The following is a 54,938-nucleotide window of genomic DNA, read 5'->3' as shown; positions in this document are numbered from 1 at the left end:
GAGTCGGCGCTGACCGGCGCCGGGCACCGCGTGCTCGGCCTGGCCGACGGTAGCGGGCTGGAGCGCACGCTGATCGACTTCCGGCCCGACCTCGTGGTGCTGGACGTCATGCTGCCCGGCCGCGACGGCTTCGAACTGCTCCAGCTCGTGCGGCGGTCCAGCGCCGCCGGAGTGGTGCTGCTGACCGCGCGCGACGCCGTGGACGACCGCCTGCGCGGCTTCGGTCAGGGCGCCGACGACTACGTGACCAAGCCGTTCGTGCTGGCCGAGCTGGTGGCACGGGTCGAAGCCGTGCTGCGGCGGCTCGGCCGGACGCGGCCGGTGGTCGAGGTCGGTGACCTGGTGGTCGACGTGGATTCCGGTGTGGTCCGCCGGGGCGGCCAGCCGATCGAGCTGACCGCGACCGAGCTGAAGCTGCTCACCTTTCTCGCGCAGCGGCGGGATCGCGTGGTCGGCAAGGCGCAGCTGCTCACCGGCGTGTGGGGGTACGACGACTACGCGGCGAACCTGGTCGAGGTGCACGTCAGCGCGTTGCGCCGCAAGCTCGAAGCACACGGCCCGCGCCTGCTGCACACCGTGCGCGGCCTCGGTTACGTGCTGCGGGACCACGGCGACAACGGATGAGCCCTCTCCGCACCACCTCGCTGCGCCGCCGGGTGACGCTGACCGCGTTGCTGGTGCTCGGCGTGGTGCTGGTGGCACTGGGCATCACCATCGCCGCGGTGTTCACCGCGCAGGCCGAGCGCAACCTGAACGCGCTGCTCACCGGCCGGGTGCAGCTGGCGCAGCAGCTGGCGCGCGAGAACGTGGCCCCGGCGAACCTGGTGCGCCGCATCGACGCACGCGGCGTGGTGGTCAGCCTGCGCCTGCCGTCCGGCGACACCATCGGCGCGGTGCCCTCGGGTGAGCGCCGGCAGGTGCGGGCGGTGTTGTCCGGACCACCTCGGATCGACGGCGCCGAGCTGGTGCTGAGCGCCGACACGGCCCTGCTCGACGGCGCCGAGCGCACGCTGGTCCGGGTGCTGGTGATCGGCGGGCTGGCCGCCATCGCGGTGACCGCGGTGGCCTTGCTGCTCAGCATGAAGGTCGCGCTCCGGCCGCTGGACCGGATGACCGGGCTGGCCCGTTCGATCGCCTCCGGCAGCCGCGGCGGCCGGTTGTCCCCGTCTCGGCCGGACACCGAACTGGGGCGCACCGCGGAGGCGTTCGACGAGATGCTCGACGCGCTGGAAGCATCCGAGGAGCGGATGCGCACGTTCGTCGCGGACGCCGCACACGAACTGCGCACGCCGATCGCCGGGGTGCGGGCGGCCGCCGAAGCCGTGCTGGAGCTGGGCCCGGAGGCGGCGCCCGAGCAGCGGGAACGGCTGGAACTGCTGCTGGTACGGGAATCGCAGCGGGCCGGGCGGCTGGTCGACGACCTGCTGGACCTGGCGCGGATCGACGCCGGGCTGCGGCTGGAACGCGGGCCGGTGCGGCTGCGGGAACTCGCCAGGACCCAGGCGGACCGGCTGCGGTTGCTGGCGCCTTCGCTGACCGTGACGGTTTCCGGGCCGGAGGTGGAGGTGACCGCCGACGAAGGCCGGATCACGCAGATCCTGGCGAACCTGGCCGACAACGCCAGGAACGCGGCGGGCGACTCCGGCACCGTTGAATTCCACTGTGGACGGTACGGGACCACGGCTTCGGTGGTGGTCGAAGATTCCGGGCCCGGCGTGCCGGAGGCCGACCGGGAGCGGATCTTCCAGCGGCTGGTGCGCCTGGACACCGGCCGGGGCCGGGCCAGCGGCGGTTCCGGCCTCGGGCTGACGATCGCGCGTGGCCTGGCCAGGGCTCACGGTGGCGAGCTGAGCTGCCACGGCGCGAGCTTCCGGCTCACCCTGCCGTGCGAATGAGGTTGTCCAGGCGGGTGGCGTGGCCGGACAGCACCTGGGCCGGATCGGCGCCGAGCACGTCTCCGAGCACGGTGGCGTAGACGTCGCGGAAGTCGGTGGTGGCCTTGAGATCGTCGTTGTCCAGGTCGGTCAGGCTCGGCTGCTCGCCGTGGAAGCCGCCCTGGACCCGCTCGCCCAGCAGGAACATCGGGCCCGCGGTGCCGTGATCGGTGCCGTCACTGGCGTTCGCGCGCACCCGGCGGCCGAATTCCGAGTACACCAGCACGGTGACCTGCTTGCCGCGATCACTGCCCTGCAACCGCTGGGCGAACGGGGTCAGCGCGGTGTCCAGCTCGGTGAGCAGCCGCTCCTGCGTGCCGCGCTCGTCGGAATGGGTGTCGAAACCGCCCAGCGACACCGAATACGCCCGTGTCGGCACGCCCGCTTCGACCAGCCCGGCCACCAGGTCCAGCTGCGCGGCCAGACCCGAGCTGCCGCCCGCCGACGCACCCTTGTGCCGCTGCTCGTCCTCATCGTCCTTTTCGGACTCTTCACGCGCCGGTCCGCCGAGCACGCGCACGGCGTTGTGCAGATCGCCGATCGACCGCGTGGCCCTCGCCCGCCAGTGGTCCTCACCGGGCACCGGCTCGCCGAGCGCGGCGAAGGCAGCACCCAGTTCGCCCCTCGGCAGCGCCAAGCCGCCGACCGGCATCGACGCCGCCGCCGTGTGCTCCCCCGCCAGCAACGGCGGCAGCACCGGCTCGACCGACACCGCGCGCAGCGGGTCCGCGCCGGAGGCGTCCAGCCAGCGCCCGAGCCAGCCGCTCGGCACCGAAGTGTCCGGGGAAGCGGTCTGCCAGATCGCCATCGACCGGAAGTGGCTGTGGTCCGGCCGCGGATACCCCACCCCGCGCACGATCGCGAGCTTCCGGTTGTCCCATAAGCCTTTTAGGCCCTTCATGCCGGGGTTCAGCCCGAGCCCGTCACCGAGGTCGAGCACCTCCTCCGGCTGGTAGGCCAGCTCCGGCCGCGCGTCCTGGTAGGCGCGGTCGGCGGCCGGGACCACCGTGTTCAGCCCGTCGTTGCCGCCGTAGAGGGTGACCACCACCAGCACGCCGGCCGCGGGATCGAGCGGGTTCTCCGCGGCGGCGGTCATCAGCGAGTCCCAGTCCACCCTGGTCGCGCCGACGGCGAGCGCACCGGCCGCGGTCACCCCGCTCAGGGTGAGAAAACGGCGCCGCGTCACGGGGTTCATGCAGTCCTCCTCATCCGCTCACCACGTACTCGGGCGCGCAGGCGGCCACCGCGAGCAGCTTGCGCGGGTCCTTGGCCACGCCGTCGAGCGCCTTTCGGGTCCGGTCGGACCAGGTGTCCATCGCGAGGGTTTCGCGCAGCCGCGCCAGCGCGTCGTCCTTCGCCTTCTGCGCGACGAGCTGCGCGAGGTTCATCCGCGCCACACCCGCCGAAGTGGTCAGCCACGCCCCACCGGCGGGCCAGCCGCCGACGCTCGGCGGCCGGAACGGCAGTTGCCCCATCCCGCGCAGGCCGTTGAGCAGCTTCTTCGCGTCGAGATCACTCGCCTTCAGCCCGGTCGCGCGCAACAGGCCGACCAGCCATTCGACCGGCTGCTTGACGATCGTCGCCGCCGGGTCGCGGAACGCCGGCTCACCGGCGATGGCCCGCAGCGCGGCCCGGACATCACTGCCGGGGCGGTAGGCGGCGATCACCCGCTGGTGCGCGTCCGCTGGTGGCGGGTTCGGGGAAACCAGGCGGTACCACAGCCTTCCGGTGACAAACGCCGCCGACTCCGGCCGCGCCAGCACCAGGTCCACAAAGGACTCCGCGGTGAAGTCGCCTGGCTGGCCGAAGATCTGCTTGGGCGCACGGTCCTGGCGCTTCGGGTTCAGCTTCGCTTCCCCGGTTTTGCGGTCCAGCGTCCAGCCGGTGAGCGCTCGGGCGGCTTCGCGCACGTCCTGTTCGGAGTAGTGGCCGACGCCCAGCGCGAACAGTTCCAGGAACTCGCGTGCCAGGTTCTCGTTGGGTGAGCCGACCTTGTTGTCGTTGCCGTCCAGCCACTTCAGCATCGCCGCGTCGGTCACCAGCGCCTTGGCCAGCTCGGTGAACCCGCCCTTGCCGAGCCGGTGGAAGGTCTCGTTCTGCGCCAGCATCAGCGCCGGATCGCGGACCTTCTGCTCGCTGGTGGCGAAGTGCCCGTGCCAGAACCAGGTGAGCCGCTCGGTGTCGTCGGTGACCATGCGGTCCAGCCACCAGATCACCAGCCGCCGCTCCTGCTCGGCACGTGCCTTCTGGTCCGAGGAGGGCGCGTCCAGCTGAGGAAGTTGCCGCGGCCCGCCGGGCGCGAGCAGCTGGTCCAGTGCCGGGAGCGGCTCACCCGGCCGGGGCCCGAACCCGAACCGGTCGGCCAGCCGCCGGGCCGCGGCGCGTTCGTCGAGAACAGCCATGGGCCCGATTGTGGGCAGCGGCACGGCCGTGCCGCCAGGAACACGGGCCGATCTTCAGGTGACCCTCAGGCGTCCAGCATCGGCACCAGGAACTTGCGCGCCACCTCGGCCAGTTGCTCCTCGTTGTCGAGATCGACCAGCTGGCTGGGAATGGCCAGGAACGACGCGGAAACGCGGACCATCAGCTCGGCCACCAGGTCGGCGTCCAGCCCGGCCGCCACGGTGCCCGCGCGCTGCTCGCGGCGCAGCTGCCCGGCCACGAACTGCCGCACGGTGGCCAGGGTGCGGCCGCCGTCGCTGACCATCGACGGCACCAGCAGATCCGGTTCGGCCGCCATCAGCCCGCCGATCAGCGGATTGCCCCGGATGGCGCGCAGTGAGCTGACAAAGCCCAGCACCACCCGGTCGGCGGCGGTCTCGGCCTGCTCGATCTCGACGAGGAACCGGTCGAAGTAGCGGCGGAACTCGCGGCGCACCACCTGCTCCACGAGCGCGTCCTTGGTGGCGAAGCGGCGGTAGACGGTGATCCGCGAAACCCCGGCCCGCCGGGCGACGTCCTCCATCGTGGACCGCTGGATGCCCAGGCGGCAGAACTGCTCGTACGCGGCGTCGAGCACCCGCGCGCGAGCCTCGTCCACATCGTCCACCTGCTCGACGGCGTCGGAGTACGCGCGTTCGAGCATCGACTCCGCGCCCGCGGCCATGAGCACGGACAGCGCAGGTTCCACGTTCTCCTCCTGAGTCGGTTGATTCTGACTCACCGGCCGAGCCGCTGTCACGCCGGGGCGAACTCCCGCGCCACCTGCGGCAGGGCCACGCGCACGCTGCCGTTGTGGTCGACCGCGCCGACATCGGTCAGCCGCGGCCCGGCGCCCCGCGCGACGAGCTGCGCCCGGCAGTGCTCGGCGTTGGCGAAGGCGACGTCCCGGTCACCGGCGGCGTGGAACAGGTGCACGGGCACTTCGGGCGTCCAGTCGCAGGTGGTGTCCAGCGGGCGCAGCCGGTCCGCCAGTACTCCGGCGGGCTCCCGCACCCGCGCCAGGAACTGCTCGGTGAACAGGTCCTTCGCCGCCGGTGGCAGCGCCTTCGCGAGCTCCGGCGCCGGGTGGTCGCCGTCGAAGAGGGTTTCCACCTGGGCGGCGTACGGCTCGCGGAACGCTTCCGACGGTGACTCGTAGAGGCCGTACAGGCGATCCCACGCGATGCTGAAGTACGCCAGGTAGAGGCCGGCCTTCTCGATCTTGTCCGACGCGGCGTCCGCCTCGAACCGGCTCAGGTGGAACGGCCCGGCGATCGGCGCGAGCCCGCCCAGCGAGAACGCGGGATCGGCGCCCTCCTGCAGCGCGCGGCCGAACATCATGGTGGCCGGGCCGCCCTGGGAGAAGCCGCTGACCCGCACCCGTTCGTCGAAGGTCCGTCCCTGGCCGCCCGCCACCTCCCTGGCCGCCCGCAGCCCGTCCAGCGCGGCGGCCACGGTTGCCTCGGGATGCCCGTACGGATGGGTGCCCGGGCCTTCGCCGAGCCCGAGGTAGTCCGGGGCGGACACGGCCTGCCCGGTGGCGGCAAAAAGCAGCGCCGCCGCCCGGTCCGTGGACTTCTCGTTCACCGACGCGACATCGCCCCGGTAGACGGTGGTGCCGTGCAGCCAGGACACCACGTTCAGGTCGCTTCGCTCATTCTCGGGGAACGCGACCAGCTGACTGGCCGTGGTCGGCTCGCCGGTCGTGCCGACCGTGCGGTAGACCACCCGCTGCGCGCTCACTCCGAAGCGGACCTGCGACGCGTCGATCCCGGCCGCCCGCAGGCGCGCGGTGACTTCGGCCGGCGTGAGGTCGGCGACCGGCACGGCGGAGACCACGGTGCCGCGCCCCGGCTCGGGGGCGGCCTGCGGTTCGGTCGTACCGCAGGCCGTGGTGAGACCGGCGACGGCGACCGCGCCGGCCACGAACTTCTTGAGGTGCTTGCTTTTCACCTGATCATCTTTGGTTCCGGCCGCCCGCGGCGGCCAGCGGGCGCGCCCCCGGATCGGCCGTGGGGACAGCCCTACCCGAGCAGGCGCCACGCGGTGAGCGCGAGCCGGGCCCGGAGCAGGCCGGTCGGCTCGGTGAGTTCCACGCCCAGCGCCTTGCCCAGTTGCTCCAGCCGCCTCGCGACGCTGCTGTGGTGCAGGTGCAGCAGGTCCGCGGCCCGCCGCAGTGAGCCCGTGGTGCAGTAGGCGTCCAGGGTTTCGAGGTCCTCCGGGGCCAGCTCGGCGATCGCGGCCACGTCGGCGTTGTCCCGCGCGGTCTCGGCGGGCACGTGCGCGAGCAGCGCCAGCGCTCCCAGGTCGTCGTAGTGCACCACGGGCTGGCGCGCGGTGGCGAAGCGGAGCGCGGTCGTCGCCTGTTGCCACGAGCGGTCCGGGCTTCCGGCGGCGCCGACGCCCGCGAGCACGTCCGGCGGCAGGCAGGTCACGTCCACCGTGGTGGCCAGGATGACGCCCACGTCGGCGAGCGGCGCGGCCTTGACCGGGCGCCCGGGGCAGACCAGGCCGCCGAGCTGGTCCAGCGGCAGCGCGGACCGCACGGCCAGCACCTTGATCGGCAGGCCGGTGCCGAACCCCAGCAGCCGCAGCGCGCGGTTCCGCGCCGCGTCGTCGCTGGTGGCGCTGATCGCCAGTTCGACGAGCGCGGGATCGGCCATCGTGGTGCGGGCCGGGCTGTACCGCTCGACCACCGTCGCCACCGCGATGGCGAGCCGGTCCAGCAGTGCGTCGTCGAGCAGGCCGGGCGCACCGGCGCGCTCCAGCCACACCGTGCCGATCTCCTCGTCGTCCAGGGTGACCGGCTCCGACATGGACACCGGCAGTGGCGGGGCGGTCGCCTCCCGGCCGTCCGGCGCGAACCGCAGGGTCCGGCCCGTGCCGTGCAGCCGGATTCCCGCCACGCATCCGGCCAGCCCCGCCGAAGCACGGGCCAGCGCGGGCAGGTCCACGCGGCGCTTCATCAGCGTGTCGTAGAACATCACCACGCGGATCACGCCTTCGGCATCCGGGTCCAGATGCGACAATCTCGCGACCAACGCCTCCATGCCCCGCAGCGTACGCGGCGATCGTCGCGTGAGAGGGCCGGAACGCGCGACGCGTGGCGGACGACCACCAGCTCGCCGCCCGGCAGCATGACCGCATGGATCCCGAACTCGAAGCCTTCGTCCCGCTCTTCCCGCCCGCGAACCTCAACGACCCGGCCGTCGATCGCAAGAACTTCGCCGAGCTGGCCGCTTCGGTGCCCGAGCCGGACACCAGCGGCATGACCGTCGAGGACCACGTGGTGCCCGGGGAGCCGGAGGTGCCCGTGCGCGTCTACCGCCCGCACGAGGCGCAGGGTGCCGTCGTGTGGCTGCACGGCGGTGGCTGGGTGATGGGCACGCTGGACACCGAGCACCCGTGGGCCGCGCGGCTCGCCGAGGCCGCGGGCACCATGGTGGTTTCGGTGGGTTACCGGCTGGCGCCGGAAAACCCGTTCCCGGCCGCCTTCGACGACAGTTACGCCGCGCTGGCGTGGACCGTCGAGCACGCCGCGGAGTTCGGCATCGATCCCGAGCGCGTCGCGGTCGGCGGGCACAGCGCGGGCGGCGGGCTCGCGGCGGGTGTGGCGTTGCGGGCACGCGACGAGCAGGGGCCGCCGATCCGGTTCCAGCTGCTCAACCAGCCCGGCCTCGACGACCGGCAGGGCTCGTGGTCGGCGCAGGCCTTCACCGACACGCCCTGGGTGAACCGCGAGAAGGTCGGCGCGATGTGGGGGCACTACCTGGGCGGGCGGGAAGCCACGCCGTATGCGGCCCCGGCCCGCGCCACCGACCTGTCCGGACTGCCGCCCGCCTACATCGCCAGTGCCGAGTTCTGCCCCAACCGCGACGAGAACATCGAGTACGCGGTGCGCCTGCTGCGGGCGGGCGTGTCGGTCGAACTGCACCAGTGGGCGGGCACCTTCCACGGGTCGCAGGCGATCATCACCGCCGACGTGTCGCAGCGCCAGATCGCCGAACTCGGCGGCGCGCTGCGGCGGGCGCTCGCGCCATGACGGCCGACGCCCGCCTGGCCGGGCTGGTGAGACCGCATGCCGGGAGTTTCGCGGCCGTGGTGCTCCTGCAGGTCGTCGGCGCCATCGCGGGGTTGGCGCCGCTGCTGGCGGTGGTCGAGCTGGGCCGGATACTCCTGGCGCCGGAACCGCCGGACCAGGACCGCGTGTGGCTGATCGTGCTGGTGGGCGCGGCGGGCATGCTGGTCCGGCTGCTGTTCACCGCGGCGTCCTCCGGGATCGGGCACCTGCTCGACGGCCGCGTGCAGCTGTCGTTCCGCCGCCGGCTGGCCGAAGGGCTGGGGCGCGTGCCGATCGGCTGGTTTTCGCGGCGCCGCACGGGGGAACTGGCGAAGGTGGTCGGCGAGGACGTCGGCGCGGTGCACCCGTTCATCGCGCACGCGCCCGGTGAGCTGGTCGCCGCGTTTGTGGTGCCGCTGGTTTCGCTGGTCTACCTGGTGTCCATCGACTGGCGGCTGACGCTGGTCACGCTGATCCCGGTGGCGCTGGCCGTCGCGATGGTGCCGCTGATGATGACGCCGACCCGGCTGCGCGAGCAGGAGGAGTTCGACGCCGCCATGGGCCGGATCTCGAATTCGGTGGTCGAGTTCGTGCAGGGCATCGCGGTGGTCAAGGCGTTCGGCGGCACCGAGCGCGCGCACCGGCGGTTCCGCACCGCCGCGGACGCCTTTGTCGGCACCTTCAACCGCTGGGTGCACGGCATGTCGGTGCCCGCGGCCGGGATGCAGCTGGCGTTGTCGCCGCCGTTCGTGCTGGTGGTGGTACTGACCGGGGGCGCGGTGAAGATCACCGGGGGTGCGCTCGCCCCGGCCGACCTGCTGCCGTTCCTGTTGCTCGGCCTCGGCCTGACCGCGCCGGTGGCCGCGCTCGGCCACGGCTTCGACGATCTGCAGGCCGCCCGGCGCGCGGTCGGCCGGATCCGGGACGTGCTCGCCGTGCCACCACTGCCGGAACCGGCGAACCCGGTGGTACCCAACGGAAACCGGGTGGAACTGCGGGACGTCCGGTTCGCCTACGACAACGGCCGCGAGGTGCTGCGCGGCATCGACCTGGTGCTCGAACCGGGCACGGTCACCGCGCTCACCGGGCCGTCGGGCAGCGGTAAGTCCACTTTGGTCCAACTGCTGCCGCGGTTCTTCGACCCGGCCGGCGGTTCGGTGCTGCTCGGGGGCGTGGACCTGCGGGAGATCGGCAGCCGGGAACTGCACCGGCGGGTTTCGTTTGTCTTCCAGGACGTGCGCCTGCTGCGGGCGACGGTCGCCGAGAACATCGCGCTGGCGGTGCCGCACGCCGAGTTCACCGACGTGGTGCGCGCCGCGGAACTGGCCGGCATCCACGAGCGGATCCTCGAACTGCCGCACGGCTACGAGACCGTGCTCGGTGAGGAAACCGGGCTGTCGGGCGGCGAGGCGCAGCGGATCTCGCTCGCCCGCGCGCTGCTGGCCGACGCGCCCGTGCTGGTGCTCGACGAAGCCACGTCGTTCGCCGACCCGCAGACCGAACAGGCCGTGCGGCGGGCGCTGGCCGCGCTGGGCGGTGACCGCACGGTCCTGGTCATCGCGCACCGCGCGGAAACCATCGCCGGCGCGGACACCGTGGTGGTGCTGGACAACGGCGTCATCACCGAGATCCGGAGGTCCCGATGATCCGAATGTTGTTGCGCGTACTGGGAAATTCGTACGCCCGGCCGGTGCGGCGCACGGTGGTGCTGATGACCGTCACGGCGGCGGCCGAGGGCCTGTCCTACGCGCTGCTGGTGCCCGTGCTGAGCGCGCTTTTCGGGGCCGCGCCGGCGGATGCGTGGCCGTGGCTGGCCGGGTTCGGTGCCGCCGTGGCGGTCTACGCGGTCCTGCGGTACACCAGCGACCTGTCCGGATTCCGTGCCGGGACCACGTTGCTGCGCGGGATGTACCACCGCCTCGGCGACCACCTGGCCCGGCTGCCGGTGGGCTGGTACAGCGCCGCGCGGGTCGGCGAAGTGTCCTCTGTGGCCAGTCACGGGGTGCTCGAGTCGATGGGCGTGATCGCGCATCTGTTGTCCCCGTTCATTTCCGCCTGCGTGACGCCGTTGACCATCGTGGCCGTGCTGCTCGCGTACCACCCGCCACTGGGCCTGGCGGCGTTGCTCGCCGTGCCGCTGGTGGCGGCGGTGCAGGTGTGGACGGGCCGCTCGATGGCCGCCGCCGACGCGGACCGCGCCGAACGTGATCACGAGGCCACCGGCCGCGTCATCGAATTCCTCCAGGCGCAGCCGGTGCTGCGGGCGGGCGGCCGGACGGCGGAACGCTTCGCGCTGCTCGACGATTCGCTGCGGGAGGTCCAGCGCGCGACCCGCCGGTCCACGCTGGCGGCGCTGCCCGGGGTGGTCGGCCTGACGCTCGTGGTGCAGGCCGTGTTCACCGCCGTGCTGGTGCTGGGCGCCTACCTCGCGCTCGGTGGTGACATCGGCGCGGCCGAGCTGCTGGCGATCCTGGTGCTGGCCGCCCGGTGCGCGGACCCGCTGCTGTCGCTGGCCGACATCGGCGGAAAGCTGCGCGGGGCCCGGTCGGTGCTGGCGAAACTCGACACGGTCCTGCGCACCGAACCGCTGCCGGAGCCCGCCGCGCCTCGCCTGCCGGACGGCCACGACCTGGCGTTCGACTCGGTCACCTTCCGGCACGGCGACCGGGTGGTGGTGGACGACCTGTCGCTGACCGTGCCCGCGGGACGGCGGCTCGCCGTGGTCGGGCCGTCGGGCGCGGGCAAGAGCACGCTGCTGCAGCTGCTCGCCCGGTTCTACGACGTGGACGCGGGCGCGGTGCGGGTGGGCGGCGTGGACGTGCGCGAGCTGAGCACCGAGGCGCTGATGGCCCGGATCGCCTTCGTTTTCCAGGACGTCTACCTCTTCGACGGCACGATCGAGGAGAACGTGCGACTCGGCCGTCCCGACGCGACCGACGCCGAGGTGCGGGCGGCGGCGAGCGCCGCGCGGCTGGACGAGGTGGTCGAACGGCTGCCCGGCGGGTGGTCGGCGCACGTCGGCGAGGGCGGCGCGCTGCTGTCCGGCGGGGAGCGCCAGCGCGTGTCGATCGCGCGGGCACTGCTCAAGGACGCGCCGCTCGTGCTGCTGGACGAGGTGACCTCCGCGCTGGACCCGGTGAACGAAGCGGCGGTCCACGAAGGCGTCGAACGGCTGATGGCCGGCCGGACCGTGGTGCTGGTGGCACACCGGCTGCGGACCGTGCAGCGCGCCGACCACGTGGTTTTCCTCGACCGCGGCCGGATCGCCGAGCAGGGCACCCACGAAGAGCTGCTCCGCCGCGGCGGGCGCTACGCCGGTTTCTGGGCGATCGCCACCGCTCCGGCGTGATCCCGGAGCGCGATGTCGAGTGCGTCGGCCGCGGCGCACTCGACATCGGGCCGCACGCCGACCTGCTCCCAGTTGGTCCCGGTGACCGCGTTGACCGAGCGCGCGACGGGCAGGTGCAACTCCAGCACGTCGGTCAGCGCGACCGCTTCGACCGGGTGTGCGCCTCCGCCGGTCACCTCGCCGATCACCATCGCGCGGCCCTGCGCCTGGAGGTTGTAGGCGAGTTCCTCGCACCCGGAGAAGGTCTCGCGGCTGGTGAGCACCCGGATCGGCGCGTCGATCCTGGTCGCCGCGGGGGTGGTCCAGAACTGGCGCGGCGGGCGGTGGCGCTCCTCGACGTCCTGCAGGTGCACCGCCTGTGCGCCGAGCAGGTGCCCGCAGATCAGCGCCACGGTTTCCGGGGTGCCGCCGCGTCCGCCACGCAGATCGATCACCAGCGACGTGACCGAGGACAGCAGGGTGAAGGCGGCGCGGACGTACGGCTCGGCGAGGTGCACGGGTGAGAGGTAGGGCGCGATCGTGAGAACTCCGGCGCCATCGTCGAGCAGCCGCACCTCGCGGATCCCGCCCGCGTTGCGCAGCGCCTCGGCCGCGTAGTGCGCCTCGTACTCGGCGCTGTCGAAACCGGTGGCCGCGCCACGCGGCTGGTGCCGCACCCGCAGGTGGCGGTCGTTGTTGGTGCGTTGCAGGCGGCTGGTCAGCACCTCGGCGACGGCGTCCGGCGCGAGCCCGGTCAGGTCCAGGCTGAGCACGTCCGCGGTGATCGCGGGCGCGTCGTGGTCGAGGATGTACCGCTCGCGCACCAGGTCCGCGAGCTTCTGGATGAAGTCGGTCATGGGCGTCAGTCAACGGGCAGGCTTGCGCAAGCGGCAACTGTCCTTGACGCTTGATTCCATGACCGACGCCCTGCACGCCACCAGCCCGGCGCAGCTGCGGGCTTTCGCGCACCCGACGCGGCACCGGATCTGGCGCGACCTCGGCCCTGACGGCGCCACGATCAGCCAGCTCGCGAACCGCCTGCGCGTCAACAAGGGCAACATCGCGCACCACCTCAGGGTGCTCGTCGAGGCCGGACTCGTGCGCAAGGGGCCGACGCGGACCGTGCGCGGCGGCACCGAGCAGTACTTCGTCAAGACCGCGCGCAACGTCCGCTTCGGCCCCGGCGAGAACGGCGAAGCCACCCACGCGATGCTGTCCACCATCGCCGACGAGATCCCCGACGACGAGCGGAACCTGCTGCTCCACCGCGTGGTCCGGCTGACCGCGGCACAGGCGCGTGCGCTCCACGAGCACCTCGAAACCCTCGTGCACGACCTGCCGGAAACCCCGCGCGAGGCCGAATACGGCGTATTGGTCGGGGTGTACCGCCGGACCCACTAACGTCGGCCACATGAATTTCGATCATGCGCGCTGGCAGCGCCGCCTAGACGAGTTCCGCGCCGCACGTCATGTCCCCGGCGCCGCGCTGGCGGTGCTGGTGGACGGGGAGATCCACGAACTGGCCAGCGGGGTGCTGCACCGCGGCACCGGGGTCGAGGCGACCCCGGACTCGGTGTTCCAGTCGGGTTCGATCGCCAAGGTGTACACCGCGACGCTGGTGATGCAGCTGGTCGACGCGGGCCAGCTGCGGCTGGACAGCCGGGTCGCCGATCTGCTGCCTGGCTTCGAACTCGCCGACGGCGAACTGGCGAAGAACGTGACCGTGGGGCAGTTGCTCAGCCACACCAGCGGGATCGCCGGTGACTTCACCCGCGACACCGGCCGCGGTGACGACTGCCTCGCGCGGTACGTCGAAGCGTGCCGGGAGGTCGGCCGGGACTGCCCGCCGGAGACCGTGGTTTCCTACGCCAGCACCGGATACGCGATCCTCGGCCGGATCGTCGAGGTGCTCACCGGGCAGACCTGGGACAACGCGTTGCGCGAGCGGATTTTCGAACCGCTCGGGCTCGAGCACTCGATGACGCTGCCCGAAGAGGCGCTGCGGTTCCGCGTGGCGATGAGCCATCTCGGCGAGCTGGGCACCGATCCGGAACCCGCGCCGGTGTGGGACATGCTGCCGCGCTCGGGCGGGCCGTACGGGCGGGTGCTGTTCACCGCCGCCGACCTGATCCGCTTCGCGCGCATGCACCTCGAAAACGGCCTCGCCCCGGATGGCACGCGTGTGCTGTCCGCCGAGTCGGCGGCCGTGATGCGGCAGCACGTGATGGACACCCCGGACACCTGGTCGTTCATGACCAGCGGCTGGGGTTACGGCTGGGCGCTGTACGACTGGGACGGTGTCGCCGGATATGGGCACGACGGCGCTTCGGGTGGGCAGTTCTCCTACCTGCGCGTGGTGCCCGGGCGCGGGTTCGCCGCCGCCCTGCTGACCAACGGCGGCGAGGCGACGAGCTTCTTCGTCGATCTGTTCCAGGAACTGCTCGGTGACCTGGCCGGTGTGCGCATGCCCGACATCTTCGCGCCCGCGGCGGAACCGCCCGCGGTCGATGTCGCTCCGCTGGCTGGCACGTATGAACGGGAAGGCGTGCGCCTGACGATCGGCGAGCGGGACGGCACGCCGTGGGTGCGGGCCGAGCTGATCGGCGGCATGGCGGACTACTCGCCGCCGCTGGAGGCCGAGCTGGTGCCGGTGTCGGACACCGTGCTGGCGATGCCGGGCATGGGGCCGGTCAGCGCGCCGTGGCTGCCGCTGGTCTTCGGCACCCTGCCGGACGGCAGGCCGTACGTCTACTTCGGCATGCGCGCGGCCCCTCGCGTCTGAGGCGGTCAGGAATCGAGAAGCGGGCCCGATCGCGCCGCCCTAGGCTGGCCGCCATGAACCCGAAACTGCAGGTGAGCACCATCATGCTGGGTGTGCAGGACGTCGACCGCGCCAAGGAGTTCTACGCCACCGGCCTCGGCTGCACGGTCGAGCAGGACTACCCCGGGTTTGTCACGTGCGGGCTCGGCGACGGGTCGCCGAAGCTGGCGCTCTACGAATGGGACGCGGCGGCCGCGGACGCCGGTGTTTCCCCGGAGGGATCGGGTTTCCGCGGCTCCTCGTTCCACTTCATCACCGACTCCCGTGCCACCGTGGACGAGGTGATGACCGCCGCCGAGGCCGCGGGCGCCACCGTGGTCAAACCGGCCGAAGCCGCCGACTGGGGCGGTTACTCCGGCTACTTCGCCGACCCCGACGGTTACCTGTGGAAGGTCGCCACGGCCGCCTGACCCGCTACCGGTTCGCCCGCTCGATCGACCGCCGGATCAGGCCGCTGACGCCGGGCAGCCGGATGGCCCGCAGCATCAGGTCCCGGGCCCAGATCTCGGCCTTGCCGGACGGCGCGAACTGGCCGATCCCCTTGCGTGCCATGGCCTGCCGCTTGACCACCTCCGGGCGCAGGCCCGCCTCCCACGCGGCCAGCGCGGACGGCACGTCGTCACCCTGTTCGTCCAAAGTGGAGGCCAGCCGCTCGGCACCGGCCAGCGCGAGCGCCGCCCCGTACCCGGCGAACAGGGTGACGCACCAGGCCGCGTCGCCGAGCAGCACCACCCGGCCCCGGCTCCACCGGTCGAGCACCACCTGGCACACCGAATCGAAGTACGCGCCCGCGTCGGTTTCGAGCTGCCGCAACGCGTCCGGCACGCCACCGCCCAGGTCACCGAACGCGCCGGACAACGCGGCGGCCGGTCCCAGCGCCAGCTCGGCCGCCGGGTCTTCGGCGCGGTAGGTGAAGAAGGCCGACGACCGGCCCGGCCCGAGGTTCATCACCGCCGCGGTCCGTCCCGGGCCGATGAACGTGGTGCCCGCGCCCTCCGGCACGTCCGCCGGAACGTGGTCCAGCGGGAAGGCACCGACCAGGTGGCGCAGGTCCACCTTGCCCTCGGCGCCGAACACCAGTTCACGCACACCGGAGTGCAGGCCGTCCGCGCCGACCAGGAGCCCGGCCTGCTCGGTGGTGCCGTCGCTCAACGACACCCGTACCTCTTGTTCGTCCTGGCGCACCTCGGTGACCGTGGTGCCGAACCGGATTTCCACCACCGACCGCACCTGCTCGTACAACGCGGATTCCAGGTCACCGCGGAACACCGTGAGCATCCGCGGCCCCACCGCGGCCTGCGCGACCGCCGCCGGAACGGTGAACTTCTTGCGCCCGTCGGCCTTGACCAGGATCGACGTGAACACGCCCAGGTCGCTTCGGGCCAGCGCGGGCAGCAACCCCAGCCGTTCCGCGGCGTCGTAGCCGACGCCCGCGAGGTTCACCAGGTACCCGCTGCTGCGCCGCCCCGGGGCGCGCTCGACCACGAGCACCTCCCGGCCCGCCCGGTGCAGGCTGAGCGCCGTCGCCAGCCCGGCGATGCCCGCTCCGGCCACCACGACCCGTTGTGAATCCGCCAAAAACGACACTGTCTCTCCCGCACGCCGAAGTATGAGCAGATGCTCAAACCTAGTATGAGCACTTGCTCATTCTCGGCGCAACCCCCGGCAGTAGACTCGGCCCGTGCCAAGAGGCGTTGCCATTCCCGAGGTCAGGCAGCAGCTGTTCGCCGCGGTCGAGCAGCTGGTGGTCCGTGACGGCCCCGGCAAGCTGAGCGGACGGGCGATCACCGGCGAGGCGGGGGTGGCGACCGGGCTGCTGTACGCGCACTTCGCCGACTTCGACGACTTCCTGGCCGCCTACGCCGTCGATCGCAGCTTCCTGATCTCCGCCGCGGCGGCCGCGCTGCCCGAGCGGGCGGGCACCGGAACCGTCGCCGCGAACGTTTGCGAGGCCCTGCTCTCGACGCCGCCGGGCACGCTGCTGGCGTTGTCGCGGCTCATCGCGGCCAGGCCGCGATTGCCGGACAAGATCCGCGCGGTCCTCGGCGACCGGACGGCCGGGCTCGAAGCCGTCGAGAACGCCGCGACCGCGTACCTCACCGAGGAACAGCGGCTCGGCAGGCTCGCCGAGGCCGCCGATCCCGCCGCGCTGGCGCTCGCGGTCGTCGGCGTGTTGCAGCGCGTCGCGCTCAGCGGTACGCCGGACCTCGGCGCCCGCGTCCGGCCGGCGGTCACCGCCCTGCTCGACGCGGTCACCAGCGGAAAGGCACCGGCGGAATGACCGGGAAAGCCGTGGTGGTCGGCGGGGGCATCGGCGGCATGGCCACCGCGATCGGCCTGCGGTTGATCGGCTGGGAAGTGGTGGTGGCCGAGCGCGCCACCGAACTCGCCGACGTCGGCGCGGGCATCTCCTTGCACGCCAACGGGTTGCGCGCGCTGGACGAATTGGGCGTCGGCGAAGCCGTGCGCGCGGCGGGCAGGCGGCAGCGCACCACCTCGACCCGCACACCGGCCGGGCGGCCGCTCGCGCGGATGACCGCGACCGGCACGGAGTTCACCCCGCTCGGCATTCCCCGCGCCGTGCTGCACCGGCTGCTCCGGGACGCGCTGCCCGGCGGCGCGCTGCGCATCGGCGCCGAAGTGTCTTCTGTGGACGTTTCGGATCCGGGCGGCGCACGGGTGAAACTGGGGAGCGAGGTGCTCGACGCCGACGTGGTGGTGGCCGCGGACGGGGTGCACAGCCGGTTGCGCGCGCAGTTGTTCCCCGGCCATCCCGGCGCGGTCCACAGCGGCTCGACCGTGCTGCGCGCGATCACGGCACCACCGGTCGTGCCCGCCGACGAGTTCGAACTCACCTGGGGCCGCGGCGCGGAATTCGGCCACCTCCTCTTCGCCGACGGGCGGATCGAGTGGCACGCCGTGCTGACCGGCCCCGCCGGGGTCCGCTTCCCGGACCCGCTCGCCGAGCTGCGACGGCGGTTCGGCGGCTGGCACGAGCCGATTCCGGCGTTCCTGGCCGCGACCGAGCCGGAAGCCGTGCTGCACCACGACATCCACGAGATCGTCACCCCGCTGCCCAGCTACCGCGCCGGGCGCGTGGTCCTGCTCGGCGACGCCGCCCACGCGATGGTGCCGAACCTCGGGCAGGGCGCCTGCCAGGCGCTGGAGGACGCGGTGGTGCTCGCCGCCGCGCTCGCCGGAAGCACTTCCGCCGACGCCGCGCTGGCCCGCTACGACACCGAGCGCCGCCCGCGCAGCCAGGCCATCGCGCGGGCGGCCCGGCAGGCGAGCCGGCTGGGCCAGCAGCTGACGCACCCGGCGGCGGTCGCCCTCCGTGACACCGCCCTGCGCCTGCTGCCACCGGGACTGAGCGCACGCGCGATCATGCGGCACGCTTCGTGGTCACCACCGGCCCTGCGCCCCGCCTGAACCTGGTTGCGGCGGTCGAAATACTGGTGGGGAACACGAGATCGGCGACTGAGGGGAACACTTGGGTGGGCAGCACGAGCAACGAGCACCGGCTGTTGTCGGTGCTCGCGAAACGCACGGCCACGCGCAGCAAGCCGGGCGCGCGGCGGGACGGTTACCGGGTGGCGCTGGCCATCGAGGGCGGCGGCATGCGCGGCACGGTTTCGGCCGGCATGGCCTGGACGCTCAAGGAACTCGGGCTGCTGCCCGCGTTCGACGCGGTCTACGGCTCGTCCGCGGGCGCGATCTCCGGGGCGTGGCTGCTCAGCAGCAGGCCGGAAGGGCTGCACGGCTGGACCGATCCGACCTTCGCGCGGGCGCTGATCCGCAAGCGCAACCTGCTGCGCGCCCGCCCGGTCGTCGACGTCGAGCAGCTGGTCGAAGTGGTGTACACCAGCCAGTTCCCGCTCGACTACGCCTCGGTGCTGGCGAACCCGATCGAGTTCCACCCGCTGGCCACCGACGTGGCCACGGGCGCGCCGGTGGACCTGCACGGCCACCTCACCGACGAACGTGCGCTGCGGCTGGCGTTGCGTGCCAGCGCGGCGATGCCCCTGCTGGCCGGGCGCCCGGTGGCGATCGGGCCCAACCGCTACTACGACGCCGGGGTGGCCGAGTCGATCCCGTTCCACCAGGCCCTGCGGGACGGCGCGACGCACGTGCTGGTGCTGCGCTCGCGTCGCCGGGTGGACCGGGCGCCGCAACGGGAGCGGCCCTCGCTCGGCTACCGGCTGGTCGCGCGGTTCGGCATGCGGCGCTACCGCGAACTGCGAGCCGTCTTCCTCGCCGGGGACGCGCAACTCGCCGCGGCGGACCTGCTGCTCGCGCGGTACGACGCCGACGAGGACCGCGACGGTCCCGCGCTGCTGTCGATCCGCCCGTCGGACGCGTCCCCGCACATCACCCGCCTCGAATCCGACGGCGGGAGGCTGCGCACCGCCTTCGAAGCAGGCCGGGACGCCGTGCGGTCGCTGCTGCCCGCCAGCATCCTGGGGCCGGTCCCGTCCCCGGAGCACTAGGTCACTCCCGCAGGCGGCGCTCCTCTTCGCGGTCCGATCGGGTGAGCCGCTCGGCGGGGACCTTCACGGCGAGCCCGAACGCGGCCACCCCGAGCACCGCCAGCCCGATGCCGATGACGCGTCGCGGGCCTTCGACCTCCGCGCAGGCAGCGGGCCCGTCCTCGGCCGAGTGCGCCGGGTGCTCACCGGGGCCGAAGGAATTGCCGCAGTCGAACAGCACCATCGCCACCACCTCGTCGCTGTCCAGCTCGGGCCCCATGCCGATGATGGTGTGGTGGTTCGTCCACCACGAGTAGAGCGTGCGTTCGACGGTGACCCCGCGCTCGCCCGCGGTGTAGTCGACGGTGATCGGCACGAGCAGCAGCCAGGCGGCGTAACCGATCGCCAGCGCCGCGGCGAGGCGGACGTAGAGCCGGGGAGCCCGGAACGGGCTGAGACGCGCGGACATCCGCCCATTGTGGGGTGACCACCCGGGACCGGTCCCGTTTTGACACGAACGCGCCATTGCGCTGCCCGGCCGGCGCGGGCCATGCTCGATCCGTGATCCGGTCGGGGGGACGGCCGCTGCGTGAGCTGCTCGCGGCAGCCGGGCACGGGGTGGACTGGGCCGAGGCAGGGGCCGCGCTTTCGCGGGCCGTCTCGGCCGCGGTGCCGCACGACGCCATCCGGCTCAGCGGCGGTGAACCCGGTGCGCTCTGCTCCTTCTCCTTCTGGCACGGCTACGAACCCGATTTCGGCCAGGCGCTGCTGAACGCCTGCCACACCGGCGAGGACCCGCACCGCTGGGCCGAATTCGCCGCGTGGCCGGTCCCGGCCGTGGTGGTCGGGGTGGATCGGCGGCACACGGCGGCGCGTCGCCTGTTCGCCGGGCACGGCGTCGGCAGCGAGCTGCGGATGGTGCTGCGGGACGCGCGCGGGGTGTGGGGCACGCTCGGCCTGCTGCGGTCGGCGGGCGGCAGGCAGTTCGGCGAGGCGGAGGTCGCCGCGGCCGCGCGGCTGACGCCGACGCTGGTCGCCTTCCTGCGTGAGTACGTCACGGCCGTGCCGTTGTGCCCGGCTTCGCCGAGCCCGGCGCCCGGTGTGCTGGTGGTCGGACCCGACCACCGGATCCGGTCGGCCACCGCGAACGCGGTCGACTGGCAGCGGTGCCTGAGCGCCCGGCACGCCGCGCCGCCGTGGACCGGCAAGGCCTTCTTCGCCGGCCTGTCCGCCGCGACGCGCTCCGGCGGCTCCCCGCTGGTGGTCGGGCCGGCGGCCAGCTACGGCCGGTGGATCGCCTGCCAGGCCGAACGCCTCGGCGACGACGTCACCGTGGTGATCCAGGCGGCGACCGCCGCCCAGCTGCTGCCGTCGCTGTGTGCCTGGTACGGCCTGACCGACCGGGAACGGCAGGTGGTCGGCCAGCTGCGCGAGGCGGCCGCGGCCAAGCAGATCGCCCGGCGGCTGGAGCTGTCCGTGCACACCGTCAACGACCACCTGCGCGCGATCTTCCGCAAAACCGGCGTGCACGGGCGCGACGAACTGCTCACCGCGCTCAGCGGCTGACCGCGGGCCGCCGCCGGGCGATGGCCACGCCAGCCAGGCAGATCGCGCCGCCCGCCAGGCCGTACACGGTGGGCACCTCGGCCAGCAGCAGCCACGACAGCAGCACCGACACCGCGGGCACGGCATAGGTGGTCGCGCTGAGGCGGCCGGCGTCCATGCGACGCAGCGCGTAGGCCCACGCGGTGAAGCCGATCGCGGTCGGGAACAGGCCGAGGTAGACCACCCCGAGCACGGCACCGGCCGGGGCCACACGCAGTTCGGCGACCAGTTGCGGTGCCCACGGCAGCAGCGCGACGGTGCCGATCACGCAGCCGAGCCAGATCGCGGTCAGCCCGTCCACCGAGCGCAGGGTCAGCTTCTGCACCAGCACCCCGGCCGCGTACAGCAGCGCCGCCAGTACACAAAGGACGATGCCGAGCCAGTCGCGCTGCGAGTCCGAGCCCATGGCGATCACCGCGACCCCGCCCATCGCCACCACCGAGCCGATGATCAGCGGCCGCGAGTAGCCCTCCCCCAGCACCTTCCCGGCGGCCACGGCCACCAGCAGCGGCGCGATGTTGACCAGCAGCGCCGCGGTGCCCGCGTCGACGTGCCGTTCGGCGGCGTTGAGCGCGACGGTGTACCCGGCCAGCCACAGCACCGCGTACACCGAGATCAGCAGCAGCTGACGCCGCGGCGGCAGCACGATCGGCGTGCGGCGCCGCCGGAACAACACCAGCAGGGTCAGCGCGGCCGCCGCGACGGCCAGCCGCGCGAGCGCCATCGGCGCCGGTGAAAGCGTGTGCCCCAGGTCGCGGATCGCCACGAAGGCCGAGGCCCACAGCACCACGGTGAGCACCACGGCCGCGGCGGTCCGGGCGGCGATCGGGACACGGGGTGGGGCGGGGGCGGTCTGAAGATCGGTCACGCCGTCATCGTCTTCGACCGAATACGACAGCACAAGCGATTAGTTCTACACCTTTGTTAAGTCGGTCTGTACAGTCGGCGGCATGCTCGACGTTGTCCGGCTGCGCGTGCTGCGGGCCGTCATCGCCACCGGCTCGATCCGGGCGAGCGCCGCCGCGCTCGGCTACACCCCGTCCGCGGTGAGCCAGCAACTCGCCGCGCTGCAACGGGAAACCGGCCTCCGGCTGTTCGAAAAGGCCGGTCGCGGCATCGAGCCGACCGACGCGGGCCGCACGCTCGCCGCCGAGGCCGAGACGCTGTTCGAGGCGCTGAGCCAGGTCGAGCAGGTGGTGGAGGACCTGCGGGCCGGGCGGGTGGGCAGCCTGTCGATCGGCTACTTCGGCTCGGCGGGCGAGACCTGGCTGGCACCGGTGGTGGCCGCGCTGCGGGCCGAGTTCCCCGAGCTGCGCCTGGACCTGCGGCTGACCGAGTTCACCGGCGGTGATCCGGACGTGGACATCTTCGTCGAGGACAACGAGAACAACGACGCCGGCGAGCGGGCCGCCCACGTCGAGGTGCACCGGCTGGTCGACGACCCGTACCTGGCCGTGGTCCGCACCGACGACCCCCTCGCCGGTGCCGCCCAGGTTCCGCTCGCGGACCTGGCGGCACGCTCCTGGGTGGACAACGACCTGCGGCAGGGCGCGTGCCGCCGCCTCCTGCTCACCGCGTGCGCGCGGGCCGGGTTCTCCCCGCGGTTCGCCGTGGAAACCCACGACTACCGGACCGCGATTTCCTTCGTGGCCACCGGAATCGGCATCACGGTGCTCCCGGAGCTGGGCATCCGCGAGCTGCCCGCCGGGCTGACCACCGTGCCGGTGGTCGAACCACGCCCGGCGCGGCGCATCAGCGTCGCGGTGAAGAAGTCGGCCGCCGAGCACCCGGCCGCGCGGCGCACGGTCGAACTGCTGATGGCGCTCATCCGGTGACCAGCCGCGCCCAGCCCGCTTCGACCGAGGCGCGGCAGTCGCCGGGATCGTCGCCGACGCTGACGTACAACGCGGTCAGCATGGGCACGCCGTAGTCGAGCGTGTCGCGGGGCAGCGGCCCGTTGGCCACCAGGGAAACCAGGCCGTGGCCGATGGCCCAGCTCTGCGTGGCCAGGTCCAGCGGCACGACCTCGTCGCGGAACCGGCCGGCTGCCCGGCCGCGGTCGGCGGCCCGCACCAGGTACTCCAGCGTCGCGTCGGCTGCCTTGAGGTCCTCCAGTTCGAAGTTCGCGTCGAACATCACCCGGTACAGGTCGGGGTGCTCCAGCGCGTTCCGCAGGTAGGCGGCGACCAGCGCGGCCAGGTCCCGCACCGGGTCCGGCGACGGCTCCAGCTCGGCGAACCTGGCCGCCAGGCGGGTGAAGCCCTCCTGGCGCAGGGCCTGCCACATCCCGTCCATGCTGCCGAAGTGCGTGTAGACGGCCATCGTCGACACACAGGTCCCGGCCACCAGCGAGCGCAGCGTGATCGGCTCGCGGGTGCGCAGCATCTGCGCGGCGCGTTCGAGCAGCAGCGTGCGCACCGCCGGATCCTTCGCCCTGGCCATCCGGTCAGATTACATAACATAGCTTTGCTATAGAATGGCGCCACCGAGCTTTCCAGCCCACCACGAGGAGTCAGTCATGGCCATCAACCTGGTCGATCCCGACGGCCTGCCCAAGGTCGACCTCTACCGGCAGGTGTCGATCGCCTCCGGCTCGAAGCTGGTGTTCATCGCCGGCCAGGTGGCCAGGGACGCCGACGGCGGCAAGGTCGGCGAAGGCGATCTCGCCACGCAGGTCGAGCAGTGCTACCTCAACCTGGGCACCGCACTGGCCGAAGCGGGCGCCACCTTCGACGACGTGGCGAAGCTGACCGTCTACCTGGTCGACTGGACGCCGGACAAGATGCCGCAGTTCGGCGAAGGCCTGGCCAGGGCGGCCGCGAAACTGGGCGTCACGCCGAAGGCGCCGCTGACCGGCATCGGTGTCGCCGCACTGGCGGAGCCCGACCTCATGGTCGAAATCGAAGCCACCGCAGTCATCGAATAACCGCGCGCCTGGCCCGCGGCATCCGACTGGCCACCGGACACGAATGTGGCTTTCGGGGCACATTTCGCCCCGAAAGCCACATTCGTGTTCAGCGGCGTGAGGGTCGAGCACACTCGTCGCCGGTGGTGGTGCGCAGGTCCGCCAGCAGGGCCTTCAGGTGCGGCGCGCGATCCCCGTCCTCGGCCGCGGCGACGAGCTGTGGCAGATCTGCGTGGCCGGGCTGTTCCTCGGCGCCGGGCACGGGCTCGCGTTCGCCGCCTTCGGCACGCTGGTGGTGGACGCCGTGGACGCCGGTCAGACCGGGATGGCCACCGGGGTCAACACGATCGCCAGGACCGCGGGCGGTGCCGTCGGCGCGCAGGCGGCCGCCGTGCTGGTCGCGGGTGGCGGCCACGCCACCGCGTTCACCGTTTTCGCCGTGGTCGCGGCCGTCGCGCTGGCGCTCACCTTCGCTCTGCCGTCTCCCGGCGCGCGAGGTCGAGCAGTTCGAGGAAACCCTCCGCGCGCCACGCCGCCCGCCCGACAAAAACCCCGTCCACGCCGGGGAGTTCGAGCAGCCGGGGAGCGTTGACGCGGTTGACCGAACCGCCGTGCAGCACCGCGCGCACGCCGGGCCAGCGGTCGGCGAGCGCGGCGTGCACCTCGGCGACCTCGGCGGGTTCGGCCGGGCGGCCGTGCTCGCCGATCGCCCACACCGGTTCGTAGGCGATCACCACGCGGGAAAGGTCTTCGACGTCATTGACCCCACCGAGCGCGCTTTCCACCTGCGCCAGCACATGCGGCACGGACCGCCCGGCGGCGAAGGTGCTCGCCGGTTCCCCGCAGCACAGCAACGCGATCAGCCCGTGCCGCAGCGCCGCGTCCACCTTGCGCCGCACCACTTCGTCGGTTTCGGCGAAGTGCTCACGGCGTTCCGAATGGCCGATCTCGACCAGGTCCGCGCCCGCGTCGGCGACCTGCGGCACGGACAGCTCGCCGGTCCAGGCGCCGCCGTCCGCCCAGTGCGCGTTCTGCGCGCCGACCAGCACCGGTGAACCGCGGAACACGCGCGCCACCTCGGCGAGCGCGGTCGCCGGCGGGCAGACGAACGGCTGCACGCCGGGAATCCCGCCGTCGCCCAGCGCCTGCCGCACGGTCTGCGCGTACGACCGGGCCTCGGCGAGCGTTTTGGTCATCTTGAAACTGGTCCCGACCCAGCGCGTCACGCTCAGCCCCGTTCGTACGAGCTGATCGCGGCCACCTTCGCGGCCGACGCGGAAGCCGGGTCGAACCGGTAGGTCAGCCATTCGCGGGCGAGCCGCCTGGCCAGCTCCAGGCCGATCACGCGCTGGCCGAAGCAGAGCACCTGCGCGTTGTTGGACAGGATGGCGCGTTCGACGGAGAACGAGTCGTGCGCGGTGACCGCGCGCACGCCGGGCACCTTGTTCGCGGAAATCGCCACCCCGAGCCCGGTGCCGCAGACCAGCAGCGCGCGATCGGCCCTGCCGTCCGCGACGAGCTGCGCGGCTTCGACGGCGACGTGCGGGTAGTCGACGTCGGCCCCGGCCTGGATGCCCGCGTCGAGCACCTCGTCGACCGACGGATCGTTCTCCAGGTCCTTCTTCAACGCTTCCTTGTAGTCGTACCCGGCGCTGTCCGCGCCGACGACGATGCGCAGGCCCATCAGTCTCCTCCGTGCGTGCTCAGTGCGGTCATGACCAGCGCGAAGGAGGTCGCGCCGGGATCCGGGGTGCCGATGCTGCGGTCCCCGTGGGTGCGGGAGCGGCCGCGCCGGGCCGCGATCCGGGCGGTCCCGGTCGCCGCGGTGGTGGCACGCGCCGCCGCTTCGGCCAGCGCGCGATCCAGCGATGCTCCTTTTTGGACGTTCGCGGCGAGTTCTTCGGCGAACGGAGTCGCGGCGTCCACGAGCGTCTTGTCGCCGGGTTGCGCGCCACCAAGGCGGATCACGGCGTCGACGGCTGCTCGGACCGCCTCGGCGACGGCCTCCGGAGTCACCGGGTCGTGGTCGCCGAACCGGCCACCGAGCACGGTGAGCGCGGCGCCCCACAACGCGCCGGAGGTCCCGCCCGCATGGTCGGACCAGGCCTCCCCGGCACGCGCGAGCAGGGTCCGCACACCCGCGCCGGCGGCGAGCGCGGTGTCGGCGGCACTGGCGGCGGCCGCCGAGCCCCGGCTCATGCCGATGCCGTGGTCACCGTCCCCGGCCACCGCATCCAGCTCCCCCAGCCACTTCTCCCACTCCGCCAGCACGGCCGCCGCCCGGTGCAGCGCGTCGCGGGCCACGGCGGCGGCTCGCTGGGACGCTTCGCTGCCGGGCACCACCTCGGGCTGGTTCGGCACCGAAAGATCGTTCGTCCGAAGTGGACCGGCGGGGAGGTTTCCCTTGCGGTACGCGGGGGTGTCCGCCGGGGCCTGCCACAGCTCGGCCAGTTCCGCGTCGAGAAAGGTGATCGACAGCGACACCCCGGCCATGTCCAGGCTGGTGACCTGCTCCCCGACCACCGGGTCCACCACTTCGAGCCCCGCCGCGCGCAACCGGGCCGCGACCCGGCGGTAGACCACGAAGAGTTCCTCGTACTTGGTGGTGCCCAGGCCGTTCAGCAGCACCGCGGCGCGATCCGCCCCGGCCGGGCGTTCGGCGAGCACCCCGTCGGCCAGGATGTCCGCCACCTCGTCGGCGCTGTGCAGTTTCCGTTCCGACAGCCCGGGTTCGCCGTGGATGCCGAGCCCGACGGCGAGATGACCGGGCTCCACGGTGAACAACGGCGCCTCCGCGCCCGGCAGCGTGCAGCCGGAGAACGCCACCCCGAGCGAACGCGTGGCGGCACGCGCCGCCAGCGCCACCCGTTCCACGCCGTCGAGATCGTCCCCGCGCTCAGCCGCCGCCCCGGCGATCTTGAACACCAGCAGGTCACCGGCGATGCCCCGGCGCAGCTCCGGTGAAGACACCGGTGCCGACGCGATGTCGTCGGTCACCGGCAGCACGCGCACGTCGATGCCTTCCACGCGCAGTCGTTCGGCCGCCTGTCCGAAGTGGAGCACGTCGCCGGCGTAGTTCCCGAACCCGAGCAGCACCCCACCGCCCGCGTGCGCCGCCCTGGCCACCGAGCACACCTGGGACGCCGACGGGGAAGCGAACACGTGACCGCAGGCCGCGCCGTGCGCGAACCCGGGACCGACCCAGCCCGCGAAGGCCGGGTAGTGGCCGGAACCGCCGCCGAGCACCAGCGCCACCTGACCGGCCGGGCTCACCGTGCCGCGGACCACGCCGCCGGTCACCGGCAGCACGTGCCGCGCGTTCGCCGCGGCGAACCCTTCGAGCGCTTCCACCGCGAAGGCCGCGGGATCGTTGTGCAGCAACGTCATCGCCGCGCCTCCAGCTTGACCGCCAGCAGCTCGCGCAGGTAGTCGCGGTTGCGCGCGGACACGCTGAGCCCGTCGCCGCCGTAGTGCTCGACGCAGATGTGCCCGCAGAAACCGGCGTCCAGCGCGAGGTCGAGCGCGCGGCGGTAGCTGATCACGCCCTGCTCCATCGGCGCGGGCACGGAGAAGTACGCGCCGGTCGCCGGGTCGAAGTCGCGGTGGTAGTTCTTCACGTGCCAGTAGTTGGCACGCGGCAGCATCACCGCGAGCGCCCGCTCCCAGTCCTCGATCGGGCGGTGCAGGCGCACGATGTTGCCGATGTCCGGGTTCAGGCCCACGTTGTCCAGGCCGATCGTGTCGAGCAGGGCGACCGAACTCTCCGCCGTGCCGAGATAGGTGTCCTCGTACATCTCCAGCGACAGGGCCACGCCGTGCCCGGCGGCGCGGCGCCCGAGCGCCCGCAGCCGGTCGGCGCACAGCTGCCAGGTCCGCTCGTCCCCCATCGGGTCCTGCGCGCCGGGTTCGGTCCAGAACCACAGCGCGTCCCGCTGGGCCGGGGTGAGCGGGCGGTGCAGCCCCACGCAGACCACGGTGATGCCGAGTTCGGCGGCGGCGTCGATGGTGCGTTCCAGGTAGGCGACGTTCGCCGCGGCCACCTCGGGATCGGGATCGATCACGCTCCGGCGCACCACCGAGATCGCGGTGACCCCGAGCCCGCTCTCCTTGAGGGCGCGTGCGAGTTCGTCGCGGCGGGCGGGTTCGAGATCACCGGGACGCAGCCAGCTGTCGGTGAGGTCCACGTGGTCGAACCCGGCGGCGGCCACCTCCGCGAACACGCGGGCCCATTCGGCGGCGGGCGCGTCCTGCACCGCCGAGCCGTCGGGCCGGACTCCGGGGAACTGCAGCAGGGCGGCACCGATCGGCCAGTGCGCGGCGGTGAACGGCGGGCTGAAGGACATCGGCGGTCTCCCGAACTCCACAAACTCCACGGGGAAGGAACGTTCGTAACGTAGATCCTATAGGAAATTTCCACAACCCTGATCTGTTGCCGGTGCGTACCCCGGCCGCCGCGCTGGGTTAGCCTGGACCGGTCATGAGCGCAGATTCAGCCACCACGAGCGAGAGCAGCCGGCCGGGCAAAGGCGTGGTGGCGCGGCGCGCCCTGCGCGACAGCGTCTACGAGGTCCTGCTGGAGCAGGTGCTCGACGGGTCGAGCCCGCCGGGCAGTTCGCTGAACATCGATTCGCTGGCCAGGCAGCTCGGCGTCTCCCCCACCCCGGTCCGCGAGGCGCTGGCGCAGATGGAGCACACCGGGCTGATCTCCCGCGAGGCGCTCAAGGGCTACCGCGTGGCCGACCCGCTGTCGGACGAGCAGATGCGCGAGCTGGTCGACGCGCGCACCGTGGTCGAGCTGGCCGCGGTGGAAAAAGCCATGGCCAGGCGCGCGGAACTGCTGCCGGAGCTGCGGGTGGCGCATGCCCACCACCTGCTCAGCGCGCACCGCGTCACCCAGCTCCGCCGCGGTGACGCGCCCCCGCCCGGGTACGCCGACCTGCGCGAGTACTTCACCGCGGACTGGAACTTCCACCTGGCGATCATGCGGGCCGCGGACAACCGCTACCTGCTGCAGATGGCCGAGTCGCTCAGCGCCCACGTGCACCGGCTGCGGCAGTCGATGGACCACGGCGAATTCGACGTCGACCAGGCGGTCGCCGAGCACGCCACGATCCTGGCCGCCTTCGAGTCCGGTGACGAGCGGGCGCCGGTGGAAGCCATGCGCGCGCACCTGGCCGGCGTCGCCGAGCGCTCGGCGGGGGCCGAACACCCGGGCGAGTAGTCCCCACCGACCCCTTGCCTTCGAGCGGACGGTGACTTACCGTCTCGAAAATCAAATAGGATCTCTGATCTCACGCTGAGGAAGGCGGACAATGTTGTCGCCACTCAACCATCAACGGCGGCCGCGAGCCCTGCGGCTGCTCGCCGTGGCCACCACCGCGCTCGTGCTCTCCGGCTGTTCGCTCTACGGCGCCCGCCCACCGGTCGAACCGGACTGGACCCCGCGCGGCTCGGTCCCCGCCATGGTGGCCTTCGCGCCCGGCGGCGGCAGCGACCGCTCGGCCAGGGTGATCGCGCAGGCGCTGAACGAGCTCGAAGCCGGGTTCGACGTGAACGTGGAGAACAAGGAAGGCGGCTCCGGCGCGGTCGGCTGGTCGACCTTCCTGTCCGAGGAGGGCAACGGCAACACGCTGCTGGTCGCCGAAACCGCGATCAACACCCTGCCCAAGGTCTACGACGTGCCGTTCACCTACCGCAGCTTCACGCCGCTGGTGATGTTCGCCGAGGACTCGCGCATCGTGGTGGCGCCCAAGGACAGTCCTTATCGGACCTGCGCGGAACTGGTCGAGGCCAGCAAGAACCAGCGCGTGGTCGCCGGGTCCAGCGGCCGCACCGGCGCCGATTCGCTGGTGGTGCACGAACTGACCGAAGAAGGCGCGTCGATCGACGTGGTGCCCTACGGCTCGACCGGAGAGGTGCTCACCGCGTTGCTCGGCGGGCAGATCGCCGCCGCGCCGGCGAGCGCGGCGTCGGCGAAGCCGTACCTGGAAAGCGGCGACTTCATCGGGTTGTGCACGATGACCGAAAAGCGTTACGACGACCCGCTGCTCGGCACCGTGCCCACCGCCAAGGAACAGGGGCTCGACGCCACCGTGACCATCTGGCGCGGCGTGCTCGGCGCCGGCGGCATCGCCGACGTGCAGCGCGACTACTGGATCGCGCGCATCCACGAGGCGATGAACTCCCAGACCTACCGCGACTACCTCGCCAAGGACCTGCTGATCCCGGCGAACCTCAGCGGCGCGGAGTTCGGCGCCTTCCTCGACCGGTACGACCAGCGCATGCAGGAGATCTTCGGATGAGCGCGCAGGCACGCCGCCCGGTGCTGGCCAGCCGCGCGGTGCTCACCCTGGTCGGCCTGGTCTTCTTCCTCGGATCGTTCGCCTACGACTGGACCGCCGAGGACGGCTCGATCGGCGCCGCCGCCCTGCCGCGGACCGCTGGCCTGCTGCTCGTGCTCGTCGGCCTCGCGCTGATCGCGCAGGAACTGCGCTCGGGCGCGGCGATGGACGACGAGGTGGCCGGAACACCGTCCGATCCGGACACCGAGCCACCGGACCCGGCCCGCACCCGCCGCAAGCTGGTCACGGTGTTCGCCGCGATGGTGGCCGCCGCGCTGCTGATCCCGCTGACCGGCCTGCTGCCGACGCTGGCGCTGCTGACGCTGTTCCTCAGCGCGGTGGTGGAACGGCAGCCGTTCTGGCGCTCGGCCGCGGTCGCCGCGGGTGTCGGTGCCGCCGGTTACCTCATCTTCGTGGCCCTGCTGCGCGTGCCGCTGCCGCTCGGCCTGTTCGACCCGGCACTGTGGAGCGCGCTGTGATCGACAACCTGATGCTGGGCTTCGATTCGGCCCTCACCCCGGAAAACGTGCTGTGGTGCTTCGTCGGCGTGCTGCTGGGCACGGTGATCGGCATCTTGCCCGGCCTCGGCTCGGCGACCGGCGTGGCCATCCTGATCCCGGTCACGCTGACCTTCTCGCCGCTGACCGCGCTGATCATGCTCGCCGGGATCTACCACGGCGCGCAGTTCGGCGCGACGATCACCGCGATCCTGATCGCCACGCCCGGTGAGGCGTCCTCGGTGATCAGCACGCTCGACGGTTACCAGATGGCCCGCAAGGGACGCGCCGGGCCGGCGCTGGCGATCTCCGCGCTCGGTGCCTTCGCCGCCGCCATGGTCTCCCTGCTGGCGCTGGTCGCGGTGGCGCCGTTCTTCGCGCAGCTCGCGCTCGACTTCGGGCCGCCGGAAATGCTGGCGGTGATGATCCTCGGGCTCGGCACCATCGTGGTGTTCTCGGGGAAGAACCTGCTGCTGGGCGCGTCGATGGGACTGCTGGGCATCCTGATCGCCTGCATCGGGGTGGACGTGGGCAGCGGGGTCGCGCGGTACACCTTCGGCGAGGTGGACCTGTTCGGCGGTGTGCCGTTCGTCGAGGTGATGATCGGCCTGTTCGCCCTCGGTGAGCTGCTCAACCAGCTGCACCACGGCATGGCGGCGCCGATCCGCGCCCGGTTCAAGGAGCTGCTGCTGACCAAGGCGGATCTGAAACGCGCCGCCGCGCCGACCGCGCGCGGCACGGTGGTCGGCTTCCTGCTCGGCTGCCTGCCCGGTGCGGGCACCACGCTCGCCTCGTTCATGGCCTACGGCGCGGAGAAGCGGTTTTCCCGGCACCGCAAGCAACTCGGCAAGGGCGCCATCGAGGGCGTGGTCGCGCCCGACGCGGCGACGAACGCCGCGTCCAACGCGAACTTCGTGCCCACGCTGGTGCTCGGTGTGCCCGGCGGGGCGACCACCGCGGTGCTGCTCGGCGCGCTGCTGGTCTACGGCATCCAGCCCGGCCCGCTGCTGTTCGAGAACCAGCCGGAGCTGGTCTGGGGCCTGCTGGTGTCGTTCTTCATCGGCAACCTGATCCTGCTGGTGCTCAACCTGCCGATGGCCCCGGTGTTCGCGCAGCTGCTGCGGGTGCCGTACGCCTATCTCTACCCGCTGATCATCGCCACCAGCCTGCTCGGCGCGTACTCGGTGAAGAACAGCATGTTCAGCGTGTGGGTGGTGCTGGTCTTCGGGCTGGTCGGCTACGCGATGAAACGGCTGAACCTGCCGGTCGCGCCGCTGGTGCTGGGCCTGGTGATCGGGCCGCTGTTCGAAAAGGCGCTGGTGCAGACCTCCGCGCTGGCCGGGGACGACGGTGTCGCGGCCACCGTGTTCGCCAGCCCGGCCGCCGTGGTCATCCTGCTCGCCGCCGTCGCGCTCGTCGCCGGTCCGCCCGTCGCGCGGCTCGTCCGCAACCGCAAGCCCGTTCCCGTCACCACCGGAAGGAAACAATGACCACCTCCGTCCTCCCCCGGGTCGCGATCACCCTCGGCGACCCCGCCGGCATCGGCCCCGAACTGGTCGCGAAGCTGCTGGCCGACCCGCGTACCACCGAGTCCGCGGAAATCGTGCTCATCTCCGACGAGCGCGAACTCGCCGACGCCGGAACCGACGCCGGAACGCCGATCGAGTACAGCCTCGAAGCGAAGCCCGGCGTGCCGCGGCTGCACGACAACGGCGCCGCGCGGCCGGGCACCTTCGAACGCCGCAAGGCCACCGAAGCCGGTGGCACGTGGGCGATGAGCAATCTGCGGGTCGCGCTCGACCTGGCCGGTGCCGGGGAGGTCGACGCGATCCTGTTCGCGCCGTTGAACAAGTCGTCCCTGCACCTCGCGGGGATGCGGGAGCTGGACGAACTGCGCTGGTTCGAAACGATTCTCGGCGCGGAGGCGTACACGTGCGAGCTGAACGTGCTGCCGTCGCTGTGGACGGCGCGGGTCACCTCGCACGTTTCGGTGGCCGAGGTCGCGGCCGGGATCACGCGGGAAAACGTGCTCGGCGCGGCGAAGCTGCTGGACACCGTGCTGCGGGAGTCCGGCATCGAGGCACCCCGGCTGGGCGTGTGCGCGCTGAACCCGCACGCCGGGGAAAACGGGCGGTTCGGCCGTCACGAGATCGAGGTGATCAGCCCGGCCGTCGAGGAACTGCGGGCCGGCGGCATCGACGCGGCCGGGCCGTTCCCGTCGGACACCATCTTCCTGCGGCGCGAGGAGTTCGACGGGATCCTGACCATGTACCACGACCAGGGCCAGATCGCGATGAAGCTGATCGGTTTCGACGGCGGCGTGACCATGGCGGGCGGGCTGCGCGTCCCCATCTGCACCCCGGCCCACGGCACGGCCTTCGACCTGGTCGGCAAACGCTCCGCGAACACCGGCTCGATCCGCAACGCCTTCAACCTGGCGACGCGCATCGGCACCCGCCGGCGGGCCGCGCAAGCCTGACACCCTCGCCGCGCCGGGTCGGCGGCCCTCCAGGTGTCACGAATGTGGCTTTCGAGACGTTGGGCGTCTCGAATGTGGCTTTCGTGACATGGGCATGGACACGAATGTGGCTTTCGGGGCGAAATGTGCCCCGAAAGCCACATTCGTGTTCAGCGGCGGGGGCCGAGCACGTCCGTGCCGTGGTGGGGGTGGCCTCACTGGCGCATCGGGGGCGCGCCCCATGGCCGCGCCCTCCCGCCCTTCGTAGCGTTGCCGGGGTCGACTGCGAGAGGGGCCCAGGATGACCGCCGACAGACCCGCGCTCCGGCTGGCCGGAGTGAGCAGAACCTACGGCACACCACCAAATCCGGTGCACGCCCTCCGAGCCGTCGAACTCAGCCTCGCCGCCGGGACGTTCACCGCGGTGATGGGCCCCTCCGGCTCGGGCAAGAGCACCCTGCTGCACTGCGCGGCAGGCCTCGACGAGCCGACCAGCGGCCAGGTCCTGCTCGACGGCACCCCGCTGACCCACGGCAGCGAGACCGCGATGACGAAGTTCCGCCGCACCCGCGTCGGCTTTGTGTTCCAGCAGTTCAACCTTCTCCCCACGCTGACCGTCTGGCAGAACACCACGCTCCCCCTGCGCCTGGCCGGGCGGGAAATCGACCGTGCCTTCGTGCACGAGGTGCTGGAGCGCACCGGCCTCGGCGACCGCCTTCGCCATCGCCCGGACGAACTGTCCGGCGGCCAGCAGCAGCGCGTCGCCATCGCGCGGGCGCTGGTGACCCGGCCCAGCCTGATCTTCGCCGACGAGCCGACCGGGGCGCTGGACACCGCGACCGCCCGCGAAATTCTCGGGCTGCTGGCCGAATCCGTGCACACCATGGGGCAGACCGTGGTCATGGTCACGCACGACCCGGTCGCCGCCGCGTATGCGGATTCGGTGGTTTTCCTCGCCGACGGGCGGATCGTCGACCGGCTGCATCGCCCGTCCGCCCAGGCCGTGGCCGAGTTGATGACGCTGCTGGGCGACCGGCGGCGCCCGCGCGCGGTGGGTGAGTGAGCCGTGTTCCGACTCGCGCTGCGCTCGATCCGGTTCCGCGCCGGCGGTTTCGCCGCCAGCTTCGTCGCGCTCTTCCTCGGCGCGCTCATCCTGATGACCTTCGCGTCGCTGCTGGACACCGCGCCCGGCGCCGACCCGGCCTCGGCCACCACGCTGGACCTGGTGGCCGGGGTCGTCGGCGGCTGGGGGCTGATCATCGTCGCCTTCGCCACCGGCTCCACGCTGACCCTGCTGGTGCGCCAGCGTCACCGGGAAATGGCGCTCCTGCGCAGCGTCGGCGCCACCCCCGCGCAGACGGTGCTGCTGGTCACCGGCGAGGCGGCCGTGGTCGCGGTGGTGGCCGGGCTGGCGGCGGTCATCCCGGCGGCGTTCGGCGGCGAACTGCTGCTGCGCCTGCTGATCGACACCGGTCAGGTCGCGCCCGGGGTGGGGCACCGGTTCGGCGTGTTCGCACTGACCGTGGGCCTGGGTGTCACGTTGGTCGCGGCGGTGCTGGGGGCCGTGGTGGCGGCGCGCCGCGCGCCGAACGCCCGCCGCACAACGACCACCGGGCAGCGGCTCAGCCGTAAGCGGATCGCCGCCGGGACGCTGGTTCTGCTGGCCGGGCTCAGCTGCGGGGTGCTGACCGCGACCGTGTTCGCCGGCGGTGGCCTGGAGGTGATGGCGGTCGCCGGGCAGGCGGTGATCCTGTCGTCCATCGGCCTCGCCGTGCTCTCCCCCGCGCTGGCCCGCGCGGTGGTGGCGGTGGCGGGCGGTCCGGTGCGCGCGCTGACCGGCGTCGGCGGGTACCTGACCGTGCACACCATCCGGCAGCGCACCACGCAGTTCGCCGACGGGCTGGTCGCGGTCATCCTGTTCACCGGCATCGCCACCGGAACCCTGTACCTGCAAGCGATCGAGAACTCGGCGGGCGTCGTCCGCGCGCCCGAGCACCAGAGCGTGGAGACGCTGAACTTCGTGGTGGTCGGCATGATCTCGTTGTTCGCCGCGGTGCTGCTGGTCAACACCCTGACCGCGGCGATCATCCACCGCCGGGCCGAGTTCGGCGTGCAGCGGCTGGCCGGTTCGACCCCACCGCAGGTGCTCGGCATGGTGAGCGTGGAAGGCGCGCTGCTGGCGGTGACCGGCATCCTGGCCGGTTCGCTGGCCGCGGTGGCCGCCATCGTGCCGTACAGCATCCTGCGCACGGGCTCGGTGGTGCCGGGCGAAAGCCCGCTGATCTACGGGATCGTGGTGGCCATCGCGGCGCTGCTCACCCTCGGGACCAGTCTCGGCGCGGCCCGCCGCGCCATCCGGACCCCCGCCATCCGGGCGGTCACCGGCTGAGCATCACCGACGCGTAGCGCGCGTAGACGGCGGCGCACCGGTGCAGCGCCGCCTCTTCGACGTACTCGCCCGGCCCGTGGGAAACGTCGAGAAGTCCTGCCCCGTAAGCAAAAGCGGGGATGCCGAGCTGCGCGTACCACCGGATGTCCAGAATGCCGGGGCAGGTCTCGAACGCACCGCCGGTGCACCGCGCCAGTTCGACCGCCGCCGGGTGGGACGAAGACGTGGCCGCGGGTGGCTGTAACTGGGTCACCTCCACCGACACGTCCGCGCCGATCTCCGCGGCGGCGGCGTCGATGAGGCCGGTCAGCCGCTTCAGTTCGGCATCGAGGTCCGCCTCCGGCCGGTACCGGGTGTCCACGGTGAAGAACGCCGAACCCGGCACCACGTTGAAGTTCGACCCGCCCCCGGCCAGCCCGCCGACCACGACCATGTCCCCGCGCGCCACCGCTTCCGCGGCATACGCCTCGACCGGGCGCGCCACGTGCAGCAGGTGCGCGAACGCGTTCACCCCGGTGTCCGCCTGCCCGACGTGTGCCTCCCGGCCGCGGACGTCGACCCGCAGCGACAGCGCACCGCGGGCCGCGTGCCAGATCCGGCCGCCGCTCGGTTCCGCGGTCAGCATGGCGACCGCGTCCGGGTCGATCAGCCCCGCGGCCCGCAGGTGCCCGGCACCGGCGACACTGCCGGTTTCCTCGTCGCACACCAGGTGCAGCACGATCCGGCCGTCGCCGAGCAGGCCGAGGTCCCGCGCGGCCGCGGCCCCGTACAGCATGCTGACCAGGCCGCCCTTCATGTCGGCGGTGCCCCGGCCGAACAGCTTGCCGTCACGCCGGTCGAGGGTGAACTGACCGCGGTCCTGCACCGGGACCACGTCGAAATGCCCGTGGAAATACAGCAGCTTCTCGCCGGAGCCCGCGATTCCGCGTACCACGGCCGGTTCCTCCAGCGCACCGGTCGGTGGCAGTTCGATGAGTTCGGGAGCCAGCTCCAGCCGCGCCATCGCGTCACGCAGGACACGCGCGCACGTACCGAGTTCACGCCCAGGCGGGTTCTCCGTCTCGACGGCGACCAGTTCGGCCAGCAACTCCACCATCTCGTCGGCCCGCGCCGCGAGCCAGGCCTGGATCTCCCCCATCGGCTGCCCCTCGCGCTAGACTGCGGCACACAGAAGTAACGATCCGTCCAATCTAGGGAACAATGGACAAGCAGTCAACGACGGCCGCGCGCCACCTCGCCGAGACGGTCCGCCGCCACCGCCAGGCGAGCAACCTGTCGCTCGGCGAGCTGAGCAGGCTCACCGGCCTGTCCAAGACCAGCCTCGCCCGGATCGAGGCGGGCGAGGGCAATCCGTCGCTGGAAACCCTGTGGCACCTGGGACACGCGCTCGGGCTGAGCGTCGGCCAGCTGATCGAGCCGTCCGGCACCACACCCGCCCGGCTGCAGCGCGACGGCGAGGGCACCATCGTGGAGTCCACCGGTGGCATGCGCGGGCGGCTGCTCCAGACCGACCACAGCCACCACCGCACCGAGGTCTTCGAGCTGGTCCTGCCGCCCGGCACGCGGTTCGCAAGCGAACCGCACCAGCCGGGCACCCGCGAACTCGTGCACTGCACCGGCGGCGAGGTGCGGTGCGGACCGGCCGGCCACCTGCTCGACCTGGCGCCCGGCGACACCGCGCACTTCGACGGCGCCGCCCCGCACGTCTACGCGGGCGGGCCGGACGGCGGCCGCGCGCTGCTGGTGATGAGCTATCCGCCGGGTTGACCGGAACGCCGTTCTCCCGCATGGTGCCCGCAGCCTCAACTGGTGTTGACCATGGGGAAGGGGTCGGAATGGCCAGGTTCTTCCGCGGCTCCGGGGATGCTCACCCCGCCGTTGTCCGGCTGGCCGCACAACGGCGGAACCCGATTTGCGGCTGGCCGGGCGTGGTCTGCCCGGAGCACGGGTTCGCACTGGACACCACCGCGGACTGGACCTGGTGCACGGTCGCCGACTGCGGGCGGTTCTGGCTGGGCGGCCACCGGCCGGGCGCCTGCGCGGAACCGGCGACGGTGTTCATGACCGGCACCGAGGGCGGCGACCGGCTGCTCTGCGCGGCACACGCCGAGCACACCGCCGGCCAGCTCGCCGCACACCAGCCCAGCACCTGGCACGACCAGGCGGGGTGACGCAGTCCACTGTGGACTCCGGCGGGCCCGGACGGGTGGCGGGTAGGGTCGTGGTCATGGGTGTTGCCACGGACGAACGTCGCGCGTTGTGTGAGTTGTTCGAGCAGCTGGGGCCCGACGCGCCCACCCTGTGCGAGGGCTGGCGCACCCGCGACCTGGCCGCGCACCTGGTCGTCCGCGAGCACCGGCCCGACGCGGCCGCCGGGATCCTGGTGCCGATGCTGGCCTCCCACACCGACTCGGTGCAGCACCGTTACGCCGCGCAACCGTGGGACCAGCTGGTCGAGCGCGTGCGCTCCGGGCCAGCCTGGTTCTGGCCCACCCGCCTGCCGCCGCTGGACGAGCTGGTCAACAGCGCCGAATTCCTCGTCCACCACGAGGACGCGCGCCGCGGGCAGGAGGGCTGGGAACCGCGTCCCGCCGATTCGGCTCGTGACGCGGCGGCCTGGCGCTCGGTCAAGGCGATCGCCAAGCTGACCCTGCGGAATTCCCCCGTCGGTGTGGTGCTGCGCTCCCCCGGTCACGGTGAGCTGTCCGCCAAAACCGGCCCCGACGCCGTCACGCTCACCGGCGCCCCGGTGGAGATCCTGCTGTTCGCCTTCGGCCGCGACGCCGTGCGCCTGGACTTCGAGGGCACTCCCGAAGCCATCGACCGGCTGAAGGCGCTGAGCCGCGGCCTCTGACCGCTACTCGCCGAGCGCCCGCGCCGCCCGGAGGAAGGCCGCCCTGTCCTCGTCGGACAGCCCGGCCAGCAGTTCGTCCTCGTGGGCCTGGATCTGCTTCTGCGCGGACCGCCGCCGCGCGCGCCCCTCGGCGGTGATCGCCAGCACCCGCACGCGCCGGTCCGCCGGATCCGGCTCCCGGCTGATCAGCCCGGCGTCCTGCAGCTTGTCGAGCGTGCCGATGATCCGCGTCTTGTCCGCGCCGATCGCGCGCGCGAGCGCGGCCTGCGTGCGCACCGGGCCGTCGTCGAGCGCGCTCAGCACGACGTAACCCCACATGCTCAGCCCGTGCTCCTCGAGCACCGGCGCCTCGGCCGCCATCAGCCTGCGCATGAGCCCGCCGAGCATCGCCGCGAGATCCGGCCGCCGGTCGCCCTCCGCCATGCGCCGACCCTAATGCCCTTGACGATTCATAAGCACGTGTAGATGATATGCACATGCCTATCAATGAGCTCCGCATTCTCGACGCGCTCGCCACCCGGACCAGCCTCGACCTCGTCGCCCGCCTCGAACCCGCCGACCTGGCCAAGCCGACCCCGTGCGAGGCGTGGACCCTGCACGGCCTGCTCGCGCACATGACCACCCAGCACCTGGGCTTCGCCGCCGCGGCGAACGGCGACGGCGATCCGGACCACTGGAAGCTGGTGCCCCTCGGCGAGGACCCGGTGGCCACCTACCGCGAATCGGTGAACAAGGTGCTGAACGCCTTCGCCGCCAACGACATCGCCGACCGCAAGTTCCCGCTGCCCGAGTTCACCACCGAGTTCACCTTCACCGCAGAGCAGGCGATCGGCTTCCATTTCGTCGACTACGTGGTGCACGCCTGGGACGTCGCACGCACCTTGAGGCTGCCGATCCACTTCCAGCGCGAGGTGCTCGACTACGCGACGCGCATCGCCGAGAGCGTCCCGGATGGACAGTCACGCCTCGAGCCCGGCGCCGCCTTCGGCCCGGCCGCCGACACCACGGGACTGTCCGGTTTGGACCGGATCGTGGCGCTGCTCGGCCGCTCCCCCCACTGGCCGGACCACTGAACCACGCCACATCGTCACCGTGTGCGACCGGCAGTGGCACACAGTGACTCCCTTGGGCTGTGCTGGTGGTGGGCCGTCCTTCGAATCGGTGGTGGCGAGTGGCGCGGTGTCACGCCCTCCGACACGTCTGGCTTGATCTGTTCCCCGCCACTGCCGGGTCGGAGCCCCGCTGGTTAGTTTCGAAGCGACGGGCACCAGAAGTCCAAGGAGGGCAAAGGAATGTCCACGTTCGGGGAACACACCGAAACCACCACCGGCGGGCTGGACCGCCGGCGGTTCCTCACCGCCGCGGCCGCCACCGCCGCCACGGGCGGGGTGGTGGCGCTCGGCCTGTTCGGCACCTCGACGGCACGGGCGGCCACGCAGGTGGGCGGCCTGCCGCCGATCGGCGCCGAGATCCCGTGCAGCACGCTCGCCCTCAACACGCCACTGCGGCTCCGGGACACACTGGTGAGCGTGGACTTCAAGGGCGGCATCAAGTTCCGGGTCGAGTTCAACCCCGAAGACCCGTACAACTCGGTCAGGCTGCGGGTGATCGGGTTCCGGGCGGCCGCCGAACTCCCCGAAACCGAAGGCGGCACGGTCACCCTCGACCAGGAGGACGTCGATGTGGACGCGAAGAGCCTGCTGACGCTGAAGAACCGGTTCCCGCCCCGCTACGAGCAGACCACCGTGCTCAACTTCACCATGACCGTCGATACCGGCGCCCGGACCCACGAACCGCTGGTGCTGACCACCAAGGAACCCGCGCAGCTCATCGGCAGGCTGACGCAGTTCCCGCCACGGGGTGATCTCTACCGGCTGCAGAACCCGGTGGACCTGGTGCTCCCGGACAACCCGGACACCACGATCGCCACCATCGAGCGCTTCCCGGTGAAGATCGGCGGACTCTAGGCAACCACCCTGGTGGGCCGGCCCCACAGCGCGAAGGCGGTGAAGGCGCCGGTGATCGCGAGTCCGGCCCACCAGGGCAACGGGAAGTACCCCGCCGACGGCGAAAAGTCCGCCAGCACCTGCGGGTACTCCTCGCCGGTCTGCAGCACGGCGAAGCCCGCGGCGGGCGTGATCCGCAGCAGCCAGTCGGCGACTTCAGCGGGCAGCACGGGGAACACCGCCAGCAGATACGGCACCACGGTCACCGCCACGGCAGCCAGCCACGACCGCAGGGCGTGCGCGAGCAGCGCGAACAACGCCACCAGGCACGCGACCCCAAGAATCACGCGAGCCCAGGTGAACGCGTCCACAGGCAGCACGGTGCCACCGACGGCACGCACGGCCAGCACCCCGACCGGAAGCGTCAGCCCGGCGGCGACCAGTCCGGCGGCAAAGGCAGCGCCACCCAGCAAAACGCGTCTTCCGGTGAAGCGCGCACCAACCACGGCCGCCACGATCACCAGCACGGGCAGCCCGAGCAAGGTGCTTTCCAGCGAAGCGCCGCCGACGGTGCCGACCGGCCCGATGTCACCGGAGCCGGTCACCGTGATCGTGCCGTTCTGCTCGACCACACCGGGCGCGCGGTGAAGCCGCTCCCAATCGGTCTCACCGAGCTGCCCCATCGTGTTCCCGGCCCAGCCCGTATCAGCGGCACCGGTCACGGTGACCTGGTCGAAGGTGGCGCTGGCCTGGGTGAACCGCACCTGGGTACCGCCTTCGCCCAGCGTCAGGTCACCGGGCGAGGCGACAAACAGTCCTACTTGGACGGTCGGCGGCAGACCGGTCAGCACGGCGGTGCCCACCGGCGTCCAGGTCACGCCGTCGGCGGACTCGTACCCGGTGATCGTGTCGCCGGACCGGGTCAGCCGCAGCCAGTTCGCGCCGGTGGCACTGCCCGCGGTGTCGTGCACGTAGTCGTGTTGCAGGCGCACGCCGTGCGCACCGGTCATCATGATCGCCGCGTACGAGCTGCCCTGGCCGAGCCCGTCCTTGACGAGCAAGCCCGCCTTGGCCCACGGCACCAGTCCCTCGGTGATCCGGTCGTGGTCCGGCGGCGGATAGGTGATCACCCCGGTCATCGAGGTGAGCCGGGCGGTGAGCACCCCGTCCGTCCCGAGTGGACGGTGGGCGAAGGTGAACTGGTCGCTCACCGCGCGACCGTGCGGCCCCACCGGATCACTCGGGCAGGCGACTTCGACGTCGCCCGTGCTGCAGGTCGATCGATTGGCCACCGCCGGGAGCACGCCCAGCAGCACGGTGCACAGCGCCGCGGCGAGCAGCGCGAAGAATGGTTTCACCGGCTCAGGTCTACGGAAGGGGGCATGACACCGGCCGAACCGCGGTTGTCACGCCGTTGTTAGGCCACGACCGGCATGCTGGGGCCCATGGGCAAGCCACTGCGGACGATCCGGCTGCGCTTCACCGTGCTCTACGCCGCGTTGTTCCTCGTCTCCGGCGTCGGCCTGCTGGTGCTGACGAACCTGCTCACCGTCACCGCGCCGCCGGCCTTCCCCGAGCAGTGGGAGGTGGTGCGGGCGCGCCAGTTGCTGGCGGGCTCGCTGATCGCGCTCGCGGTGATGGCGGTGGTGTCGGTGCTGCTGGGCAAGTTCGTCGCCGGGCGCGTGCTGCGCCCGCTGCGGACCATCACCACCGCGACCCGGCGGATCACCGCGGAGAACCTGCACGAACGCCTCGCCGTGCCCGGTCCGGCCGACGAGGTCAAGCAGCTCGCCGACACCATCGACGACCTGCTGGAGCGCCTGGAGGCCGCGTTCGCCGCGCAGCGCCGGTTCGTGGCGAACGCCTCGCACGAGCTGCGCACCCCGCTGGCGACGATGCGCGCGTCGCTGGACGTCGCGGTGGCCAAACCGGACCCGGCCCCGCAGGCGGTGGTGCTGGCCGAGCGCTTCCGCACCGAACTCGACCGGGTCGACCACCTGCTGGAGGGCCTGCTCGCGCTCGCCCGCGCGCAACACGGCGCCTTCCCCGACCAGGCCGAGGTCTCGTGGCGCCAGCTCGCCGAAGACGCGCTGGCCGCCCGCGAAACCGACATCGCCGCGATGGACCTCCGGGTCGAGCGAGATCTCCGGGAAGCGCGGGTCACGGGCAGTCCCGCGTTGCTGTCCCGGCTGGTGGCGAACCTGGTCGACAACGCGATCGCGCACAACGAGCCCGGCGGCTGGATCCGGATCACCACCGGCGACACCGGCCTCGAAGTGGTGACCGGGGGCGCTCCGCTCAGCCAGGCCGAGGTGGACCGGCTCGCCGACCCGTTCCGCAGGCTCGCCGCCGATCGGACCACTTCGGACGGTGGCAGCGGGCTCGGCCTGTCGATCGTCGCCGCCATCGCGGAGGCACACGGACGCAGGCTCCGGCTGGAAGCCCGTCCCGAAGGCGGGCTGCGGGTGACGGTATGAGGGTGCTGGTGGTGGAGGACGCACGCGCGCTCGCCGACGTGATCGCCGAGGGGCTGCGGGACCAAGGCATGGCCGTCGACCTCGCGTACGACGGCCACACCGCGGCGGCCAAGCTCGGCCTGCATCCCTACCAGGTCGTCGTGCTCGACCGCGACCTGCCCGGCATCCACGGTGACGTGCTCTGCCGGATGGTCACCGAGCGACCGGACCGGGCGATGGTGCTGATGCTGACCGCGGCCGGCGCGCCCGGCGACCGGGTCAGCGGGCTCGCCCTCGGCGCCGACGACTACCTCGCCAAGCCGTTCCACTTCCCCGAACTGGTGCTGCGGATCCGGGCGCTGGCCCGCCGCCGCCCGGACGCCAGGGCCCCGGTCCTGCGCGCCGCGGGCATCGAGCTCGATCCCGTCCGGCGCACCGCCACCCGCGACGGCCGGCCGCTCAACCTGTCGGTCAAGGAGTTCGCCCTGCTCACCGAGCTGCTCCAGGCCGGAACGGCCGTGCTCAGCGCCGAGGAGCTGCTGGAACGGGTCTGGGACGAGCACGCCAACCCGTTCACCAACACGGTGGCGGTGACCATCGGGCGGCTGCGGCGCAAGCTCGGCGACCCGCCGGTGATCACCACGCTGCCCGGCGCGGGCTACCGGCTCACCGGCGGCTCTCCTTGAGATCGCCCGCCTTCACCCCGGTCAGCAGCAGGACCACGGCCAGCAGCACGATGCCGGCGCTGATCTGCAGGCCGAGCGAGAGGCTGCCGGTGGCCGACTGGATGAACCCGAGCAGGGACGGCGAAGCCGCCGCGGCGAACGAACCCATCGAGGTCACCACCGCGATGCCGGTGGCCGCGGCGCGGTCGGTCAGGTAGATCGACGGGATCGAGTAGAACACCGTCAGCCCCGAGTAGTGGGCCGCCGCCATGATCGCCAGCAGCAGGATCACCACCACCACGTTGCCGCCGGAGACCGACAGCGCCAGCATCGCGAACGCGGCCACGATCCAGCTGGTCGCGGCGTGCCAGCGGCGTTCCAGCGTCCGGTCGGAGTGCCGCCCGACCACCAGCATCACCACGATGCCCAGCAGCGGCGGGATGGCGGAGAACAGCCCGAGGTTCAGCACGTCGCCGACCCCGGCGTCGGCGATGATCCGCGGGGTCCAGTACGACACCGCGTTCGCCAGCGTGTACGCGCCGCAGGCACACAGGCCGAGGATCCACACCTTCGGGTCGCGCAGGGCCGTCAGCAGGCCGCCGTGCTGCTCACTCTTGCCCGCGTCACCCTTGCCGCGGCGATCGGCTTCCAGGTCGGCACGCACGGCCGCCTTCTGCGCCGGGGTCAGCCACTTCGCCTGCTCGGGTTCGTCGGCGAGGTAGCACCACACCAGCACCGCCAGCAGGATCGGCGGCACGCCTTCGAGCAGGAACAGCCACTGCCAGTCGGCCAGCCCGCCGACCCCGCCGAAGGTGTGCATGATCCAGCCGGAAACCAGCGAACCGAGCACCCCGGACACCGGAACGCCGATGAAAAAAACCGCGGTCATCCGGGTGCGGCGAGCTGACGGGAACCAACGCGAGAGCAGGTAGAGCGCGCCGGGGAAGAACCCGGCCTCGGTCACGCCCAGCAGGAAACGGGCCACGTAGAAGGTGAACTCGTCCTGCACGAACATCGTCGCGACGGTCACCACGCCCCACGAGGCCATGATCCGCACGAGCGTCTTGCGGGCGCCGATCCGCGCGAGCAGCGCGTTGCTCGGCACCTCGAACAGGATGAACCCGACGAAGAACAGGGTCACGCCGAGGCCGTAGACCGCGGGCCCGAAGCCGAGGTCCCGCTTGAGGCCCTGCTGCGCGATGCCGATGTTGGTGCGGTCGATGAAGCTGACCACGTAGCAGATCACCAGCAGCGGCATCACGCGCAGCGCGATGGTCCGGTAGGTGGCCGCGCGGTCGACGCCGGCGTCCGGCCGTCCGGTGGCGGTGGGGGGTTCGGCCACGGCTGCGACTCCTTTGTCCGGCGGGCGGTGACCGGGCCAGTGTCAACCCCGGTGTTGATTCTGTCAACACCCGAGGCCGGTCCGCTACCATCTGCCCATGAGTGAACGCGCGGACGGACGTGACCCGGTACAGATCGCCGGACTGCTGTCCTACCGGCTGTCCCGCGCCTCGGCGGCGATGTCGCGCAGCGCGGCGCTGCGCTACAAGCGCGAGTTCGACGTCAGCCTCGGCGAATGGCGTGCCCTCGCGCTCATCGCGTCCGACCCGACGCTCACCCTGAACCGGCTCGCCCGCCGCGCCGGACTGGACAAAGCGCAGGTGAGTCGCGTGGTCAGCCGCCTGACCGAGCGCGGCCTGGTGAACCGGACGGCGGGCTCGGGGCGAAGGTCGCAGCTCGCGCTGACCGAGGACGGCACGCGCGTCTACCGCGGCCTGATCGACGCGGCGAACGAACGCGACGCGGCGTTCCTGGGGGCATTGTCCGCCGAAGAGGCGACCGCCCTGCACCACGCACTGGCCAAGCTGACCGTCGTCGCACTGACCATGGAAGAACGTGAGCGAGATCGCTCGAACGAGGCCTAGTGTTGACTTTGTCAACATAGGAGCGTAGTCCTGGAGTCACCGAAGAGGAGGTGGCTCGCTTGCCCGGCTCGACAACCCACGCCGTCACGATCTGCGAGTGCTTCGCCCGCGACGGGCTCCAGCACGAGCCCGAACCCGTCCCGGCCGCGACCAAGATCGCGCTGCTGAACGCCTTCGCGGACACCGGTTTCCGGCGGATCGAGGCCACCAGCTACAGCCATCCCGGCCGCGTGCCCGGCTTCGCCGACGCCTCCGAGGTGCTCGCGGGCATCAACCGCCGCGAAGGCGTGGCGTTCAAGGCGACCTGCCCCAATCCGCGGGCGGTCTCGCGCGCGCTCGCCGACCTCGACGCCGGGCACGGCGCGGAGGAACTGAGCCTGCTGGTCTCGGCCACCGAGAGCCACACCGAACGCAACCTCCGCACCACTCGCGAGGGCCAGTGGGCACGCGTGACCGAGATGGTCCGGCTCGCCGGCGGCCGGTTCCGCCTGATCGGGGTGGTCTCGGTGGCGTTCGGCTGCCCGTTCGAGGGTGCCGTCGATCCGGGCCGGGTCGCCGAAGACGTCGCGCGGTTCGCCGACCTCGGCGCGTCGATGGTCACCCTCGGCGACACCACCGGCGTGGCCACCCCGGGCGCGGTCCGCGCGATGTTCACCCGGCTCGCGCGCGAACACCCCGGACTCCCGGTGGTCGCGCACTTCCACAACACCCGCGGCACCGGCATCGCGAACGCCGTCGCCGCGCTGGACGCGGGCTGCCGCCACTTCGACACCGCGTTCGGCGGCGTCGGCGGCCACCCGTCGACCATCAGCTACGGCGCCGGGCTCACCGGCAACGTCTGCACCGAAGACCTGGTCAGCCTGTTCGAGGCAATGGGCGTGGCGACCGGGCTGGACCTCGACCGGCTGGCCGCCGCGTCGGCCGCCTGCGAACGGGCGCTGGGCCGCCCGCTGCACAGCATGGTGGCCCGCGCCGGCTTCCGCACCGCTTCCCAGGAGATCTCGTGACCGTACTGCTGTCCGAGGACCACGGCGCCGTCCGCGTCCTCACGCTGAACCGGCCGGACAAGCTGAACGCGCTGGACACCGCGCTGACCCGCGCGCTCAGCGAAGCCCTGGCCGCCGCCGATCGCGAGGCGCGCGCGGTGGTCCTGACCGGCAGCGGCCGCGGGTTCTGCGCGGGCGCCGACCTCGGCGAGTTCTCCTCGCTCACCCCGGATCAGCCCGACGCCGTGCTCGAACGGGCCGCGCTGACCGCCCGCCTGCAAACACAGATGCAGCGGATGTCGGTGCCGGTGGTCGCCGCGGTGCGCGGGGCGGCGGTCGGCGGCGGGGCCGGGCTGGCCATCGGGGCCGACATGACCGTGGCGGGCACCGACCTGAAGTTCGGGTATCCCGAGCTGAAGCATTCGATCGTGCCCGCGCTGGTGATGACCGGGCTGGTGCGGCACCTCGGGCGCAAGCTCGCCTTCGAGCTGGTGAGCACCGGGCGCCTGCTCACCGCGGCCGAAGCCGCCGAACACGGGCTGGTCAACCGCGTGGTCGAGCCGGACCAGGTGGTCGAGGCGGCGCTGGAGGTCGCACGGCAGTGGGCCGAGGTCGAGCCGCGCGCGATCGCCGCGGCGAAGGACCTGTTCTACCGGGTGGCGGACCTGCCGACCGACGCCGCGATGCGGGCGGGCCAGGACGTCAACGCGCTGATGCGCGGGTTCCGCGCATGACCGGGCCGCTCGCCGGGATCACCGTGCTGGACTTCTCGCGCGTGCTCGCCGCGCCGCTGGCCACCCAGATCCTGGCCGAACTCGGCGCCACCGTGATCAAAGTGGAGCGACCCGGCACCGGCGACGAGACCCGCGGCTTCGAACCCCGCCTGCCCCACGGGGAAAGCGCGTACTTCTTCGCGTTCAACCGGGGCAAGCGCTCGGTGACGCTGGACCTGAAGGATCCACGCGGGCAGGAGGTCGCCCGGCGGCTGGCGGCCCGCGCCGACGTGGTCGTGGAGAACTTCCTGCCCGGCACGCTGGACCGGCTGGGCCTCGGCTACGACCGGCTCTCGCGGGAAAACCCCGAGCTGGTCTACGTTTCCGCGACGGGGTTCGGGCAGACCGGGCCGGACCGCACGCGCAAGGGCTACGACACGGTGTTCCAGGCGCTGTCCGGGGTGATGGCGATGACCGGGGAACCCGGCGGGCCGCCGTCGAAAACCGGGGTCCCGGTGGCGGACCTGACCTCCGGGCTGTGGGTGGTGATCGCCGTGCTTGCCGGGCTGGCCGGTCGGCGGGGCCGTCACCTTGACGTGTCCATGATGGACGTTCAGCTCAGCCTGCACGCGCTGAACGCGGCCCGCTTGTTCGCGCTGGGCGAGGACCCGGTGCGCACCGGCACCGAGCACCCCGGCCGCGTGCCGTCGGCGGCGTTCCAGGCCGGTGACGGGGAATGGCTGCACATCAGCGGCAGCGACCAGCACTGGGTGCCGTTGTGCGAGGTGCTCGGGCTCGACGCACTGGCCGCGGATCCGTTGCTGCGCACCAATTCCGGTCGTGTGGAACACCGCGCGCGGGTGATGAAGGCGTTGCGCGGCGCGATCGCCCAGCACGATCGGGACGCGCTGGTCAAGGAACTGCGTGCGGCCGACGTGCCCGCCGGGGCGGTGCGTTCGGTGCGCGAGGCGCTGGCCGATCCGCATGCCGTCGCGCGCGGGGTTGTCGGCGAGTTCGACCATCCGACCGAGGGTCCGTTCCCGGCGTTGCGCACGCCGTTGCGCGAGACTGCCGGGGAGCCCACGGCGACCGGGGTGCCGCCGCTGCTCGGCGCCGACACCGGCGAAGTGCTGGCGGAGCTGGCCGGGCTGACCGCGGACGAGATCGAGGGCCTGCGGGCCGCGGGGGTGGTCTGAAATGGGTGACCGGGTCGAACTCGGTGTCACCGACGGCATCGCGCACGTCGAACTGACCCGTCCCGAGGCACGCAACGCGGTCGATCTGCCGATGTGCACCCAGTTGCGGGAAGCCTTCGACGAGATCGACGCGAACGAGGACATCCGGGTGGTGCTGCTGAGCGCCCGCGGTCCGGTCTTCTGCGCGGGTGCCGACCTCAAGGAACGCACCGGAAAGGACGCGGCCTGGGTGCGGCGGCGGCGCGTCGCCTCGTTCGCCGCCTACGCCGCGATCGAGCAGTGCCGCCGCCCGGTGGTCGCGCTGGTGCAGGGCGCGGTGGTCGGCTCCGGCGGTGAGCTCACCCTGGCCGCCGACTTCGCCATCGCCGCCGAAGGCACGGTTTTCCGGTTCCCCGAACCGCATTGGGGCACGGTCGGCGCGACGCAGCGGCTGCAGCGGGCGATCGGCCAGCGCAAGGCCAAGGAACTGCTGTTCACCAACCGCCCGCTGGACGCCGGCGAGGCGTTGCGACTGGGCATCGTCACGCAGGTGGTCGCACCGGACGCGCTGGTCTCGGCCGGCGCCGAGACCGCGCGTGACATCGCGAAGGCACCCCCGCTGGCCATCGCGCTGACCAAGCGCGCGGTGGATCTCGGCGGCGAAACCGATCTCGACCGCGGCATCCGGATCGAGCTGTCCGCCATCGAGCAGTGCCTAGCCGACGGCGGGTGGCGGGACGGCGTCGCCCGGTTCACCAACGGAGAGCAGAAATGATCCCCTTGCGCACCGCCTGCCCGCTCACCACGCACGAAGCGCTGGCACGGGCCGCGCTGCTCGCACCGGACGTCGAAGCCGTGGTCACCGCCGACGAGCGAGTCACCTACGGCGAACTGGCCGCGTCGGTCGGCCGCATCCGCGACGCGCTGGTGGCCGCCGGGATCGGCCGCGGCGACCGCGTCGGGCTGTGCCTGGGCAACGGGCCCGACTGGGTGGCGCTGTTCCTGGCGATCGGCTCGGTCGGTGCGATCACCGTCCCGGTCAACACCCGGTTCACCGCCGACGAGGTGCACTACACGCTTTCGCACGCCCGCGTCACCACGTTGTTCGCCGCGGACCGGGTGCTCAGCACCGACTTCGCGGGCATGCTCGGCGAGCTGGACCTGCCGGACCTGCGGTCGATCGTGATGCTGGGGTCAAACGTGCCCGGGTACGCGCTTTCCTGGCCGGATTTCCTGGCGGCGGGTGCGGGCCGGAACGCCGACGCCACCGCCGAGGCCGACGACCTGCTGCTCGTGCAGTACACCTCCGGCACCACCGCGCGGCCCAAGGGTGCGCTGCTCACGCACCGGAGCATGTGCGCCGACGCGTTCTTCTCCGGCATGCGGATGGGCCTGCGGCCCGGCGACCGGTTCCACTCGGCGCGGCCGTTCTTCCACGTCGCCGGCAGCACGCTGTCCGTGCTGGCGTCCGTGCAGCACGCCACCACGCTGGTCACCATGCCCAAGTTCGAGCCAGCCGAAGCGCTGCGGCTGCTGGAAGCCGAGCGCTGCACGCACTTCTCCGGCAACGACACCATCGCGCTCCTGCTGCTCAACCACCCCGACCGCGCACGGCGCGCACTGTGCCTGCGCGGGGCGTGGGTGGCCGCCTCCCCCACCGTGATCCGGCGGGTCATCGACGAGCTCGGTGCACGGGAATGCGTTGCGGGGTATGGGCTTTCCGAGGCGTCGCCGAATGTGGCGCAGTCGGCGTGGTGGGAGCCGGAGGAGGTGCGGGCGTCCGGCGCGATGGCGGTCCAACCCGGGGTCGAGGTGCGGATCCGCGACTTCGACGGCCGCCACGACTGCGGTCCGGGTGAACCGGGGTCGATCCTGGTGCGCGGGTGGAACGTGATGCGGGGTTACCTGGACGACCCGGCCAAGACGGCCGAGGCGATCGATGCCGGCGGCTGGCTGTCCACAGGGGACATCGGTTCTTTGGACGCGGCGGGACGGCTGCATTTTTCCGGGCGTACCAAGGACATCATCCGCGTCGGCGGCGAGAACGTGGCCCCGGCGGACATCGAGGACGCGCTGCACCGGCATCCGCTGGTGCGGCAGGCCGCGGTGGTCGGCGTGCCGGACGAACGCCTGCTCGAAGTGCCGTTCGCTTTTGTGGTGCTCACCGAAGGGCGGATCACCGAGGACGAGTTGCTCGACTGGGTGCGCGGGCGGCTGGCCGGCTTCAAGGTGCCGCGCCACCTGCGCATCGTCGACGGCTTCGAGGGCATCGGCATGACCGCCAGCTCCAAGGTGCAGAAGAACCGGCTGGCGGCGCACGCGCGCACGCTGCTCGGTCTCGGTGAGGTGCGGTCGTGACCCGCATCGTGACGCCGGTGACCGAGCTGCTCGGCATCGACCTGCCGATCGTGCAGGCGGGCATGTCGTGGGCGTCGTCGTGCTCGGCGCTGCCGCTGGCGGTGAGCAACGCGGGCGGGCTCGGGGTGGTCGCGGCCGGGCCGATGCGCCTGCCGGACCTGGCGCGCACGCTCGACGAGGTGGCGGCGGGCACCGACCGGCCGTGGGCGGTGAACCTGCCGCTGTACCGGCCGGACGCGGACGCGGTGATCGACCTGCTGCTGGCCCGGCGTCCGCCGGTGCTGATCGCTTCGCAGGGCGGGCCGCGGCGGTATCTCGAGGCGTTCCACGCGGTGGGCACGCGTTGCCTGCACGTGGTCGCCGGGACCGCGCACGCGCGCAAGGCCGCGGACGCCGGGGTGGACGCGCTGGTGGTGGTCGGGGCGGAGGCGGGTGGGCACCCGCCGCCCGCGATGGTCGCCACGCAGGTGCTGGTCCGGGCCGTGGTGCGCGCGGTGCCGGAGGTGCCGGTGATCGCCTCGGGCGGCGTCGCCGACGGCGCCGGGCTCGCCGCGATGCTCGCGCTGGGTGCCGGGGCGGCACAGTTCGGCACGCGGTTCCTCGCCAGCTCGGAGGCTTCGGTGCACGACTCGTACAAGGCGGCGGTGGTCGGCGCGGGCGTCGACGGCACGCGGACCGTGGGGCACGGGCTCGGCGTGATCCGGGCGGTGGCGAACGAGTTCACCGCGCGCATGCTCGACCTGGAGGCGAGCGGGGCGGAGGAAGCGCTGCGGCGCAAGGTGTTCCAGGCGTCGTCGCTGAAGGACGCGGCGCTGCACGGTGACGTCGCCGAGGGCAAGGTGGAGGCGGGGCAGTCGGCCGGGCTGATCGACACGGTGCTCCCGGCCGCCGACATCGTCGCGCACATCGTCCGCGAGTACCGCTCGGCGCGGTCTTCGCTGCCCCCGGCCGTCGAGTCAAATTAGAACACGTTCTTGCGCGCACGGCGGCGGGGGCGGAAGCTGGAGCGCATGGACCTCGCCGCACTCGAAGAGATCAAGCGACTCAAGTACCGGTACCTCCGCTGCGTCGACACGAAGGACTGGGACGACCTGGCCGGTGCCCTCACCGCCGACGCGGTCGCCGACTACGGCACGCCTTCGTACGGGAAGCCGCTGGTGCTGACCGGCCGGGACGCCATCCTGGAGTTCCTGCGGAACACCTTGGGCCCGGAGATCATCACCACACACTTCGCCTGCCAGCCGGAGATCGACATCGACGGCGACCGGGCGACGGGCACCTGGGCGTTCCAGGACCTGGTGATCGCGACCGAGCACCGCGTGGTCATCGCCGGGGCCGCCTTCTACGAAGACACCTACCACCGCGGCGACGACGGGCGGTGGCGGATCGCGCACACCGGATACCAACGCACCTACGAAGCGACGCACTCACTGGACGACCTGCCCAGCTTCCGCCTCACCGCGAACCGATGGGCAGCCGCACCCACTTCATAGAACACGTTCCACCAGCCACCGAACCTCAAGGCGGCGGCCGGAGCCAGCGGCCTGGGAGCGACGCAGAGGCCGAGGCCGAGGCAGGGACCCGAAGCCAGCGGCCCGAGGGCGAGACAGAGGCCGAAGCCGGGGGCCCGGGGCGACGCCCCGGGGCCAAGGCAGCGGCAGCGGCACGTGGGCCGAGGCAGACGCCAGAGCCGGAGGCAGGCGCCGGGGCAGCCACCCGAGGCCCGGCGCCGATGCAGAGGCTGGAGCCGCGGCCCGAGGCCAGGAGCCAACGCAGGGGCGTGGGCCGCAGGCGGAGACGGGAGCCGACGCAAGAACCGGACCTGCAGCCGGAGGCCGGGAGCCGACGCAAGAACCGAGCCGCAGCCGCAGCCGGAGACCGGGGAGCCGACGCAAGGCCGGAGCCGCGACCGGAGGCCAGAGCCGGGCCACGGCCGGAGGCCGCCGAAGCTCTCGGGAACCGGGGGGCCTCCTCGGGCCCGGACCCTCGGCCGCCGAAAGCGGGACACGAATGTGGCTTTCGGGGCGGATTTCGCCCCGAAAGCCACATTCGTGCCCAGGGGCGGCCGCAGCGGGCGGCAACGGTCCGGGGTGACTCGCGCGCCGAAAGTGCCCCGCCCCAGCGCCGCGCCCGTGTCACGAATGTGGCTTTCGAGACGCCAAACGTCTCGAAAGCCACATTCGTGACACCCCAGCAAAGGCCAGCCGCGTATCGCTGGGCGGAACAAGCCAGCTTGACGCGCCGATATTCACCCGTCACACTGGAGAAGTCGTTCCTCTGATCGAAACAGGGCCTGTGAGCAACAAGGACAATACTACCGGCACCGAGGTGGCCGGCCGCGTCGCCGACGTGCTTCTGCTGTTTGCCACCGGGCCGAAGTATCTCGGCGTCAGCGCGATCGGGCGCGAACTCGGCGTGTCGAAGGCGGTGGTCTACCGCATTCTCCAGTCGCTGGTCTCGCGCGAGATGCTGGCCACCGATCCCGGCGTGGCCGGTTATCGCCTCGGGCCGGCGGCCGTCGCGCTGGGGGCGAGTGCGTTGCGCGGGTTCGACCTCCGCGTCGCCGCCGCGCCCGTGTTGCGCCGGTTGCGCGACGAGACCGGCGAGACCACCACGCTCTCCGGCCTGCTCGGCGACGAACGGGTCTACCTCGAGCAGTTCGAGAGCGAGCGCGAGATCAAGATGACCGTGGAGCTGGGCAAGCGCTTCCCGCTGCACGCCGGGTCCTCCGGCAAGGTCATCCTGGCGAACCTCCCCGCCGACCGCCGTGAAGCGCTGCTCGCCGCCCCCCACGACGCGCTGACCGAGCGCACCATAGTGGCCGAGGACGAGCTACGCGCCGAGCTGGAGCGCGTCGCCGAGGACGGGGTTGCCGTCTCGCTCGGGGAACGGCAGGCCGGGGCCGGTTCGGTGGCCGCGCCGGTGTTCGGCCCCGACGGCGAGGTGCGCGGCGCGATCAGCATCTGCGGCCCCGAGTACCGCTTCACCCCGGACCTGGTCGAGCGCTACCGCGAGCTGGTACGGGCGGCGGCCGGCGAGATCGCGCGCACCCCGGCCGCCACCCGCTGATCAGCGCCCCCGCTTCAGGTACTGCCCGACCGGCCCCCCGGTCACCTCGCCGTCCGCGTACACGTGGTGCCCGCGCACGAAGGTGTCGGTGACCTTCGCGGTCATCGGGAAGCCTTCGAACGGCGTGTACTCCTGCGTGGACTCCGAGTCGGCGGCGCGCACGGTCCACGACACGTCCGGGTCGACCAGCGCGAAGTCGGCGTCGTAGCCCTCGGCGATGGTGCCCTTGCGCAGCAGGCCGTACCGCCGCGCCGGGTTCCACGACGTGAGCCGCGCGATGTGCTGGAGCGAAAGCCCGCGCTTGACGCCCTCGCCGACCAGCCCCGGCAGCAGGTACTCCGCGCCACCGAAGCCGGACTTCGCCAGGAACACGTCGTCGCGGTCGGCGCCGAACTTCAGCTCGTCGCGGCAGCACGCGTGGTCGCTGACCACCCAGTCCACCTCACCGGCCAGCACGTGCCCCCACAGCGCCTCGACGTCCTCGCGCTCACGCAGCGGCGGGTTGACCTTGCCGCCGATGCCGCTCGCGGTGTCCACATCGGCCAGCAGGTGACCGACCGTCACCTCACGCCGGAAATCCACCTGCGGAAAGGTCTTCGCCATGCGCAGCGCCGCGTCCAGCGCCTTCTCCGAGGACAGGTGCAGCAGGTTGATGTTCGGCAGCCCGGTCTCGTGCGCCAGGTAGGACGCGATGGTCACCGCGAGCCCTTCCGAATGCGGCGGCCGCGACCGGCTGTACGCCCGCAGCCCCGAAACCGACGGGTCCTGCTCGACCAGCTTCGTGTACGCGGTCATGATCTCCGCGGTTTCGCAGTGCAGCGACAGCGAAAGGTGCGGCGCGTAGTCCGTCAGCTCCTCACGCGCCCGCTGGATGCCGCGCATGACGAACTCGAAGTGCGCCAGGTCGTACCGCTCGTCGGGCGGGATCATCAGGAAGTCGCTCTGGCTGCTCGACCGCCCGTGCAGCCCGTGGCTGCCGTAGAACATGAAGATCTTGAACGAGGTGACGCCGTGTTCCTCGACCAGATACGGGATCTCGTCGATGTGCTGCGCCATCATCGGCGCCAGGTGGAACGCGTAGTCCACATAGGACTTACCGGCCGCGGCGGCGAGCACCTCGGGAAAGAACTCGCGGTAGCTGCCGCCCCGGTTCAGGTAGTACTGCCCGGTGCGCATGTAGGTCAGCGCGGTGGTCACCCCGCCCTGCGCGCTGGCCCGGCTCTCGGTCCGGGTGTCGGTGCCCAGCTCGTTGTAGATGCCCCAGTGCTGGTGCGCGTCCACCACGCCGGGAAAGGCGAGCAGACCGCGGCCGTCCACCACGGTGGCCGCGTCGGCGGGGTCGAGGCCGGGCGCGACCCGCGTGATCGTGCCGTCGTTCACCGCGATGTCGAGCAGTTCCGGTGCCCCGTCAGCGTCTTCGGGACGCACCACGCGCACGTTGCGGACCAGCAGTTCCGTTGTAGCCACTTCTCGTTCACTCCTTAGCGATGTCGTTCGCGGCCAGGTAGGCCAGCCCGAACGCGGGCAGCAGGCCGTTGCCCGGCAGGTAACCGGCGGCGCCGTGGC

Annotated in this window: 57 protein-coding genes and 1 pseudogene (2 of these 58 cut by a window edge); 38 read left to right on the top strand and 20 right to left on the bottom strand. The window is 72.2% G+C overall.

Annotated features, from left to right (window positions below; translation table 11 throughout):
* A protein-coding gene (locus A4R43_RS00570; protein ID WP_113690478.1) for a response regulator transcription factor crosses the window boundary here: on the top strand, positions 1–624 show its 3' portion. 57 nt of this gene lie to the left of the window's left edge; the window shows 624 of its 681 coding nt (coding positions 58–681); its start codon lies beyond the left edge, outside the window; it ends in the stop codon at positions 622–624.
* Positions 621–1,895, top strand: coding sequence for a HAMP domain-containing sensor histidine kinase (locus A4R43_RS00565; protein WP_113690477.1), 1,275 nt, complete (start codon positions 621–623; stop codon positions 1,893–1,895). Before A4R43_RS00570 ends, A4R43_RS00565 begins: the two co-directional genes overlap by 4 nt.
* On the opposite strand, the gene A4R43_RS00560 is transcribed toward A4R43_RS00565, so the two are convergent.
* The 5 genes from A4R43_RS00560 to A4R43_RS00540 all read right to left on the bottom strand — a co-directional run bounded on the left by A4R43_RS00560 (position 1,876) and on the right by A4R43_RS00540 (position 7,405).
* Positions 1,876–3,129, bottom strand: a complete 1,254-nt coding sequence (locus A4R43_RS00560) for a DUF1501 domain-containing protein (RefSeq protein ID WP_113690476.1) — start codon at positions 3,127–3,129, stop codon at positions 1,876–1,878. The two genes, A4R43_RS00565 and A4R43_RS00560, sit on opposite strands and share 20 nt — an antisense overlap.
* A 10-nt stretch (positions 3,130–3,139) precedes the next feature.
* The gene (locus A4R43_RS00555) at positions 3,140–4,336 is read right to left on the bottom strand and encodes a DUF1800 domain-containing protein (RefSeq protein WP_113690475.1); all 1,197 of its coding nucleotides are present in this window, start codon (positions 4,334–4,336) and stop codon (positions 3,140–3,142) included.
* A 65-nt stretch (positions 4,337–4,401) separates the two neighbouring features.
* On the bottom strand, positions 4,402–5,064 hold the full coding sequence (locus A4R43_RS00550) for a TetR/AcrR family transcriptional regulator (RefSeq protein WP_236808685.1): 663 nt from the start codon (positions 5,062–5,064) through the stop codon (positions 4,402–4,404).
* Between the two features lie 47 nt (positions 5,065–5,111).
* Entirely contained in the window at positions 5,112–6,308 is a 1,197-nt protein-coding gene (locus A4R43_RS00545) for an alpha/beta hydrolase family protein (protein ID WP_205215193.1), read from the bottom strand.
* Positions 6,309–6,379: 71 nt separating this feature from the next.
* On the bottom strand, positions 6,380–7,405 hold the full coding sequence (locus A4R43_RS00540; RefSeq protein WP_113690474.1) for a PucR family transcriptional regulator: 1,026 nt from the start codon (positions 7,403–7,405) through the stop codon (positions 6,380–6,382).
* Positions 7,406–7,500: 95 nt separating this feature from the next.
* Between A4R43_RS00540 and A4R43_RS00535 the strand changes: the two genes are divergently transcribed.
* Genes A4R43_RS00535 through A4R43_RS00525 form a run of 3 tightly spaced genes read left to right on the top strand, consistent with a single transcriptional unit; the run spans position 7,501 to position 11,764 of the window.
* Positions 7,501–8,397, top strand: coding sequence for an alpha/beta hydrolase (locus A4R43_RS00535; RefSeq protein ID WP_113697266.1), 897 nt, complete (start codon positions 7,501–7,503; stop codon positions 8,395–8,397).
* Positions 8,394–10,061, top strand: a complete 1,668-nt coding sequence (locus tag A4R43_RS00530) for an ABC transporter ATP-binding protein (protein WP_113690473.1) — start codon at positions 8,394–8,396, stop codon at positions 10,059–10,061. The genes A4R43_RS00535 and A4R43_RS00530 overlap by 4 nt, the downstream gene beginning before the upstream one ends.
* Positions 10,058–11,764, top strand: coding sequence for an ABC transporter ATP-binding protein (locus A4R43_RS00525; RefSeq protein WP_113690472.1), 1,707 nt, complete (start codon positions 10,058–10,060; stop codon positions 11,762–11,764). Before A4R43_RS00530 ends, A4R43_RS00525 begins: the two co-directional genes overlap by 4 nt.
* Here A4R43_RS00525 and A4R43_RS00520 read toward each other — a convergent pair.
* Positions 11,725–12,600 (bottom strand): S41 family peptidase, encoded by an 876-nt coding sequence (locus A4R43_RS00520; protein ID WP_113690471.1) that lies wholly within the window; start codon positions 12,598–12,600, stop codon positions 11,725–11,727. The two genes, A4R43_RS00525 and A4R43_RS00520, sit on opposite strands and share 40 nt — an antisense overlap.
* Positions 12,601–12,658: 58 nt before the next feature.
* On the opposite strand from A4R43_RS00520, the gene A4R43_RS00515 reads away from it, so the two are divergent.
* From A4R43_RS00515 to A4R43_RS00505, 3 genes are read left to right on the top strand one after another with little or no spacing between them, the layout of a single operon-like run.
* Positions 12,659–13,144, top strand: a complete 486-nt coding sequence (locus A4R43_RS00515; protein WP_113690470.1) for a helix-turn-helix domain-containing protein — start codon at positions 12,659–12,661, stop codon at positions 13,142–13,144.
* A gap of 10 nt (positions 13,145–13,154) precedes the next feature.
* Positions 13,155–14,525, top strand: a complete 1,371-nt coding sequence (locus A4R43_RS00510) for a serine hydrolase domain-containing protein (RefSeq protein ID WP_113690469.1) — start codon at positions 13,155–13,157, stop codon at positions 14,523–14,525.
* 53 nt (positions 14,526–14,578) lie between these two features.
* On the top strand, positions 14,579–14,974 hold the full coding sequence (locus tag A4R43_RS00505) for a VOC family protein (RefSeq protein ID WP_113690468.1): 396 nt from the start codon (positions 14,579–14,581) through the stop codon (positions 14,972–14,974).
* A 4-nt stretch (positions 14,975–14,978) separates the two neighbouring features.
* Here A4R43_RS00505 and A4R43_RS00500 read toward each other — a convergent pair whose 3' ends face one another.
* Positions 14,979–16,142: an FAD-dependent oxidoreductase gene (locus A4R43_RS00500; protein ID WP_236808683.1), complete on the bottom strand. Its 1,164-nt coding sequence runs from the start codon at positions 16,140–16,142 to the stop codon at positions 14,979–14,981.
* A 103-nt stretch (positions 16,143–16,245) separates the two neighbouring features.
* Between A4R43_RS00500 and A4R43_RS00495 the strand changes: the two genes are divergently transcribed.
* The 3 genes from A4R43_RS00495 (at position 16,246) to A4R43_RS00485 (ending at position 19,051) form a co-directional block, all read left to right on the top strand.
* The gene (locus A4R43_RS00495; RefSeq protein ID WP_113690466.1) at positions 16,246–16,845 is read left to right on the top strand and encodes a TetR/AcrR family transcriptional regulator; all 600 of its coding nucleotides are present in this window, start codon (positions 16,246–16,248) and stop codon (positions 16,843–16,845) included.
* Entirely contained in the window at positions 16,842–17,993 is a 1,152-nt protein-coding gene (locus A4R43_RS00490; RefSeq protein ID WP_113690465.1) for an FAD-dependent monooxygenase, read from the top strand. The genes A4R43_RS00495 and A4R43_RS00490 overlap by 4 nt, the downstream gene beginning before the upstream one ends.
* Before the next feature lie 65 nt (positions 17,994–18,058).
* Complete coding sequence (locus tag A4R43_RS00485; protein WP_236808681.1) at positions 18,059–19,051, top strand: patatin-like phospholipase family protein; 993 nt, start codon at positions 18,059–18,061, stop codon at positions 19,049–19,051.
* A gap of 1 nt (position 19,052) precedes the next feature.
* Here the strand turns inward: A4R43_RS00485 and A4R43_RS00480 are convergent, their stop codons facing one another.
* On the bottom strand, positions 19,053–19,499 hold the full coding sequence (locus tag A4R43_RS00480; RefSeq protein ID WP_113690464.1) for a hypothetical protein: 447 nt from the start codon (positions 19,497–19,499) through the stop codon (positions 19,053–19,055).
* Between the two features lie 92 nt (positions 19,500–19,591).
* On the opposite strand from A4R43_RS00480, the gene A4R43_RS00475 reads away from it, so the two are divergent.
* Positions 19,592–20,596: a helix-turn-helix domain-containing protein gene (locus A4R43_RS00475; protein WP_113690463.1), complete on the top strand. Its 1,005-nt coding sequence runs from the start codon at positions 19,592–19,594 to the stop codon at positions 20,594–20,596.
* Here the strand turns inward: A4R43_RS00475 and A4R43_RS00470 are convergent.
* Positions 20,586–21,503, bottom strand: a complete 918-nt coding sequence (locus tag A4R43_RS00470; protein ID WP_113697264.1) for a DMT family transporter — start codon at positions 21,501–21,503, stop codon at positions 20,586–20,588. The two genes, A4R43_RS00475 and A4R43_RS00470, sit on opposite strands and share 11 nt — an antisense overlap.
* An 82-nt stretch (positions 21,504–21,585) precedes the next feature.
* Between A4R43_RS00470 and A4R43_RS00465 the strand changes: the two genes are divergently transcribed.
* Positions 21,586–22,470 (top strand): LysR family transcriptional regulator, encoded by an 885-nt coding sequence (locus A4R43_RS00465; RefSeq protein ID WP_113690462.1) that lies wholly within the window; start codon positions 21,586–21,588, stop codon positions 22,468–22,470.
* Here the strand turns inward: A4R43_RS00465 and A4R43_RS00460 are convergent.
* Positions 22,460–23,077: a TetR/AcrR family transcriptional regulator gene (locus tag A4R43_RS00460; RefSeq protein WP_113690461.1), complete on the bottom strand. Its 618-nt coding sequence runs from the start codon at positions 23,075–23,077 to the stop codon at positions 22,460–22,462. The two genes, A4R43_RS00465 and A4R43_RS00460, sit on opposite strands and share 11 nt — an antisense overlap.
* A gap of 76 nt (positions 23,078–23,153) precedes the next feature.
* Here A4R43_RS00460 and A4R43_RS00455 point away from each other — a divergent pair, with 76 nt between their 5' ends.
* Positions 23,154–23,561: a RidA family protein gene (locus tag A4R43_RS00455; RefSeq protein ID WP_113690460.1), complete on the top strand. Its 408-nt coding sequence runs from the start codon at positions 23,154–23,156 to the stop codon at positions 23,559–23,561.
* A 157-nt stretch (positions 23,562–23,718) separates the two neighbouring features.
* Positions 23,719–23,985, top strand: a pseudogene (locus tag A4R43_RS43100) (hypothetical protein); the annotation flags it as partial.
* 19 nt (positions 23,986–24,004) lie between these two features.
* On the opposite strand, the gene A4R43_RS00445 reads toward A4R43_RS43100, so the two are convergent.
* From A4R43_RS00445 to A4R43_RS00430, 4 genes are read right to left on the bottom strand one after another with little or no spacing between them, the layout of a single operon-like run.
* Complete coding sequence (locus A4R43_RS00445) at positions 24,005–24,736, bottom strand: triose-phosphate isomerase (RefSeq protein ID WP_236808679.1); 732 nt, start codon at positions 24,734–24,736, stop codon at positions 24,005–24,007.
* Positions 24,737–24,768: 32 nt separating this feature from the next.
* On the bottom strand, positions 24,769–25,224 hold the full coding sequence (locus A4R43_RS00440; protein ID WP_113690457.1) for a ribose-5-phosphate isomerase: 456 nt from the start codon (positions 25,222–25,224) through the stop codon (positions 24,769–24,771).
* Positions 25,224–26,927, bottom strand: coding sequence for a dihydroxyacetone kinase family protein (locus A4R43_RS00435; protein WP_113690456.1), 1,704 nt, complete (start codon positions 26,925–26,927; stop codon positions 25,224–25,226). Before A4R43_RS00435 ends, A4R43_RS00440 begins: the two co-directional genes overlap by 1 nt.
* Positions 26,924–27,883 (bottom strand): sugar phosphate isomerase/epimerase family protein, encoded by a 960-nt coding sequence (locus tag A4R43_RS00430; RefSeq protein WP_113690455.1) that lies wholly within the window; start codon positions 27,881–27,883, stop codon positions 26,924–26,926. Before A4R43_RS00430 ends, A4R43_RS00435 begins: the two co-directional genes overlap by 4 nt.
* A gap of 134 nt (positions 27,884–28,017) precedes the next feature.
* On the opposite strand from A4R43_RS00430, the gene A4R43_RS00425 reads away from it, so the two are divergent.
* The 7 genes from A4R43_RS00425 to A4R43_RS00395 all read left to right on the top strand — a co-directional run bounded on the left by A4R43_RS00425 (position 28,018) and on the right by A4R43_RS00395 (position 35,225).
* Entirely contained in the window at positions 28,018–28,761 is a 744-nt protein-coding gene (locus A4R43_RS00425) for a GntR family transcriptional regulator (protein ID WP_113690454.1), read from the top strand.
* A 91-nt stretch (positions 28,762–28,852) separates the two neighbouring features.
* A complete protein-coding gene (locus tag A4R43_RS00420) occupies positions 28,853–29,842 on the top strand; it encodes a tripartite tricarboxylate transporter substrate binding protein (protein ID WP_113690453.1) in 990 nt (329 codons plus the stop codon).
* Positions 29,839–30,360: a tripartite tricarboxylate transporter TctB family protein gene (locus A4R43_RS00415; RefSeq protein ID WP_113690452.1), complete on the top strand. Its 522-nt coding sequence runs from the start codon at positions 29,839–29,841 to the stop codon at positions 30,358–30,360. The genes A4R43_RS00420 and A4R43_RS00415 overlap by 4 nt, the downstream gene beginning before the upstream one ends.
* Complete coding sequence (locus tag A4R43_RS00410) at positions 30,357–31,868, top strand: tripartite tricarboxylate transporter permease (protein ID WP_113690451.1); 1,512 nt, start codon at positions 30,357–30,359, stop codon at positions 31,866–31,868. The genes A4R43_RS00415 and A4R43_RS00410 overlap by 4 nt, the downstream gene beginning before the upstream one ends.
* A complete protein-coding gene (locus A4R43_RS00405; RefSeq protein ID WP_113690450.1) occupies positions 31,865–32,857 on the top strand; it encodes a 4-hydroxythreonine-4-phosphate dehydrogenase PdxA in 993 nt (330 codons plus the stop codon). Before A4R43_RS00410 ends, A4R43_RS00405 begins: the two co-directional genes overlap by 4 nt.
* A 280-nt stretch (positions 32,858–33,137) precedes the next feature.
* Entirely contained in the window at positions 33,138–33,899 is a 762-nt protein-coding gene (locus A4R43_RS00400; RefSeq protein ID WP_113690449.1) for an ABC transporter ATP-binding protein, read from the top strand.
* A 3-nt stretch (positions 33,900–33,902) separates the two neighbouring features.
* Entirely contained in the window at positions 33,903–35,225 is a 1,323-nt protein-coding gene (locus A4R43_RS00395) for an FtsX-like permease family protein (RefSeq protein ID WP_236808677.1), read from the top strand.
* Here the strand turns inward: A4R43_RS00395 and A4R43_RS00390 are convergent.
* Entirely contained in the window at positions 35,215–36,363 is a 1,149-nt protein-coding gene (locus A4R43_RS00390; RefSeq protein ID WP_113690448.1) for a M20/M25/M40 family metallo-hydrolase, read from the bottom strand. The two genes, A4R43_RS00395 and A4R43_RS00390, sit on opposite strands and share 11 nt — an antisense overlap.
* Positions 36,364–36,425: 62 nt before the next feature.
* Here A4R43_RS00390 and A4R43_RS00385 point away from each other — a divergent pair, with 62 nt between their 5' ends.
* From A4R43_RS00385 to A4R43_RS00375, 3 genes are all read left to right on the top strand, one after another.
* Positions 36,426–36,992 (top strand): helix-turn-helix domain-containing protein, encoded by a 567-nt coding sequence (locus A4R43_RS00385; RefSeq protein ID WP_113690447.1) that lies wholly within the window; start codon positions 36,426–36,428, stop codon positions 36,990–36,992.
* Between the two features lie 68 nt (positions 36,993–37,060).
* The gene (locus tag A4R43_RS00380; protein ID WP_162788245.1) at positions 37,061–37,396 is read left to right on the top strand and encodes a hypothetical protein; all 336 of its coding nucleotides are present in this window, start codon (positions 37,061–37,063) and stop codon (positions 37,394–37,396) included.
* Between the two features lie 56 nt (positions 37,397–37,452).
* Complete coding sequence (locus tag A4R43_RS00375; RefSeq protein WP_113690445.1) at positions 37,453–38,079, top strand: TIGR03085 family metal-binding protein; 627 nt, start codon at positions 37,453–37,455, stop codon at positions 38,077–38,079.
* A 3-nt stretch (positions 38,080–38,082) separates the two neighbouring features.
* Here the strand turns inward: A4R43_RS00375 and A4R43_RS00370 are convergent, their stop codons facing one another.
* On the bottom strand, positions 38,083–38,502 hold the full coding sequence (locus A4R43_RS00370; protein ID WP_113690444.1) for a MarR family winged helix-turn-helix transcriptional regulator: 420 nt from the start codon (positions 38,500–38,502) through the stop codon (positions 38,083–38,085).
* Between the two features lie 53 nt (positions 38,503–38,555).
* Between A4R43_RS00370 and A4R43_RS00365 the strand changes: the two genes are divergently transcribed.
* Both A4R43_RS00365 and A4R43_RS43095 read left to right on the top strand, forming a co-directional pair.
* Entirely contained in the window at positions 38,556–39,152 is a 597-nt protein-coding gene (locus A4R43_RS00365) for a TIGR03086 family metal-binding protein (protein ID WP_113697262.1), read from the top strand.
* A gap of 219 nt (positions 39,153–39,371) precedes the next feature.
* Positions 39,372–40,046 carry a hypothetical protein gene (locus tag A4R43_RS43095; protein WP_205215191.1) on the top strand — a complete coding sequence of 225 codons (675 nt, stop codon included), beginning with the start codon at positions 39,372–39,374 and terminating at the stop codon, positions 40,044–40,046.
* On the opposite strand, the gene A4R43_RS00355 is transcribed toward A4R43_RS43095, so the two are convergent.
* Positions 40,043–41,383: a DUF1349 domain-containing protein gene (locus A4R43_RS00355; RefSeq protein WP_113690443.1), complete on the bottom strand. Its 1,341-nt coding sequence runs from the start codon at positions 41,381–41,383 to the stop codon at positions 40,043–40,045. The two genes, A4R43_RS43095 and A4R43_RS00355, sit on opposite strands and share 4 nt — an antisense overlap.
* Positions 41,384–41,470: 87 nt before the next feature.
* Here A4R43_RS00355 and A4R43_RS00350 point away from each other — a divergent pair, with 87 nt between their 5' ends.
* Both A4R43_RS00350 and A4R43_RS00345 read left to right on the top strand, forming a co-directional pair.
* Positions 41,471–42,502 (top strand): sensor histidine kinase, encoded by a 1,032-nt coding sequence (locus tag A4R43_RS00350; RefSeq protein ID WP_236808675.1) that lies wholly within the window; start codon positions 41,471–41,473, stop codon positions 42,500–42,502.
* The gene (locus A4R43_RS00345; RefSeq protein WP_205215190.1) at positions 42,499–43,167 is read left to right on the top strand and encodes a response regulator transcription factor; all 669 of its coding nucleotides are present in this window, start codon (positions 42,499–42,501) and stop codon (positions 43,165–43,167) included. Before A4R43_RS00350 ends, A4R43_RS00345 begins: the two co-directional genes overlap by 4 nt.
* Here A4R43_RS00345 and A4R43_RS00340 read toward each other — a convergent pair.
* Positions 43,148–44,488 carry an MFS transporter gene (locus A4R43_RS00340; RefSeq protein WP_236808674.1) on the bottom strand — a complete coding sequence of 447 codons (1,341 nt, stop codon included), beginning with the start codon at positions 44,486–44,488 and terminating at the stop codon, positions 43,148–43,150. The genes A4R43_RS00345 and A4R43_RS00340 overlap by 20 nt on opposite strands.
* Positions 44,489–44,585: 97 nt before the next feature.
* On the opposite strand from A4R43_RS00340, the gene A4R43_RS00335 reads away from it, so the two are divergent.
* The 9 genes from A4R43_RS00335 to A4R43_RS00295 all read left to right on the top strand — a co-directional run bounded on the left by A4R43_RS00335 (position 44,586) and on the right by A4R43_RS00295 (position 53,372).
* The gene (locus A4R43_RS00335; RefSeq protein ID WP_113690441.1) at positions 44,586–45,071 is read left to right on the top strand and encodes a MarR family winged helix-turn-helix transcriptional regulator; all 486 of its coding nucleotides are present in this window, start codon (positions 44,586–44,588) and stop codon (positions 45,069–45,071) included.
* Between the two features lie 59 nt (positions 45,072–45,130).
* Positions 45,131–46,078 carry a hydroxymethylglutaryl-CoA lyase gene (locus A4R43_RS00330; protein ID WP_113690440.1) on the top strand — a complete coding sequence of 316 codons (948 nt, stop codon included), beginning with the start codon at positions 45,131–45,133 and terminating at the stop codon, positions 46,076–46,078.
* Positions 46,075–46,791: an enoyl-CoA hydratase/isomerase family protein gene (locus tag A4R43_RS00325; RefSeq protein ID WP_113690439.1), complete on the top strand. Its 717-nt coding sequence runs from the start codon at positions 46,075–46,077 to the stop codon at positions 46,789–46,791. Before A4R43_RS00330 ends, A4R43_RS00325 begins: the two co-directional genes overlap by 4 nt.
* Complete coding sequence (locus tag A4R43_RS00320; RefSeq protein WP_113690438.1) at positions 46,788–47,966, top strand: CaiB/BaiF CoA transferase family protein; 1,179 nt, start codon at positions 46,788–46,790, stop codon at positions 47,964–47,966. The genes A4R43_RS00325 and A4R43_RS00320 overlap by 4 nt, the downstream gene beginning before the upstream one ends.
* 1 nt (position 47,967) lies before the next feature.
* Entirely contained in the window at positions 47,968–48,720 is a 753-nt protein-coding gene (locus A4R43_RS00315) for an enoyl-CoA hydratase/isomerase family protein (RefSeq protein WP_113690437.1), read from the top strand.
* A complete protein-coding gene (locus A4R43_RS00310) occupies positions 48,717–50,303 on the top strand; it encodes an AMP-binding protein (protein ID WP_205215189.1) in 1,587 nt (528 codons plus the stop codon). Before A4R43_RS00315 ends, A4R43_RS00310 begins: the two co-directional genes overlap by 4 nt.
* Positions 50,300–51,268 carry an NAD(P)H-dependent flavin oxidoreductase gene (locus tag A4R43_RS00305; RefSeq protein ID WP_113690436.1) on the top strand — a complete coding sequence of 323 codons (969 nt, stop codon included), beginning with the start codon at positions 50,300–50,302 and terminating at the stop codon, positions 51,266–51,268. The genes A4R43_RS00310 and A4R43_RS00305 overlap by 4 nt, the downstream gene beginning before the upstream one ends.
* A gap of 45 nt (positions 51,269–51,313) precedes the next feature.
* The gene (locus tag A4R43_RS00300) at positions 51,314–51,796 is read left to right on the top strand and encodes a nuclear transport factor 2 family protein (protein WP_113690435.1); all 483 of its coding nucleotides are present in this window, start codon (positions 51,314–51,316) and stop codon (positions 51,794–51,796) included.
* Between the two features lie 802 nt (positions 51,797–52,598).
* Entirely contained in the window at positions 52,599–53,372 is a 774-nt protein-coding gene (locus A4R43_RS00295) for an IclR family transcriptional regulator (RefSeq protein ID WP_205215188.1), read from the top strand.
* On the opposite strand, the gene A4R43_RS00290 is transcribed toward A4R43_RS00295, so the two are convergent.
* A complete protein-coding gene (locus tag A4R43_RS00290; protein ID WP_113690433.1) occupies positions 53,373–54,839 on the bottom strand; it encodes a dihydroorotase in 1,467 nt (488 codons plus the stop codon).
* Between the two features lie 7 nt (positions 54,840–54,846).
* Positions 54,847–54,938, bottom strand: the final stretch of a protein-coding gene (locus tag A4R43_RS00285) for an FAD-dependent oxidoreductase (RefSeq protein WP_113690432.1). Its footprint extends 1,270 nt past the window's final position; the window shows 92 of its 1,362 coding nt (coding positions 1,271–1,362); the start codon falls outside the window, past its right edge; its stop codon occupies positions 54,847–54,849.

The organism is Amycolatopsis albispora, assembly GCF_003312875.1.
Taxonomy (GTDB): domain Bacteria; phylum Actinomycetota; class Actinomycetes; order Mycobacteriales; family Pseudonocardiaceae; genus Amycolatopsis; species Amycolatopsis albispora.
The sequence above is the reverse complement of the archived record's forward strand: the minus strand, read 5'-3'. Positions and strand labels throughout refer to the sequence as shown.

Excerpts from the sequence above, each read along its gene's own strand:
- A4R43_RS00565 (WP_113690477.1), top strand. The coding sequence starts at position 621 with ATGAGCCCTCTCCGCACCACCTCGCTGCGCCGCCGGGTGACGCTGACC.
- A4R43_RS00560 (WP_113690476.1), bottom strand. The coding sequence starts at position 3,129 with ATGAACCCCGTGACGCGGCGCCGTTTTCTCACCCTGAGCGGGGTGACC.
- A4R43_RS00555 (WP_113690475.1), bottom strand. The coding sequence starts at position 4,336 with ATGGCTGTTCTCGACGAACGCGCCGCGGCCCGGCGGCTGGCCGACCGG.
- A4R43_RS00540 (WP_113690474.1), bottom strand. The coding sequence starts at position 7,405 with ATGGAGGCGTTGGTCGCGAGATTGTCGCATCTGGACCCGGATGCCGAA.
- A4R43_RS00535 (WP_113697266.1), top strand. The coding sequence starts at position 7,501 with ATGGATCCCGAACTCGAAGCCTTCGTCCCGCTCTTCCCGCCCGCGAAC.
- A4R43_RS00530 (WP_113690473.1), top strand. The coding sequence starts at position 8,394 with ATGACGGCCGACGCCCGCCTGGCCGGGCTGGTGAGACCGCATGCCGGG.
- A4R43_RS00525 (WP_113690472.1), top strand. The coding sequence starts at position 10,058 with ATGATCCGAATGTTGTTGCGCGTACTGGGAAATTCGTACGCCCGGCCG.
- A4R43_RS00520 (WP_113690471.1), bottom strand. The coding sequence starts at position 12,600 with ATGACCGACTTCATCCAGAAGCTCGCGGACCTGGTGCGCGAGCGGTAC.
- A4R43_RS00515 (WP_113690470.1), top strand. The coding sequence starts at position 12,659 with ATGACCGACGCCCTGCACGCCACCAGCCCGGCGCAGCTGCGGGCTTTC.
- A4R43_RS00510 (WP_113690469.1), top strand. The coding sequence starts at position 13,155 with ATGAATTTCGATCATGCGCGCTGGCAGCGCCGCCTAGACGAGTTCCGC.
- A4R43_RS00505 (WP_113690468.1), top strand. The coding sequence starts at position 14,579 with ATGAACCCGAAACTGCAGGTGAGCACCATCATGCTGGGTGTGCAGGAC.
- A4R43_RS00490 (WP_113690465.1), top strand. The coding sequence starts at position 16,842 with ATGACCGGGAAAGCCGTGGTGGTCGGCGGGGGCATCGGCGGCATGGCC.
- A4R43_RS00480 (WP_113690464.1), bottom strand. The coding sequence starts at position 19,499 with ATGTCCGCGCGTCTCAGCCCGTTCCGGGCTCCCCGGCTCTACGTCCGC.
- A4R43_RS00465 (WP_113690462.1), top strand. The coding sequence starts at position 21,586 with ATGCTCGACGTTGTCCGGCTGCGCGTGCTGCGGGCCGTCATCGCCACC.
- A4R43_RS00460 (WP_113690461.1), bottom strand. The coding sequence starts at position 23,077 with ATGGCCAGGGCGAAGGATCCGGCGGTGCGCACGCTGCTGCTCGAACGC.
- A4R43_RS00455 (WP_113690460.1), top strand. The coding sequence starts at position 23,154 with ATGGCCATCAACCTGGTCGATCCCGACGGCCTGCCCAAGGTCGACCTC.
- A4R43_RS00445 (WP_236808679.1), bottom strand. The coding sequence starts at position 24,736 with ATGACCAAAACGCTCGCCGAGGCCCGGTCGTACGCGCAGACCGTGCGG.
- A4R43_RS00440 (WP_113690457.1), bottom strand. The coding sequence starts at position 25,224 with ATGGGCCTGCGCATCGTCGTCGGCGCGGACAGCGCCGGGTACGACTAC.
- A4R43_RS00435 (WP_113690456.1), bottom strand. The coding sequence starts at position 26,927 with ATGACGTTGCTGCACAACGATCCCGCGGCCTTCGCGGTGGAAGCGCTC.
- A4R43_RS00430 (WP_113690455.1), bottom strand. The coding sequence starts at position 27,883 with ATGTCCTTCAGCCCGCCGTTCACCGCCGCGCACTGGCCGATCGGTGCC.
- A4R43_RS00425 (WP_113690454.1), top strand. The coding sequence starts at position 28,018 with ATGAGCGCAGATTCAGCCACCACGAGCGAGAGCAGCCGGCCGGGCAAA.
- A4R43_RS00420 (WP_113690453.1), top strand. The coding sequence starts at position 28,853 with ATGTTGTCGCCACTCAACCATCAACGGCGGCCGCGAGCCCTGCGGCTG.
- A4R43_RS00415 (WP_113690452.1), top strand. The coding sequence starts at position 29,839 with ATGAGCGCGCAGGCACGCCGCCCGGTGCTGGCCAGCCGCGCGGTGCTC.
- A4R43_RS00405 (WP_113690450.1), top strand. The coding sequence starts at position 31,865 with ATGACCACCTCCGTCCTCCCCCGGGTCGCGATCACCCTCGGCGACCCC.
- A4R43_RS00400 (WP_113690449.1), top strand. The coding sequence starts at position 33,138 with ATGACCGCCGACAGACCCGCGCTCCGGCTGGCCGGAGTGAGCAGAACC.
- A4R43_RS00390 (WP_113690448.1), bottom strand. The coding sequence starts at position 36,363 with ATGGGGGAGATCCAGGCCTGGCTCGCGGCGCGGGCCGACGAGATGGTG.
- A4R43_RS00385 (WP_113690447.1), top strand. The coding sequence starts at position 36,426 with ATGGACAAGCAGTCAACGACGGCCGCGCGCCACCTCGCCGAGACGGTC.
- A4R43_RS00380 (WP_162788245.1), top strand. The coding sequence starts at position 37,061 with ATGGCCAGGTTCTTCCGCGGCTCCGGGGATGCTCACCCCGCCGTTGTC.
- A4R43_RS00375 (WP_113690445.1), top strand. The coding sequence starts at position 37,453 with ATGGGTGTTGCCACGGACGAACGTCGCGCGTTGTGTGAGTTGTTCGAG.
- A4R43_RS00370 (WP_113690444.1), bottom strand. The coding sequence starts at position 38,502 with ATGGCGGAGGGCGACCGGCGGCCGGATCTCGCGGCGATGCTCGGCGGG.
- A4R43_RS00365 (WP_113697262.1), top strand. The coding sequence starts at position 38,556 with ATGCCTATCAATGAGCTCCGCATTCTCGACGCGCTCGCCACCCGGACC.
- A4R43_RS43095 (WP_205215191.1), top strand. The coding sequence starts at position 39,372 with ATGTCCACGTTCGGGGAACACACCGAAACCACCACCGGCGGGCTGGAC.
- A4R43_RS00350 (WP_236808675.1), top strand. The coding sequence starts at position 41,471 with ATGGGCAAGCCACTGCGGACGATCCGGCTGCGCTTCACCGTGCTCTAC.
- A4R43_RS00345 (WP_205215190.1), top strand. The coding sequence starts at position 42,499 with ATGAGGGTGCTGGTGGTGGAGGACGCACGCGCGCTCGCCGACGTGATC.
- A4R43_RS00335 (WP_113690441.1), top strand. The coding sequence starts at position 44,586 with ATGAGTGAACGCGCGGACGGACGTGACCCGGTACAGATCGCCGGACTG.
- A4R43_RS00320 (WP_113690438.1), top strand. The coding sequence starts at position 46,788 with ATGACCGGGCCGCTCGCCGGGATCACCGTGCTGGACTTCTCGCGCGTG.
- A4R43_RS00315 (WP_113690437.1), top strand. The coding sequence starts at position 47,968 with ATGGGTGACCGGGTCGAACTCGGTGTCACCGACGGCATCGCGCACGTC.
- A4R43_RS00310 (WP_205215189.1), top strand. The coding sequence starts at position 48,717 with ATGATCCCCTTGCGCACCGCCTGCCCGCTCACCACGCACGAAGCGCTG.
- A4R43_RS00300 (WP_113690435.1), top strand. The coding sequence starts at position 51,314 with ATGGACCTCGCCGCACTCGAAGAGATCAAGCGACTCAAGTACCGGTAC.